The following is a 48,949-nucleotide window of genomic DNA, read 5'->3' on the forward strand; positions in this document are numbered from 1 at the left end:
GGATCGGCCAGACGCCGTGCGCGACCAGGGCGACGGGATCGAACAGGTCCAGCTCCACGCCGATCAGCGGCAGGTAGTTCCAGGTGTTGAGGGTGAAGGTGGTGGCCAGCAGCGCCTTCTCCGCGCGCCGGATCCACGGGTCTTCCACGACCTCGCCGCGCGTGGCCATGAACGCCTGGTAGGCGAACAGGCTCAGCAGCAGAATCGCGATGGCCGGCTCGACCGTCCACGCGAACAACCACCGGCCGCTGCCCGGCTCGGCGTCGCCGGCGACCGTGTCCTGCACGTTCGCCGTGGACACCGACAGCGCCAACACCAGGCCGAACCCGGCGGTCAGGGTGATGTTGCGCCGCCACCGCGCCGCCGTGAGCGCCTGCCGGGCGGGGTGACGCTGCTGCTTGTGCAGCCGCTCCGCGTCGGCGGACTTCATCCGCTCCCGGATCGCCCGCGGCGACTCCGCCTCGACCCACACCGAGTCGTCCTGCATCGTCCGCAGGTCCTGCCGCTCGGCCTGCTCCGCCCGAAGCCGGCGCACCCGCCGCGTCGGCTTCGGCTCGGCCGTCCGGGACTCGCCCCGGAACCAACGCCGCTTGGACCGGCCGGTCAACGCCGCATCCGGCGCGGTGTCGGCCGTAGCGGGGATTTCGGTGTTCTCCCTGATCAGCGTCTCGTCGTGGCCCTGCTGCTGCGGCAGCACCGCCACGGAGGGCACGGTCGGCGGGCGAACGCCGTTGATGGTGCCGGTGGCGCTCATGCCTGGTCACCCCTCTCGTCGGTCTTGTCGATCTCGATCTGCGGTTCGGCGATCCCGTTCACCGGCCTCGTCGCGGGCTGCCCGCACAGCCCCAGCACCGCCCCGGCGAACGCAGCGCCCGCCACACCCAGCAGCACCGGCGACGGAGCGCCGTAGCCCAGGCCCAACACCGCCAGGACGCCGCCCGTCAGCAGCAGCCCCAGCGCGATTAGGGCGACCCGGCGGTTCTGCCGACGCTCCGACGGCAGCGGGAACTCCTGCGCCGCGCGGCTGCGCGAGTGCCTCGGGCTCATGCCGAAACCGCCTGATCAGCGGCTTTGCTGGACGCGCATCCCTGTAGGAACTCGGTCACCGTTCGGTTGATCAGTCGTTGTGCCCGCCGAACGGCCCGCCTGTCGCGGCAGCCGCCAGCAGCGGCGATCCCGGCTTCCAGCAGCAGCAGGGACTCCAAGCGCCGGTCCAGCGCCGCGTCGAGTTGTCCGCTGTGCACCGAGCCCATCTGCTGCAAGCGAAGGTGCAGCGTGAGGGCTTCGAGATCTTCGAACGTCGGTTCGATCCACGGCAGGGACTCGGCGGGGGAGTCCATTGGGTATGGCTTTGTGCTGATCACACGACGTGCACGTCGTACTCCTTGACCTGCGATAATTCGTTCCACGGCCGATCCCTCTCCAAGGTGGCGGTCGTACTGAGGCCCCATCGGTTGCCCCCGATGGGGCCTCTTGCGTTGTGCTGTATCCCGTGTAGCTTGTGCATACACAACAACAGCAAGCGGCCAGGTTGTCAAGCGCGAAGGGAGGTGCTTGTGTATGCACAAGGCTCGAAGAGGTGATCACGAGGGGAACCAGGTGGCTCGGCACGCATACGAGGTGGTCATGGAGACGCTGCGCGAGCGCATCGCGAACGGCGTCTACCCGCCGGGAACCGCCCTACCACCCCAAGTCGAACTCGCCGACGAGTTCCAGGTCAGTCAGATCACGATCCGTCGCGCCATCAGCGAACTGACTACCCAGGGCCTGCTCTACACCGGCTACCTCGAAGGCAAGCGCGGAACCATCGTGCGCTCCACCAGTCGGTTCACCCACTACGCCACCGACGCGCTAAGGCCCGACCGCCCGGTCCGAGGCCGCGACACCTTCGAAGAATCGGCGATCCGCAACGGGCGTGCGCCGAGCAAGCGGTTCCACATGAAGATCGAAATTGCGCCACCGGACGTCGCCGACCGCCTGGGCGTCGCGCGCGACGAACTCGTCGTCCACCGCACCCTGCACCAACTCGTCGACGGCGAACCCTTCAGCCGTGAGACCAGCTACTTCTCACTCGACCTGGCCAAGGACACCGGCATCGACTCCCCACACGACATCGCCGAAGGCACCATGCGGCGCCTGCGTGACCGGGGCGTCGTTGAGGTCGCCATCAGCGACGAGATCGCCTACGAGAGCGCGGGCCCCGAGGACGCGGCTGACCTGTCGGTCACCGTTGGCTCGCCTCTGCTGGTGCAGACCCGCACTGCGGCGACGACTGACCGCGTGACGCGCGTCGTGCGCGTCGTTCGCCTCGGTGAGCGCGTTCGGATCGTGTGGGAGCAAGGCGACGAGGCCGGCCTCGTCGTCATCCGGAACACCCAGGCGCAGACCGTGAAGGGCGAGGTCAAATGAGCTTCGACATTCGATCCGCTACCCCGGCTGACTTGGACACCATCGTGGCCATGCGCCAGGAACGGATCACCTGGCTTGCCGATCGAGGCTCGGACCAGTGGCAGGTCGGACTGACCGTCGATGGTTTCGCTGACCGCGTGCACGCGAGCATCGCCGCTGATCAGACCTATGTGGCTGTTGATGAGCAGGGTGAGCTTGCGGGAACCATCGCCGTCGACACCTGGACCAACCCGGGCCTATGGAGCGAACAGGAACTCGCCGAGTCGGTCATCGTGCACCGCATGATCACCTGGCCGCGAGCGACAGGCACCGGTGTTGGAGCCCTCCTGCTGGAACACGCCAACAAGATCGCGCTGCGCGAGGGACGTGCCTGGATTCGCCTAGACGCCTGGACCAGCAATACCGACCTACACACCTACTACGAGCGCGCCGGGTTCCAGCACGTGCGCACGATCGAAGGCCACAGGAGCAAGTCGACCGCCCTGTTCGAGCGGCAAGCCAGAGTCACCCTCCCCACAACCCCGAACCAGCCGGTTGACCTTGGCATGGGCCTGGCCTTCGTCGGCGTGGGAACTCACCAGCGCACCTACGAGATCGAGGATCTTGCCGTCGACTACGCACCGGGCCAAGGAGTGGGAAGCACTCTCCAAGTTGTCCCTGGCCTTCCGTGGCGGCTCTGGGCAGATGGCGACTCCTGGTTCGCTGCGGCCGCAGGCACCGGCCTGTCGAAGACGGCCCACGTGCTCGGCGGCGATCCGCTGAGCTGGTTGAACCCGGCCTGCATCTACAGCGTCACGGCGGACATGCCGGACCACAGCGTTGTGATCACCCTGGACTCCCCCAACGCCAAGCTGGCGTCGTTTCGATAGCAGTTATCTGTGTTATAGAACGCTGGCAATTTGGTGTTCTACATGTGGCAACAGGCGGGCCTGTTTCACTAGACGAAAGCTGCCTGAGCTGCGCAGATGGCTTGCTCAGTTGCGCAATGTATAGGGGATCGAAAGAACCGGCGTGTCGCCGGCTACCTGCCACAGGGACGGTGTTAGATGTTCGGCATGAGCACGAAGCGGCCACTCGGTCGGCCCAGCAAGGGCGACCGAGCCTCTGCACGCACCAGGCTTCCCCAGCCGGTGCGGGCGGACGTCGACGTGCTCGTGTCCGCTCACCCCGGCCTGCTCGGCGAAGTCGTTGCCGCGCTGGCTGCGGCAGGACTCCGGCACGTCAACGAGGCCGTGTTCGCGTCTTCCCCCTCGCAGGACACTGTGACCACCTGGACTCGGCTTCCCCGGCCGATCCGGAACGCGGTGGACGAGCTGGTGGCCAGCACTCGGCACTCGATCGGCGAGGTGATCGCCGCCTTGGTGGCGGTCGGCCTGCGTCACGTCGAAGAAGCGCCGCTGCCCGCACGAGTTCGGCAGGGAGCCCTCATGACCTAGCAACGAGAAAGGCGACCCCGTCCCCACGGAGTCGCCTGCAGTCCCGCACCGGCTAGTTGGACTTCCCCATCCAACTCTGCCGATGAGGAGGGACCGGATCCCCACCCGATCTCTCCCGTATGTCCCGGTGACCAAACCGGGTTGCGCGCCCCCTGACCAGGGGCTTTTCACCGAAGCGCCCGAGGGCTCTTCGCACACCAGGCGCCGTCCGGCGTCTGGCTCTTGGAGGTTTTGCAACCACCAGGACAGGCGGGGCTTCCGCATGTCCGTATTCGATTGGAGCTTGTTGCGTGCCCAGGATAAGCCTGGGGACCGGCGTACGCCAAGCAGCAGCGTCTGGCGTGTCGGCCGGTTCACCCGTTTCCGCTGATCAGAACCCCACGGGAAGGTCCCCTGAAGCCTGCGAGACCTGCGAAGTCTGCGAACGCACGGCCGGTTCGCCACGTCGCACGCCCCTGCGCAACGTGTTGTGCGGGCCGTGCTGGAAGGCGTTCCGCGGCAAGCCCAAGGCCGAGGAGGCAGGTCGGCCGCCGCGGTGCACGCGGGGTTCGCGCGAGCCGTTGACGCAGGGCGAGTGGATCCAGCTCGTACGCGTCTACCCGCCCTACCAGGCCTTTTCTCAGAAGGTGCGTGAGCGCCTGGGCGCCATGCTCTGGAAGTTGATGGTGCACACGGTCTGGGAGACCAACGAGACCTGGCCGGGCTGGGACGAACTGATGAAGGTCACCGGCTGGGGACGGTCGTCGGTGGCGGACTACCTACGGCAGCTCCAGGTCGACGGGTGGCTGCTGCTGGTCGAGTCCGGGTCCACGCCCGCGCACCGGCCGATGGCGATGCAGGGCCTGATCAGCGGCAACCGTCGCGCGGTGTACCAGCTCCGCGTTCCGGCCGCCCGTGGCCAGGCCCGCCGGCGCGCGGCCGCCGAGCTGCGTCGGGAGCTGCTCGACGCCACGCGCGTGGTCGCCGAGGCCGAGGCGATCCTGGCGTCGGCGGCGGCCCGGATCGCCGCCGAGAACCCCACCGCCGGTCCGGCCGGCGGGCCCGGCGACGGCGTCCTGGCGGTGTCCGACGAGCACGCTCAGGCGGTGCTGGACGGCCTGCTGCTGCCGTCCGGATCGCCGCAGGCCAGTGGTGTCGCGGGGAAAAATTGGACCCCTGCTTTTGCTTTTCAAGTTTTCCCCTTGAGTGAGTTGGTGGTTCTTTCGCGCGCGAGGCGCGTTGTCCACAAGCTCGACGTCGACTGCGGTCTGGGCGATGGTCGGGAAGACGCGACTTCACGCCGTCCGGACTCAACTTCGGCCCTCACTGAACCCACAGGACCTGATGAGGCGCTTCGCGCCCGCTTTGACGACAAGCAGGTGGCGGCACCCGAGGTCGAGTCCCCTACCAGCGGTTTCGGGATGCTCGCCGCAGCCTCCGTGGTGATCGCTGCCGCCCCGGAGCTGGGTCGGATGGGTCGACGCGGCCTGCGGACGTTGCTGCGGCCGTACTGGGCCGCAGGCGGCTCGACCAGCGCGATCCTCGCTGCGCTGAAGCTGGACTGGCTGGAGCGAACCCCGGTCACGGCGGCCGAGGAGCTGGCGGCGGCGCTGCGCCTGCAGACCGCCGACCGGGTGCTGGCCAAGCTGGCGGTCAAGCAGCTGATCGGCCTGGCCCGGCCGTACTGGCGGGCGGGCTGGACCTGCGCAGACCTGGTGCACGCCCTGCGCTGGTACCCCACGACCTGGACCAGCCGGCCCGGCCTGGCCGCCGACCGGGTCGTGGTGCCCGGCCGCTGGGTGCGCGCCCGACTGGCCGCCTGGCACGACGAGCACGGCCGCATCCTGCCCGGTCACAGCGCCGGCAGCACCGCCGAGCAGCAGCGGCGGATCCGGCTGCGCGAGCGCTACGGCGCCCAGGGCGCGCTCGCCGCGCCCACGGGTGCCGCCGCGGTGACCGTAGCCGACGTGCAGCGCCGCGCCGCCGGCATCGCCGAGCAGGCCGCCCGCCTGTTCCGCCAGGCGGTCCAGCGATGCAAGCCGACCGCCGACGAGCCCGCCCTCCCGACCTCCACCACCACCGCGGCCGCGCCCACCGGCGGCATCGTCGCTGATCAGCAGCCCGCACAGCCCGCCGAGCCGCGCGGCGCAATGCCGGAGTCGGTGCGCGCGCTGCTGGACCGGCTCAAGGCCGAGAAGGCGGCGAAGGCCGAGCAGGTCGCCGAGGCGGCACGAGCCGAAGCCGAGCAGGCCGGGCAGGAACGGCCACGCCGCCTGGTGCTGGTGCGCAACGAGGAACCGCTGCCCCAGGGGCCGCTCGACGGCGCGAACCCCGAGCTGGCGTGGGAACGCGCCCGCCGCTACAGCCGCGACCACCGCCCCCTGAACCGCCTCTGACCTGCGCGGACACGCGCTCCCGCCTTCCCGACCATGCCCGACGAGGACGACATGGACACCCCCACCGGCGACCACAACGTCGCCGCCCGCATCATCACCGCCGAACTGCTGGCCACCCTGCGCCGCGACCGGCCCGCCGCCGACGGGGCACCCGCGCCGTCGTGGGTGCGCGCCGTGCGGGAATGGCCCGGCCGGGTCGTGCCCGAGACCCCGGAGCAAATCCACGCGGCGGCGTTGACGCTGATCAGCCGCGCCCGCTGGCCGCAGACCCACGTGCGCGACCTGGTCCACGCGCTCACCCCGCTCTACCAGGCCGGCTGGTGCAACACCGCGATCGTGCACGCCTTGGACCACGAACCCGACGGCACCAGGGCGATGCCCTGGCACGACGGCGAGGGCAAGGACGCTCCGCGCGGCGAGCTGCTGGCGTTCCTGGACAAGCGGCTGCACAGGTGGCGTATCGCCGGCCTGCACACCCCGCCCGTGCTGGGCACGCCCTTCGGGGCCTGGGCGGCGCGGATGCACGAACTGCGCGGCGACGACGTCCGCGACCACGTCCCTCGACCGGAGGCCAGCACGACCCCTACCGAACACCTCCCCGACCGGCGCCGCCGCGGCACTCCCCTGGGCCGGGTGCGCGCCCGCAACACCCGCCAGGACAACCTCGACGCCGACCTGCGCAAACTCGGCGGCCACCTGCCCGGCGAGGACACCCCGGCCCCGGTCGACCCCGGCCTGGTGCTGCTGGCCGCCCCAGACGTCCACCGCGCCCTGGTCGACCTCGCCCGCGCCACCAGGCCCCACCGCCACCACGTCGACGCACTGCGCCGCGCCGTGCGCCGCGCCCACCTGGAGAACACCGCCGCCACCCTGACCAGCAGCGTCGACCACGACCACCTCGCCCGCCTGGCCGCCGAGGTCACCCGCGCCGACGGCACCCCCGTCCCCCTAGGCGCGCTGGCCCAGCTGATCGACAAGGCGTGGTGACCCCGGCGGGAGGCGCCCCACCGGACCGGCGGCAACCTAAGCCCTCCTGTCAACCGCGTAGCGCTCTCCGGTGGGTAGCTGATGAGGAACCTGAGAAGTCGCCTTACAGGCGCTCTCAGACGGCGAAAATGGTCAGATGGGTAGTCAAGATCAACTAATTACGTTCTATCGTATTAACAAAACTAGTTATGTTGTATTTCAACATAACTCTAGACTGGCGTGGAGTGTGCAACCGGGTCAGCCCTGACCTGGACGAACGTGGAGGTGCGCGATGGAGCAGCTCGTGGCGGACATGGTCGGCGCGGTCGTCGGTCGGTTCGGGATGGTCGAGGCGTCCGCGGCTCGGCTGGTGGAGTTGGTCGATGAGGCAGTCGGTGACCGGGTCGTGTCGGTGGACGAGGGTCCTGGACGCGGTGGTCGACGAGGGCCTGCTGGAGGGCGGGGACTACGCCGACGACGTCGAGGACGTGGTGCGCTGGGTCACGGCCCGCTTCGGCTACGAGTGCTGACCATGACCACACCGACGTCGTCACCACGTCCGTCCGCCCTGATCAGCGGCCTGCGGACGGTTCCCGTCACCGTGGTCCTGGCCCTCGCCGCCGCGTGCGCGACCCCGGCTGGCGTCGGCGCACCGGCCGCCGCGGACACCGCGTTGTCCGCCGCCGTCCCGGCCGCCGCGAGCACCGACCCCGAGGTGCTGCTGGCCCGGCTCGGCCAGGCCCGGCCCGAGGACACCGGCGCGCACTACGACCGCGACATGTTCGGCACCTGGACCACCGACCCGGCAACCGGCTGCGACACCCGCGAGACGGTCCTGGCCCGTGACGGCATCGGCGTCCTGGCCGACCCGGCCACCTGCCGCCCGAGCTGCCCGGACATGGCCGCACCGTGCTGGATCAGCCCCTACGACGACGTCCGGACCACCGACCCGCGCCGGCTCGACGTCGACCACGTCGTGGCCCTGGCCGAGGCCGTCCGCTCCGGAGCGCGCAGCTGGACCGACGCCCGACGCCGGGCCTTCGCCACCGACCCGGCCAACCTGCTGGCGGTCAGCGCGAGCTCCAACCGGTCCAAGGGCGACGACGACCCCGGCCGCTGGCGCCCCCCGGCCCGCGCCTCTTGGTGCCGGGTGGCCACCACCACCATCACCGTCAAGGCCCACTACGGCCTGCACGCCGACGCCGACGAACACGCCGCCCTGGCCGCGATGCTGCGAACCTGCTGATCAGCGCCCTGCCAGCGACGGGCCGCCACACCCGCCCCTGTCTAAAACGGCCGTTTTAGACAGGGGCGGGGTCGTTGGCCCCGGCGGCCAGGACGTGGTCGAGGGCGCCCGGCGTCAGCAGCACGACCGCCGCGTGCCCCTCGTCGGCGAGGCCGGGCAACGCCGCGGTGACCGCCGCGTGTTGGCGGGCGACGTCGACGGCCGGCACGCGGCGCGTCCGCGACCCCTGCCGGTCCAGGCACGCCTCCAGCGGCACCAAGAGGACGAGGACCACGGTGTCCAGGCCGTGCGCGACCGCGACGGCCCGCGCCGCGATGCGGCGTTCCGCCTGGGAATGGGTGCCGTCCACGATCACCGGCGTCCCGGCCGCGCAGCACGCCGCCAGCTCGGCCCGCGCCGTGGCCAACGCCCGGTCGCCCACCGGCTCGACACCGGTGTCGCCCGGCACGCGGCGCTGGTGTCGGTCGTAGGACACCACGACGGCGCCGGACCCGGCGGCCAACGCGTTCGCCAACGTCGACTTCCCGGATCCGCTCGCGCCCATCAGCAGCACGCACCGGCCGGGCAACAGCAGCCTCATGGCCGCCACCCTGGTCCATCCGTGTCGCCGATCCGTCGCCGCCACCGCCCCGCCCGTGCAGGGGCATAGGCCCTGATCAGGGCGTTTCACCCGACCCGGCGACAGCGCACCCGCCCCCGTCTGCGACGCTGCGGCCCCTCGCGCCGGCACCACACCCGGACACGCTCCGCAACCGCTCCCGTAATTACGTTCACTCGTAATTACGACTAATTATGAGTTATAACGTAACTCAACTGTGCTTATAATGGTCGGCATGACGGAGGAAAACGAGGCCCCAGACGCTACAGAAGGCGACGAAGCGCCGTCTGCCGTGCGTCTGTGTCAGTACCGCGCGTGCCGTGCTCCCCTGCCGCCGGTCCCGGCGGACAAGCGTGGGCCGAAGCCGAAGTACTGCACCGACGGCAAGACGTGGCCGCCGGACGGCAAGAGCTGCAAGGAGATGGCGCAGGCCGAACGGGACGCCGCCGCGGCGGTCGGCCTGGAGGCGCCGTTGGCGACCTACCAGCAGGCCACCGAGCGCCTGAACCCGTCGCTGGTCGAAGTCCGCGACCGACTCGACACGCTCATCACCGCCGGCGCGAACCTGGACAAGGCCGCCCTGGTGCGCGTGGCCGCCGCCGAGGAGGAGCGCCGCGAGGCCCTGACTCGCGCCGAGGCCGCCGAGACCCAATCCGGGGTTGATCAGCGCAAACGCGCCGACGCGGAGAAGCAGGCCAAGCTCGACCGGGAGGCCAAGCTCGTCGCCGAGCGCCTGGCCCGCGACGCCGAGAGGGAGAAGACCGAGCAGGTCAACGCCGCCTGGGCCAAGGTCGTCGAAGCCGAGCGCGCCCAGGGCAAGGCCGAGGGCGAGCGCGATGAGGCCAAGAACAACCTCACCGCCTACATCAAGCGCTACGAGGACCTGGCCGACCGGCACGAGGCGCTGCGCAAGGCCAACACCGCCACCGAGCGGGAGCTGACCAAGGCCAACGCCGAGCTGAAGGCCGCGAAGAAGGACGTCGAGACCCTCACCGGCGAGAAGGACACGCTGACCGGGCAGGTCGAGACGCTGCGGTCCGAGGCCAAGCAGGCCGCGACGGACCACCAGGCCGCCATCGAGGCCCTGCGCAAGGAGATGCAGGACCGCATCGACGCCCTGACCGCGCAGGTCGGCACCGAACGGGATCGCGCCGACGAGGCCGTGAACCGCCTGGAGACCGTGCGCCAGCAGGTCGACGTCGAACGCAGCCGCGCCGACACGGCCGAAGCCCAGCTCGAAGGGCTGCGCGAACAGCTCGGGCAACTGCGCGAGCAGAACGTCGAGCTGACCAAGCAGCTCGGCGCAGTCGAACCCGAGATGGCCGACCTGCGCCGCCAGATCACCGAGGCCACCAAGACCCGCCAGGCCCTGCGCGAACAGATCGACACCCTCACCGGAGCAGGTAAGCCGACCCAAACGACCTGATCAAGGGGCACCTGCCGCCGGTTCGGCGGCGGTGGCACCGGGTGCTCGCCTTCGTTCCCGACCCACCCGCGTCACGCGGGACGGGGGCGTTGGGGTCCACCCGGACCACCCACGACACAGGCCCTGACCGACGGCTCATCCCGCAAAAGAGTCGCCGCCGGCCAGGGGTCCACTCCCCGCAAGGAGGAGCAGAAGATGTCTACCACCCTGTTCGCGTGCGCTCACCCCGGCCGGAGGTGGCGAGCGTGAACCTCCAGAACTCGCTGATCACCGCCCTGTTCGGCGGTGTGGCCGGCTACGTGCGGCATCGTCGCGGCCGCTACGTCGCCACCCGCGCCCTGACCGAACTGGCCCTCGCCGAGGGGCCGGTCGAGCAGCGCCAGGCCCTGCTCGACCTCGCCGCCACCGACCGGCTGATGGGCGACGACCTGGCCGCCCGCCTGGCCACCCTGCTGGCCGGCGTCCACCTCGCCCTGCCCGACGCCCCGCCCGCCGACGACGAGCTGCTGGCCGACGCCGGACCGGTCGCCAGGACGGTGCTGGGCATGTACGCCAGGGCGGACGGGCCGGTCGACCGCGCCCACTTCGTCTTGGCCCTGGACGAGGTCTTCTCCCCCATCGTCGAGGCCCGCGGCGGCGCCCACCGCGGCGTGCTCATCGAGGTCGCCCGCGCCCACTACCTCCGGACTGGCTGGGACGACCAGCGCATCACCACCGAGCTGCGCCGCACCCGCGACGTCGCCGACGGGGCCGCCGACGCAGGTCCCGACCAGGGCGGTGATCAGGCATGATCCTCGCACTCCCCGCCCCGGTCGTCGTGCTGCTGATCGGCGTGGCCGGCAGCGGCAAGACCACCCTCGCCCACGCCCTGGCCGAGCAGGACCCGGCCGCCGCGGTGTTGTCCTTCGACGACTGCCGGGCCGAGCTGGCCGGCGACGCGGGCGACCAGTCGGTCACCCCGGCCGCCGTCGACCTGACCCACGCCCGACTCGCCGAACGCTGCGCCCAGCACGTCAGCACCGTCCTGGACGCCACCAGCGTGCGCGCCGAGCACCGCCGGGTCGTGCTCGACCTCGCCGCCGAGCACGACGTCCCGGTCGTGGCGGTCGTGGTCGACACGCCGCTGGAGACCGCGCTGGCCCGCCAGCTCGACCGGCCCGCCACCCGCCAGGTCCCCGTCGAGGTGGTGCGGGCCCAGCACGCCGACCTGCTCGCCTCCCTGTCCGGCCTGCACACCGAGGGCTACGCCGCCGTGCACCTCCTACGTCATCCCGTTGAGGTTCCGTTCTTTTAAGCGTTCGCCCTGATCAAGACCTTGTTGTGTCGCATCGTTGCGAACAGTGCGACGTGTGCGAACAGTGCGAACGGGACCGCTAGACCATTGGTGAGAACAGTTCACCAGATCAGGCTATGGTGAGTTCAAGTCACCAAATGACAGCATGGTGAAGAGCAAATGCACCAGGCGGGGCGCGACCGGCACCTTCCACAGCACGCCCCGTGCCCCGCCCGGACGTCCCCACCCACGAGGAAGCGGAGCCAGCAGTGTCCGAACAGCTCGTCGTTCCCGGCGCCCGGCGCGTCCACCCGGCGGTGGCGCGGTGATCAAGCGCCGGTCATGGAAGTCGCTCGCTTCCCTGCTCCGTCCGTCGCGGAGCGAGCACCACGCCGCGTCCGCGGCCAAGCGGAAGGCCATGCTCGCGTTGGGCGGCCGCCGTGCCCGCGATCCCCGGATCCGCATCGGCTTGCAGCGCGACCTGGCCACGGCCCACGCCGCCCTGGCGCAGCTCGCGGACCCGGCCGCGACCGACGACAGCGACGGCCGTCCGCTGCGGCAAGCCCACTACGACACCGCCCAGGTGATCCTGCTGCTCACCGACGCCGACGAACTGCGCCACCAGGGACGCGCCCACCGGGACGACCTTCGGCACCCTCTCCTGAGCCGTGGCGCCGAGCAGATCCTGCGCGAACTGGCCCAGGCCGACGACGCCGAGCTGCGCGCCCACCTGCTGGTCGAACTGGCCGTCCAGGTGTTACCCCACGCCGGGACGATGGCCGCCGGCAACCTCCGCGCGATCGCCTACCACCAACTGCGCGCCGCCGGATGCTCCAAGAAGGCCGCCGGCACCAAGGTCGGCACGGCGGTCAACGCCGTCGCCACCCACCTGCGGGGCTGACGCTCCCCCTCGTCCCGGAACAAGAGCACTCCGGGACGTCGGGGTCCGCCAGGACCGACCCAACCGACCCGAACACGCCGCCGGCCAGCGGCTCCGGCAAAGAACCCGCTGGCCAGCGAACACTCCCCTGAAGGAGCAAACCCATGTCTACCACCAGCCTGCCGCCCGCCAACAACACCGACGGCGACAGCGACATCGAGGCCCTGGCCGAGTCCGTCGGCGTCCTGCGCCGCTGATCCGGGCCGCCGCGCCCGCCACCCACGGCGGGCGCGGCCCGCCACCCGACGAAGACAAAAACGGCCGTTTTGGTAACTGCCACGTGTAGTGGCAGGGCCTTGATCAGCGCAGGAGCCCTTGATGACCACCCCACCCGAACCGGCGTCGCCGCACGGCGTCGTCGTCGAGCTGGCCGCCGCCGCCGCAGCAGCCGCCATCGCCTCGGACCCGACCCTGCTGCCCGCACGGCTCACCGACGACGAGGTGGCTACTCTGCTCGCCGCCGTCGACGCCTTCGGCACCGCCGCCGCGAACGTGCTCAACCACCTCGTCCACCACCCACTGCCCGGCGCCCACGCCGAGCGAGCCGCACGCTCGATCGGCATGGCCCGCGACTCGGTGCGCTGGATGGTCAACGACGCCCACCACGCCGCCGTCAGCCTCGGGCTCGACGGCAAGGCGCTGTGATCAGGCACGACCCCGGCTCCTTCCGCCCACCGCCACCCCGAGAGGAACCCCGCACCCGATGAGCGACGACGACTTCTACGACGCACACGAGCCCTACTTGCAGGCCGTGGCCGACGCGATCGTGGCCGAGAACATCCCCGTGGCCGACGTCATGGTCAACGCCGACGACCCCCGCAACGGCTGGATCGTGGTCGGCCTCGGCGAGGCCGAGCTGACCCGGACCGACGAGCCGGTCACCTACCTGCTCTGGCACGAGGAGCGCGGTTGGCAGCGCGCCGTCGGCTTGTACGGCGAGCAGTTCGACCAGGTCCGCGACGCCCCGTTCGAGATGCTGCCCACCCCGGTCGCCGTCGCCGCCTGGTGCCGGCGGGTGCTCAGCGGATCCGCCGAGGAGGACCCGGCGTCCTCGCCCTCGGCCGTCTTCCGCAACACCGGTGACGACGACGGGTTCGAGGAGCAGTTGCGCGGCTACCGGTGACTGCGCCGTCCTGATCAGCGCGTTCGAACCACGTGGCCCCGGTGGACTTCCCGCCGGGGCCACGCCGCGTCCACGGCCGCCGCAGCGGCGCGTCAACCAGACGCCAGCCGGGGCCGACACCGACGAGCAGGGCGGTTCAGGACCCGACGCGCCGCAACGCCGCGTCCAGGATCGGCACCAGCTCCTCGGGCAGCGTGTAGTCGTACACGGCCTGGGACCGCGGTGAAGCCGGGTCGGTGCGGGGAACGGCGACCCTCAACCGTTCACCGCTGCCATCCTTGCGGCCGCCGAGCACCCGACGCGCGGAGGTGTTCAACGTCAGGGTCATGTAGTGCAGACGCTTCTCACCGGTCAGCTCGCGCAGCCGCGCCACGGTCGCCGTGCCGCCTTCGTCGACCAGCGCGCGCAGGAACACCGAGCCGCTGGGCAGCGCGCCCCGCAGGACCTGTTCGGCCAGCTCGACCGTCCACCCCACGCCCTCCACGTGCCGCGGCTCGACCTCCTCGACCGTCGACATCGTGGCCTGCTCCGGACGCCCACCGGCCGGTCCGCCCTCGCGCGAGACCTTGTCGGGCAGCTCGACCGCCCGCACGGTGACGGTGCGCCCGGTGAGCACCAGGTGGGCCAGCACCGGGCCCGCACAACGCTGGCACAGCCGCTGATCAGGGCCGTCCATGCGGTCGTGGCGGACGGCCATGTCAGCGTCGAACCGGGCACATGAGTCGCAGTCGTCGCGAGCGTGCGGGTAGGGCCGTTCCGGCATGGCGGCATTCTCGCGCGTCCGGGCGGCCGCGGTTCCCGGCAGGCACGCCCACGCCACCGGTCGCGGTCCGGCGGCGGTTGAGCACAGCGCTACGGTGGCCGACGCTGTGTAACGCCGGCGTGCCCGACCGGTCGCCCCGCAAACCTGTAAGAGGTGCGATGTCCCTGTTTGGCCCACGTCGTCGAAGCCAGGCTGCCGAGGTCACCAAGGAGACCCGGCTGACCGACGCCTCGTCCGACGACATCAACCGGCACCTACGCGACTTTCTGGCCGACGGCGTGCTCGCCCAGGGCGCCGCGCTGTTGACGCCCGACGGGCCGCCCGTACGCGACGACGGCGTACTGCACCCGGTGTTCACCCTGGTGCTCGGCGACACCGCGTTCGACGCCTTCCCGGAGCTGCACGATGTCTTCGCCCTGCTCGACGAGCCGGGTGCCGACATCGAGGCGGTCGGCGCGCGGATGCACGTCACGGTCGGTTGGACCGTGCTGGCGGCACACGGCGTCGACCCGCTGGCCAAGCTCAAACTCGACTTCACGCGCCCGGTGTCGGCCAACGTCCGGATCCTGCTCAAGGTCGAGCAGTGCTCCGCGTTCCTGCACGAAGCCGCCGCCGGTGGACTGCTCGGCCTGACCACCTACGCCCGCCTCGGCCGCATCCGCGACAGCCTGGACCGGCGGTCCTTCGCCGACGGGCTGGCCCAGATCATCCCGCTGCAGGCGGGAGCCTCGCCCGGCCTGGAGAAGCTGATCGGGGTCTACGGGTGGCCGACCGGGTGACGCGCTGGCGTGGCACCACGTCCGAGGACGCGTCCGGACCGGATGCTCATCACCATGACTACCGAGTCGCCTGTCGCCGCGCCGTGGACGTCCGGGGTGCCGGCGATCGACAACGCCGCTGCCCGAGTGGAGCAGCTGCGCGAGAAGCGGGCTCGGATCACCGCGGCGATGCTGGAGGCGGAGGCGGAGTTCATCGGCCAGGTCGCCCAGGCCCATCGGGCCGGCGGGATCGACTGGCGCGGGATGCTGGCCGCCTACGAGCAGGTGCGGGCGTGGTCGAAGGCCGAGGGGGTCACCGGACACGGCGGGCGCTGGCTGGCCCAGATCTCCTACGACTGGCAGAGCCTGACCAGGCTGATCGAGACCCTGCCGGTCCGGGAGGACGGCACCTGGCGCGGCGACACCGGCTTCGACCGCCTGCACAAGAGCAAGTACCCCGGCCGCGGCGCCGAGGTGGCGTTCGTGTTGTTCGGCAACGGCGGGGCACCGGTGTTCATCGGCTACACCTGCCAGTTCTACCGCCGCCTGCAGAACCTCGACCGTGAGGGGATCAGGTGGGAGTCCTGGCTGGCCCTGCCCTGCGTAAGCCAGCGGGACTCGGTGGAAGTCCGCCGCCAGCTCGTCGTCCGGTACGGCCAACCCAACATCGCCGCCCAACCGGCGACCGTCCCGGCCCCCACCGCGTCGACCGGCCCCGCGTCCTGGTGACGCCGCCCGCGGGCGGCCCAGTTCACCGCCGTCGGGGCAGCAGCACGTCGACCAGGCGCTGCCCGAGGCCGACACCGATTCCGACCAACAGCGCGGTCGCCATCGTCCGGACGCCGCCGCCCGCGACCGATACCGGTGCCGCCCCGGCCGCGGCGTCGACGTCGAGCGGCCCCGCGTCAGCCGCCTCCCGCGCCTCGGCGGCCGTGCCACTCGTTCGGGGAACGCGCTGGATCCGGTGTGCCGCGTCCTCCAGCCGCACGGCGACCGGCTGGTCCTCCCAGGCCACCACCTCCAGCCGGCCCATCCCGGCCAGCTCGGTGAAGCGGTGGTCGCCCGAGGCGACGACGAACGCCCGGCACCCGAGCGAGGCGTGCACGCGGCGGGCGTGCGCGAGCAGCACCTCCTCCGCCGCGTCCGGCGCCGGTGCCACCCGCAGCGCGGCCACGCCCAACTCGGCCAGCGCCGAGGCCGTCGGATCGTCGGCCAGGTCCGCCCCGCCGTACCCGGCGACCGCGTGGTGCACCGGCCCGGCCGCGACCAACAACGCCTCGACCCGGGCCAGCAGGACGCGCCGTCGCGGCCGCACCGCGCCGACGCTGTTCTCCAAGTCGATCAGCAGCACGCGAGGCTCGACCACAGCGGAAGTCACCCGCCGAGCCTGACTCAGACCAGCCGTTCCCGACACTCGGCACGACCGCTACGCTGCACCCTGCCAGGGCTCTCAAAGCCCTGATCAGCGCCACGCAGCGCACCTCTTACAAGATCAACCCCAAGGGCTTTACCTGTCAGGCATCACCCCCTTCGGGGAGATGCGGGCGGGGCCCGCCGGTGTTTGCGGATGCACTTGCCGCCGGCGGCGGCATAGCCTGTTCGGGTGAACGCGGGGGCGTTCACCGGGCTCCGGGGGAGGCCGTTGCGGAGTCCGGGGGACTCGTGGCGTACGTGACGCCGCTCTACAGCGGCACCGACGCTCAGATCGACTACAGGCTCGGTATGGTGCAGGCGGGCTGCGTGTCCGACACGCAGTTCGCCTACCACGCCGACGCGCGCGAGCGCCCGCTGCGCTGGGTCGGTCAGGGCCTGACCGCGTTCGGTCTCGTGGACCAGGGCGTGGTCGCGGGCGCGGAACTAACCCCTGATCAGTACGACATGGCGCGCGCTCTGGTGCGCGGATTCCACCCCGGAACCGGTGAGCAACTGGTCGTCGGGAAGGTCGCCGTGCCGCCCGCGGCGAAGGTCCCCAGTAGCGCCCTGGTGGCCGCCGTGACCGCCGAGGCGCAGCGGTTGAACGTGGCCCCGGAGGAGCTGTTCGAGGGCAAGAAGGCCCGCGCCGCCTACGCCACCGCGGCCCGCGAAGTCGCCCGCCGACCGGCCCGCGCGGCGTTGAAGGTCACCGACGCCGAGCGCCTGGCGCGCGTCGCCGGGCTCGATCCGGAGCAGGTGTGGGCGCCGGAGAAACTGGCCGACGCGCGTACCGCGCTGTACGAGCAGCGCCCCGTCCTGGACGACGACGGCAACCCCAAGTTCACCCGCGCTGGACGGCCGGTGACCGAGCGGGTCGAGCGCCGCGACAGCGTCCGCATCTACGCCTTCGACGTCGGCATCGGCGTGCCGAAGTGGGCCAGCGTCTTCCTCGCGTTCTCCCCCGACGGGTTGGTCGACCGGGTCGAGGACGCCTACGCGACGGCCACCGACACGACGTTCCGGTGGCTGGAGGGACGCACCGGGTACGTCCGGATCGGCACCGAGGGGCGCGGCCAGCAGGCCCGGTTCGCGCCGTCGTCGGGCATGGCCGGCTGGGTCATGACCCACCGCGCCGCCCGCCCCGTGGGCGATGCCGAGGTGGGCGATCCGCACTGGCACGTGCACATCACCGTGGCCAACCTGGCCCAGGGACCGGACGGCAAGTGGCGCGGAATCGCCGCCGGCGGCCGCGACCTCATGCGCCACACCCACGCCATCGACGCGGTCACCCAAGCCCAGATCCGGCACGAGCTGCACGCCGAGTACGGCGTCGAGTTCACCCGCTCCGAACGCACCGGACAGTGGGCGTTGTCCCACGTTCCCGACGCGGCGATCAGCCAGTTCTCCAAGCGCCACGACCAGGTCATGGCCGCGTTGAAGAGGCTCGGCTACGACGGCAACACCGGCGTCTCCGCCGCCCAGGCACGCGTGCTGACCCGGACGTCGCGGTCGGCGAAGTCGGAGTCCACCGCCGCCTCGGACGCCACCCTGCGCCAGCTGTGGCGGGCCGAAGCCGTGGCCGCCGACCTCGATCCGGACGAGTGGATGCCGCGCGTGCTGGCCGCCTACAACGCCGGACACGCCCGCGTGGACGCCGACGTCAACGCCTCCGCCAAGGCCCGGTTCGGCATCGACGTCGACGAACTGGTCGACGCGCTCACCCATCCCGAGACCGGACTCACCGCGTACCAGCGCCGGTTCGACCACCTGGAGGCGCTGGTCGCCGTCGCCGAGGCGTTGCCGAACGGCGCCGCGATCGGCGACGTCGAACAGCTCACCGCTGTGGTGCTGGCCCATCCGGCGTTCCTGGCCATCGACGGACCGAACGCGCTGCAGGGCCAGAAGCTCGCAGGTGCCGAGCGGATGCGCAGCGGCCAGGCGTTCACCACCGCCGACGTCCCCGCCCTCGAACGCGACATCATCACCGCGGTCACCGCGTCCAGGCCGGAGCAGGACAAGGCCGTCGTCGCCGCCGACACCGTGGCGATGGCGACCTCGGTCGCCGAGGCCGGCCAGGGCTTCGAGCTGTCGGACGAGCAGCGCCAGGTGCTGCACCAGGTGGTCACCAACGGCCGCCAGTTCGAGGGGATCGAAGGCCCACCGGGTACCGGCAAGACCACCCTGATGCGCGCCGCCCGCCTGGCCTGGGAAGCCCAGGGCTACGTCGTCGCTGGCGGCGCGACGGCGGCCGTCGCGGCACAGAACCTGGCCGCCGAGTCCGGCATCGAGTCGCGGACCGTGGCCCAGTGGCGCTGGCGCATCGGCCACCGCAACGGCCTGGACGGCGTCGACGTCCTCGTGCTGGACGAGGCCAACCTGACCAGCGACCGCGACCGCGCCGCCCTCTACGCCGAGGCCCTGCGCACCGGCACCAAGGTCGTCGAAGTCGGCGACCCGCGCCAGCTCCGGGGCGTCGGCGTCGGCTCGATGTTCGGCTACCTGCACGCCACCCTGGACGGGCCGCGCCTGACCGAGAACCGCCGCCAGCACGTCGAGGACGAGCGCCGCGCCCTGGCCGCGTTCCGCAACGGCGACCACCTCGACGCCCTGCGCACCTGGGAACGCATCGGCGGCGTGGTGGCCACCGAGACCGCCGACGAAGCCGTGGCGGCGATGGCGAGCCGGTGGATGACCGCCCGCGCCGGTGCCCCCGACCCGCACACCGAGGCCCGCGGCGTGCTCATGCTCGCCGCCACCAACGAGCAGGTCGCCAGGCTCAACACCACCGCCCAGGCCGTGCGCCTGGCCGAGGGAGAACTCGCCGGACCCGGCACCACCTACGACGTCGGCGACGACCGCCGCGCCACCTTCCACATCGGCGACCAGGTGCTGATCAGGCGCAACGACCGCACCGGCGAACAGGTCGACGGCGACGGTGTCCTCAACGGCTACCGCGGCGTCGTCACCGCCCTGCACGACGGCACCGGCAACCGCCCCGAAGGCGTCGAGGTCGCCTGGTTCCCGCCCGGCGCGTCCCTGAGCGGCGAGCCGTCCAGCGCCGTGCTGACCCCCGCCTACATCGCCGACGGCGGCCTCGACCTCGGCTACGCCCTGACCGCCCACAAGGCCGAGGGCCTGACCGTCAGCGCGTCCTGGGACCGGCCCGACGGCACCCGCAACTCCGGCACCGTGCTCACCTACGGCCCCGGTCAGGACGCCCCCGGCCTGTACGTCAGCCTCTCCCGCGACCGCGGCCAGGCCCTGCTGTTCGCCGCCCGCCAAGACATCGAAGGCCTCCGCGAAGACGCCCTCTACGGCCCACCCCGCGACCAGACCGAGCTCACCGAACGCGTCCTCGCCGCCCTGGCCGAACGCGCCACCGCCACCGCCGAGAACGCCAACGACCGCCCCGTCCTGGTCGACCTGGGCGAAGCTCCGCCACTGGACCGGCTCACCAACGAACCCCCTGCCGCGTCCACGCCCGAGCCGGTCCCGGCCACCGAACCAGAGCCCGACGAGCGGCAGCCCTTGGACCTCTCCCCCACCGCCGTGTTCGAGCGGATGACCCGCTGGCGGCACGAACAAGACGCTGATCAGGGCGAACCCATCCCCGCCGAGCAGGACCACGAGCCCGCGCCGGCGCTGGACGACGAGCAACGACGCAGTTGGCGCGAACTCAACCTGCGGATCGCGGTCGCGTCCGACAGCGACACCCGCGACGCGGTGCTGGCCGAGCGCGCCGCCTTCCTCGAACAGCTCGGCACCGAACGCGCCGAGGCCCTGCGCCAGGAAACCCAGGCCGCCCGCGAGCAGATCCGGGAGCGCGTCGCCGCCCGCGAGCAGAAGTTCGGCGAGGCGTGGCGGGCCCGCCCGCTCGGCCGGCTCACCGACGGGCAGCTCGTCGACGCACTCGCCGAGGCCGCCGCCGACCGCGCCGAGCACCTGGCCGCCGCCGAGCACGCCCAGGCCCGGCTCGCCGACCTCGAACCGGCCGTCACCACCGGCCACGGTCCCCTCGTGGTCGCCCTCGACGAACGCCTCGCCGAGCTACGCCGCCAGCTCGACCTGCACACCCGCGCCGACGAGGCCGCCCAGCAGCGCATCGCCGCCCGCGCCGAAGCCGATGACCTCGCCCGCCAAGCCCGCCGCAAGGAGACCGACGCCGAGCGAGTGCCGTGGTACCGGCCCGGCCGCCGCGACCAGATCCTCCGCGACGCCTCCGACCTGCACACCCAGGCCCGCGAGGCCCAGGCCCGCTCCGCCGACCACGCCCGCACGCTGCGCGAGCTGCTTCCCCAGCTTGGTGACGACCGCCCCCACCCGTCCCTCGCCCGGGCCGCCCTCCAGCGCGCCGAAGCCAGCTACCCCGCCGACCGCGACCGCGCCGAGCAGAACGACCGCACCGACGTCGACGAGCTGCACCGCCGGATCACCACCAGCCGGACCGCGGTCGCCGACCTCGACATCCGCCGTGCCGACCTGGTCGCCGAGCAAGGACTCCGCGAGGCCATGTCGCCCGCCCAGCGCACCTCCGAGGCCGACCTGCGCCGCCAGGCCGCCGCTGCCGAGCTTCAGGAACGTCTCGCCGAGCAGCGTGCCGCCAGGGAGCGTGCCGCCCGCTTCCGCCGCACCACTGCCGCGCGCCGCGACGACTACTACGACGCAGGCCCCGACCAGTCACTCCATCGCGGCATGGGACTAGGCCGGTAGAACCAGGTTTTCACTGATCAACGTCTTATAGAGCTGCGAACAGTCGCAATGTTCGCAGCCCTGCTAGCGCTCGCTGCTACCCTCCCCAAGTACAAAAACGTCCGTTTTTGCATCACGTTTCCGCCTGGTGAAGGAGCCCTCCGCCATGACGACGCCCCCGGACCCCTCGAACGATGCGATCGGGGAACGCCTGCGGCACATCGCCGCGGTGGCCGTGGTCGACAAGAAGTCGGCCGACGAGTTGCTGTGGGACTGGATCGGCCGCACGCCCACCCCGGCCGGTGAAGAGCGGATGAGGCTGTTAGCCCAGCTCGCCCCCCGACTGGTCGCCGACGAGGTCACCCGTGCCGGATGGGGAGGCCGTACCGGGATGTGGGCGCTGGACCGCCCCGTCAACGAGGACCTGCCGCCGGACGTCCTGGCCGTCGCCCAGGCCGTCGTGCGCCACCTCAACGGCGAGCACGACACCGCCGAGGAGATCATCGACGCCTACACCGGCCCGCTCGGCGTGCAAGGGCTCTGGGGTGTGGGGACGGCCGCCTTGCGGCTCCTGGCCGCAGAACTGAACGACCAGCGCGCGGACCAAGCCGACGACGCTCGGCCGTAGAGGCTGCGCCTTCTCACCTCGGCCGGTCGGGGTGGTCGCTGAACCGGGTGACGGGCGGCTGTGGCTAAGGTGCGCGCCGCCTGTTCACCATCCTGCAGGGGGACGAAGTGAGTACGACCAAGCCGCCGGTGAAGCAGTCGTTGGCCATCCACGCCCTCCACCTACCCGAGGCATGGATTCCCGTCACGATGGCCGCGACCCTCGTGACGGCACTGATCAACGGGTTCCTGTCCGGCTTCACGGTCGCCGACGGCTTGCTGTGGGAAGAGGGCGGCATCCCGTTCGGGATCGTCTACACCGCACTGATCATCGGTGCGGCGGTCGTCTTGTACGGCCGGTGGCAGCAGGGACGGATCATCCGGGTGCCGATGCTCGCCGTGCCGATCGCCTTCGGGCTGCTGATCAGCGGCATCCGCTGGCACTACCTCGACCACGGCGAACTGTCGGCGATGCTGGTGTTCCCCGTGCCCTTGTTGCTCTTCGGTGCCACGTTCCTGCTTTGCCGGCTCAGGTTCGACTGACGGCTACGCCGACGCGCCCTCGACCTTGACCACCCTCGCGAAGCCAGGCCCGTCGTCGAGCCCAGGTCGTGCAGCGGCGCGACCGTCGTCCCTGGCCGGAAGCTGATGACAACGGCTATTCACGGTGAATAGGGCGAGGCATGGCGACGGTGCGGCCGCGAACCCCGTCGGAAGATTCTGCCGACCTGCTGTCGGCAGTATATGCGCCGAGTCGGCCCGTACCGGTGGGCGAGACCGAACGCCGGTCCCCATAACTCCTGATCAGAGCCTTAAGGACTGAGAAGGCTCGCAGCGTTAGCACCTCTGCGAACGCTGCGAGGCAGGACTCCAGTACACGTCGAAGGGCTCGACACATCTCCAGCGCGCGGAGCGTGTCGAGCCCTTCAACCCGGAATCGGGGCGCCGGGAGACCGTGTTACCCGAGGCCAGCGCGGCGGGGTCACTCCTCTTCGAGGACCGCGTCGACCTCTTCGTCGGTCACATCCGTGACGCTGAGGTGGTTCAGCAGCTTCCCCAGCCGCAGGTCGGTCTTCACGCTCGACCGGTGAAGCTGGTAGATCGTCTCGCCGTAGCCGCCTTCGACCTCGGCGAGACGCGCCTCAAGGGCCAGAATCCGACGTTCCAACGTCTGGAGAGAAGCCATGCGGGGAGCCTAGCGTCGCGTCGTGCCCGCAAAGCCCCGACCACGTGTCGGCACGTCCGCGTGTTCAGGTCACCGTGGCCATGCTGTGGTTCTGCCAGTCCGGTGCAGCTCCACAGCCACCCGGAATGCCAGTCGGGCGGGCCAGGCTCAGCGGCATGACGAAGAACCTGCTGACCCTCCTGGAGGGCGTTCTCGCCAGCACCGGCCGCACCATCCGCGCGGTCGTGCTGATCGTGACCCTGGGCCTGGTGACCGGGACCGTGCCGGGCGTTCCCTTGCCGCCCCACCAAGCACCGAACGCAACCGTCACCACGTCGAGCAGTAGTGGTCGGTTACCGCATACGAGCTGGCGGAAGGCTCGCAGATTGGCCGATAACGCCTGACCAGAACCCTACAACTACAGCGATTATTCGCAGGGTTCGCGGGCGTGCGAGCCCTGCGAGCCCTGCGAACAGATCGACTGGTGCCTACGCCGGTGAACCGGCCGACTCGGATGCCGGAGGTGCAGGCGGCAGGCCGAGCTTCTTGCGAACCTTGGCCATGTTGTCCACCCCGGTCATGATGAGCACGCCGAGGATCTCGCTCTTCTCCTTGGTGCCTCGCAGGTCGAAGTAGAGCTGCTCGCACGCCTGCGACAAGGAGTCGGCCACGGTGTGCGGCAGGTACCAGGACCGGGTCGTGCCGTTGGCACGGCGTTTGGCCGGGGCGCGTCGCGACTGCTGCTGCGGCGGCTCAGCCCCGGCGCGGCTGCCGCGCTGGCTGAGGATGTCGGCCAGTGGGTCGTGACCCGCACGCGGGTCCTCGGCCCTGAAGTCCCTGCTCACGAAGTGATGACCTCTTCCTGCAAGTTGCCCTCAAACGGCAGTTCGGGCAGCGCCCGCAGTTCCTCTACGTCGGCCAGGCCTGCGGCGATGTCGAGCACCAGGCCCACGCGCCGGTACTGCTCGGAGATCGGTGCGTCCGGCGCGTAGATCGTGACGGGGACGCCCTTGAGCCACGCCTCTTTGACCTTGGCCGCCAGCGGCAACCGCGCGATGATCGGCAGGCCCCGGGCAGCGAGGGCTTCGAGTTCGCCCATGACGTACTTGTCGATGCCAGCGAGCGGGCGCCGGTAGCGGCTGGGCACCAGGCCGAGCAGGCGCCGCTCCGGGATCCGCAACTCCTTCTCCACAGCACGGATCTGGGCCAGCAGCAGCCGCAGCGCCCGGATCGAGGTCCGGTCCGGCTCGACGGGGATCACCACGGCGTCGGCCGCGGCCAGGGCGTTGTCGGTCAGGATGTCCAGCGACGGCGGGCAGTCGACGACCGCGTGGTCGAAGGGACGCTCACCGGCGGCGGCGGCTACCTCCTCGACCAGTGCCTCCAGCAGCCAGTGCAGCCGCTCCTCCATCTTCTTCACCCGCGAGTACAGGGAGCGCACCACGAGGAACATGTCCAGCGTGGTGGGCAGCACCCACAGCTCGCCGCCGGACGGGTGCGTGGAGTGCAGCACCAGCAGGTCGCGCACCGGTCCCTGGTAGTCGCCCGTAAGGGCGTTGGCCAGGTTGACCGCGTCCGGCCCCGAGGGGGCTTCGCGCAGGCCGAGCGCCTCGGTGGTCAGGTGGCCTTGTGGGTCCAGGTCGATCGCTAGCACCTTGCGGCCGCGCTCAATCAGAGCGCCCGACGAGCCGGCGGCCAAGCCACTCTTGCCGACGCCGCCCTTCTGGTTGAGCTCCACCGTGGTGTGCATGGCCCGGGAGCGTACCGGCGCGACTCGCAACACTGCGAGTTTTCGCAGCATTGCGAACGCTGAGAACAGGATTGTTGGTCCAGTGCGAGGCAATGAAACGCTTCTGAAGTGCTCAAACAGCGATGCTAGTTAGCAGCTCTGCGAACAATGCGAGAGATGTAGATGTCCGTCTGGCGAGCGGTACCGGACGTCGCCGTACAGCCAGCCGATGTGGTGGGGAAGCGGGGCGGCGCACACCGCCACGAGCGACAGCAGTAGAGACCAGCAAGTCGATCCTGTTCGAGGATCGTCGCTGGTGTCGGTGGGCAGGTGCACAATCGTTCGATCCGAACGACAGGAGGACTGTGCAGCAACCACCAACGCCTGCCCAGGGCAACACCATCACCTTGCAGGAGCTCGCTGAGGAACTCGGGCGGGACTGGCGCGCCATGCGCGAACTATGTCGGGCTCAGCAGGTCTTCGCCCGGACGCCTGACACCGTGGTCAGCGCGAGCAACGCCGACCGTCTCCGCGAAGCCCACCGGGACAAGGAGCGACGGAACGCGCAACTCCGGTCGATCCCGTCGGACGCCCGGCGTCCGAAGTCCAAGGCGGACGCCTACGCCGAGGCCGCCTACCGGCAGTGGCCCGGAGAACTCGGCGTCGACGTGATCGCCCGCCAGTGGGCCGAGCAGATGTTCGAGGTCGCCGAGGCCGTCGTCTGGTGGAGGGCGGGAATGCGAGGTCAGGACGCGGCTCTGGCTGGCTTGCTCCGAGAATTCGGAGTCCAGCCTCACCACCTGGCCGTCGTGGTGCGAGGTGACACCATGCTCTTCCGCCTCATCGACCAGGGCATGGCCCCCGAGATGATTGCCCGGCTCCTCCGCCAAGAGGGTCACCTGGTGTGAGCAGTCGCCAAGCATGGGCAGTTCTGGCGAATTAAACGAACGCGGCCCGGCAGCCACCCGCTACCGGGCCGCGACCAGATGATCTGCAATCTTCTCCATTATGTCAGTGTTGTCTGAAATTAAGGATGGTCGCTCGCACTGTTCGCAGCACTAGGAACGTTGCGAGCGTTCTCAGGCAAGTCCAGCCGAACTCGGCCGCATCGACCTGCTGTGACCGGACGGGCCCATCGACTGGGTGCGGCACTGTGGGTGGCGGCGCGGACACGGTGTGTCGGTAACGTGGACCGGTCGTCGACTTCGAGGAAGGGCTGGACGTGTCCAAGCCGCCGTTGACCGTTCGCAACGCCGCGATCACCACCGCCAGTGTCGAGATCAAGACGCTGACGGTCTCGGGCAAGCAGGTGACCCTCGCGGTGTTCCGCCAGTTGCGCGAGGTGCCGGTGGTGACCGACGAGGGCATGTTGGCCGGTCAGCCCTGGGGTGTCGTGAACTACCACCCGGACAAGTGCGCCAACATGTCGGAACACTGGCACGTGGTGTGGCAGGACGGCGAGGACCTGCGCCGCAGCTTCGTGACGGTGGTCCCGGTCTACCAGACGTTCTGGTCGGAGGACGGCGACCGGTTCGTCACCTCCTGCGTGCACGACCTGATCACCACAGGAAGGACGCCGTACTTCCAGGGCAAACCCCCGGTGGAACGGCTGCTCAACCAGTACGACGGCATCAACGTCGACACCGGCCACGGATTCCGCACCGACCTGGTGCTGGCCGAGGCCGCCAACGCCTCGGCCAAGGTCTGGCTGGACCTGCAGTACAAACGCAAGTCCATGCTGGAACGCGCCGACAACGGGGATGTGCCCTCGTGGATGGTCTCGGGTGTGCAGGCCGCCGAGCGGCAGTTGTCCGAGGCACTGCCGGCCTTCACCGCCAAGGTCGCGGAGTTCGAGGCGACCACCGACCTGCTCTACGAGCGCTACGCCGCGGCCACCGAAGCCGAGAGGGCGCGTCGGGAACGCCATCGACGGGTGCGGGAGGAGCTGGAGGCGCTGCCCCAGTTGTTCATCGCCGTGTGAGCGACAGGATGGAGTGGTGCCGGCCCGCACGGTGCGGATCACTCGTCGACGGCCAGGCGCTCGATCGCGGCCTGCTTGTCGGCCTCGGTGGGCAGGCTGTAGCGGCGGGCGGTTTCGATGGAGTGGCCCAGGATCTCGGCGACGGTGACGATGTCCTGCCCGTCGCGGACCAGGTTGGTGCCGGTGGTGTGGCGCAGCGCGTGCGGGGTGAGGTCGCCGTCGCGGCCGAACTCCAGGTTCGCGTCCGCAGCGACCGCTTTGAGCACGTCATAGGCGCCGCGGGTGGACAACCGGCCGCCGCGCCGATTGAGGAACAACGCCGGGCTCTCCTTCGCTCCCCGCCACTTCGGGCGGTCGTCGATCCACGCGTCCAGGGCGGTGCGCAGGTGCGGGTGCAGCGGCACCTCCCGGTACCTGCCGCCTTTGCCGTAGCGGACGACCAGCACGCCCTTGCGGGCGGAGATCCGCACGTCGTCCAAGTCCAAGGCGACCGCCTCGCCGCCACGCAGTCCGGCGTAATAGCCGATGTAGGCCAGCGCCTTGCCGCGCGGGTCGGCGCGCTGGGCGGCGCGTAGCCAGCGGGTGCGGGCCCGGTCGTCCAGGGCGCGGGGGGCGGCCTTGGGCACCTCCTGCCGCTTCACCACCGCCGGGCCGAGCCCGAGGTGCCGGTACAGGTCGTCGACCGCCGTCAGGTGCGCGTTGACCGTGGACAGCTTCCGCCTGGCCACGGTGAGCAGGTGGGTGCGGTAGTCGCGCACCGCCCCGTTCCGCACGTCCGGATCGGTCAACGGGTCGCCGTCGACCGCGCCCGCCTCCACCGCGTCGGCCAGCCACGCCAGAAACTGCCGTACCCGCGAGCAGTACGCCCGCACCGTGTCCCCGTCCAGCGGGCCACCCGGCCGCGACACCGCCTCCCGGTAGCCGGCGAACAGCCCGGCGAACACCTCCGGCACCACCGTCGGCAGCGCACCCGGACCGCGACGCGGTCCGGGTGCCGCTCCCGCGCCGGTACGGTCCGAAATATCGGAAGTTGTTCCGGTCCCCTGAAGGTTCGCCGCGTCGGCAGTATCGGAAGTCACTCCGGCAGTCTACTTCTGATACTTACAGGTATCAGAAGAAGGTCGGATTCGTGCCGACTCGCTGTAACGAACTACAGCGAGAGTGCTGTAGTCTTCCGCAGCACCAGCGCTGTAGACATCTGCAGCGACCAAGGGGAGGAGTTGCCCAGTGGCCTGGGACGACCAGCCTGTCGCCAACGGGATCCGCACCGACCACCCGATCCCGAATCTGCCCTTCGTCGACGACAGCCACATTCCCGTGGGGGACCCGGAGGCGATCGAGGGCATCGGCCGCCACGCCGATTCCGGCATGTGGGGCCGGTTCGACATCGACGACGAGACGGGCGAGTGGATGGCGTTCACCACCGACCCGAAGAACCACTCCTACTCCTGGGTGGTGCACCACCATCCTGCACACGGCCGCAGCGTCGTGCTCTACCGAGGCGGCGACGGCGCGTCTGCGCACAGCGAGTGGTTCGGCGACCGGCCGCTGCTCACCCGGCTCGGCGGTTACTGGTGGGACGGGAACACCTGGTACCGCCCCCGACAGGTGTTCAGCCTGTCCACCGAGGCCTACATGCGCCGGCCCGTACGCCAGCCCACCACGATCACTGCGGAGGATCTGCTCGACAGCGGCTGCCAGGCCGACCTCGGACAACTGCACAAAGTGCTGCACTTGGACCCGGACGTCGCGGTCGCCGCGGAGCAGTGGCGACACGACCTCGCGCTGTGGGCGACACGTCGGAGCGCGTACCCCGACGCCTTGCCACCGCAGCGGTGCGTGGTCTCGCTCAACGCCCCGGAACTGGCCGACGGCACCCTGCTCGGAATCGACGACTTCGCCCGGGAAGCCAGTATCGCGGCCTCGACCCTGCGTGCCTACATCGCCCGTGACGAGGCTGAATTGCCGCCGCCGCAGGTTACCGACGGCGGCCGCAAACGGTGGGCGCGTCCGGTGGCGCTCGACTGGGTCGAGCGGCGCCGACGCGAGCCGTCGAACGTGGTCGCCGTGCTCAGCGGCGACGCCGAAGACCGTCTTGCACCCGGACTCCGCACCCTGTGGAAACGCCTGTCCGGCGTCGTCTTCCGCGCCCTCTGGGATCAGCCCGCGTCTCGCCGTCGCTGGTCCCGTCCCCACCGCAACGAGCAGGCTGTGCGATCGGTGGCCGACCAGCTGGCCTGGAGCGCCGCGCTGCACCTGGACTCCACGGTGCCCTTCGACGCCCTTGCCGACGCCCTGGAATACACGGTGCTGTGGGAACTGTCCCGCCATCGCGACTACGCGATCGACATCGGCTACACCAGCTTCATGCCCAACACCGGCCGCCTGCTCGGCTGGTTCGTTCGCCACAAGCCTGACCGGGTGCCGAGGCTCTTCGGGGCCATCGTCGGCCAGGCCGAACGAGAGTTGAAGATCCCTCCCGCCGTGACGAAGAGGTCTCTGCGGAGCTCACTCGTGACCGACGGAGGGTTCAAGGACCACAAGGAGTGGATCAACGACTTCCTTGCTGTGACCCTGCCTCCGGAGAAATAGACCGGCACCTGGGGTTAGCAGGGTTGCGAACGTTCGCAGTCCTCTGTGGACGGCGAGGCACGGGTGCTTCACTATCACCGTATCGACGTATGGTGACTTTGAATCACCAAGTAGAAGAATGGTGACATGAACTCTGATCGCCACCGGGCGCAGCCGGCTGACAACCCGGAGACCGGCAGTTCCTCAGTTCGGAAGAACCTCACCGCGACCGCCGAGACCCGGTCGACCGCGTGCCAGCACCAGCGCGAGATGCAGCTCCTTGTCCAGCTCAGCCTCACCAGGCGGCACGGCAGCACCGCCAGCGCGATCTCGTCGAAGATGCTCGCCGACGAGAAGATGGCGGCGTGCCAGGTTGAGTGCGGCGACGCCTCGCCCTACCGCGATGTCGAGCTGCACCCGATCTCCCGGCAGGAAGCCGTCGCGCTGCTGGAGCCCACCGGCTACCTCGACATCATCATCAGCGAGTTTGCCGACATGGCCAGGACGGCGTGGCACGGCATCCGTCGGTTGGCGCGTCGTTCGGATCGAGACTCGACAGCATGACCCAGGCACCGCCCCGCCAGACAGCAGCCCTGCGAACGCAGCGTTCGTAGAGCTGCTAACAATCGCACCTCTCGCACATCTGCGAGATTGAAGGACGGACGAGTCGCTGGCCGTCAGACCGCTGAGCCGCGACTGCTCGTCGGCGCGTTCGGCCCAGACCCGCGAATCGACCCGCACCGCGATTCGGCAGTCCCCCCGCACAGCCCGACCACGGCCTCGGCGCGATCCCACTCCGCGGCGCACCCGCTTGTCGGCGTATCGCACGGCCGGTGGTCACATGCTGCGCGGGTCGGTCGTATCACCATCTGCGTGAGGTTGTTCCAGTGGCAGCCTACGGTCGATCTCCAGAGCCAACTGCTGGACGACGTGCGTGCGAGTCCGGCCGGTGGCCTGGCACAGCCATTCGATGAGCAGGCCCTCGACCAACAGGTTCACCCCCGCCTGCCGGCTGCGCGCTCGTGCGGTCCATTCCAGACCGGCCAGGAGGACCGCCGAATCCCGCGCCGACAGCGGGCCTTCCAGGGCCAGGACGTGCGCGCGGACCTGGTTGACCTCAGTGATCAAGTCGAGCGTCTCTTGAAGAGTGCGGCCACCCTCGCCCAGCAGGGTCAGCCCACGAAGCCAGTCCTGCGCCACCTCCCGCGAGGTCTGCTGGGGCAACCGCGCCAACTCCGAGTCGACCGCGGCCTGGTCGATCTCGACCGGCGTGCCGTTGCCGGGGCGGGTGCGGCGACGACGTCGGAACCATCCGGCCATGTCGGCACCGTAGCGGTCATACCAAGTGCGTTCAGGCTGTAGCACCGTTCGCAGCTCTGAGAGCATTCGCAGAAACGCGAGAATCTTGCCTGGTCAGCGCGCAGACACCGGTCGCTGCACGAAGTGCGGCTCAGCCCTCGCGTACGGGGCGTCGTCCAGGACCAGGCGGTCAGGAGCGGGCCCGTCGAACGTGAGCACCCAGGAATGGTCCGGGTTCGGCTCGGCGAAGCAGGCCGCGCAGCTCACCCGCAGCTCGCCGTCCGTGATGCTGGCCGTGTACCGGTCACCGTGCAGATGGTGCAGCCCGCGCTTACACCTCGCGGGAACGACACCGACCTGGACCGCGTGCTCGACCCGGCGGTGCAAGCGGGCGTCCGGCCGGGCACCCCGGCCGATGTTCTGCAAGTCCATGTGGCGAAGACTAGCGGCATCATCGAACGCATGTTCGAATTTGATTGGGGAAGAGGTCTCGGTGACGGTGGTGCCGGTGCCGCTGGCTGTGCTGACGACGGGGCCGGCCCGCGGGCGGAGAGTTTCGTCGCCCGCCCGCGCAACGTGAGGGCTACCGGGCGACACGACCTCGGAACACTTCGCAGAGGTGCGAGCCCTGCGAACGCTGCGAGATTCCGCCCGGAGTACCACTGGGCCGTCACCATGTCGGGCTATGGTGAATTCAATTCACCAAATGACAAGATGGTGAAATGACCTCTGACCCCTACCTGATCGAACCGGTCGACAACCCGGTGACCGCCATCCCGTCGGAGGCGGACGAGCCGCACCGCGCCGCAGTCGCTCATGCTCTCCGTGCCTGGATCAACGCCAAGATCGCCCCCGTCAATGCCCCTTCCCGCCACATCGTGAGGGAGGCGCGCTGGATCGGGAAGCTGGTCGAGGACCTGCTCACGGTCGAACAGCGGCGGGCCATCCTGTTCGCCTTGGGCGCCGGGCAATCGCTGGCCGACGTCGGGCAGGAGTTGGGCGTCTCCCGGTGGGCTGTGGGCAAGCGGTGGCCGGACCTGGCCGACCAGGCCAGGCCGTTGCGGTGGCTCTCGGCCAACCACACGCTGTGGCAGCCGGCCCTGGAGAGGCTCCTGGAGCAGGAAGAACCGCACGCCGACCAGCTCGCCGACGAACAGCGCCAGGCCCTCCACCGGCTGCGCGAGGTCATCGACGAGTACCGCACGCGGATCTGGGACTGGTGGCTGCTCATCGACACCCCCGAACTGGCCCGGGTCATCGTCTCCCACGAGCCGCCGAAGGAGTTCGAGCATCACCTGGCCCACGACTGGGTCCATGCCCTGCTGGCTGACTACGACCGCACCCGCGTCGGCGACAAGACCAAGCCCCAGGCAGAGGTCACCCGCGGAGCGATCCACGCCGCCACCAAGCAGCGACTCGGCCACGCTGGCTAACGCTGCGAACAGCCACTACTTCGCTGTAGAGCTGCGAACGTTCGCAGAGGATGACCAGCCATGATAGTCCATCCGGGCGACTTAGCAGTCCGCGCGGGTGCGAACGTTCGCAGCTCTGCTAACGTTCGCACCCAACTACAAAAACGGCCGTTTTTGACAAGCAAGGAGGGGTTGCCGGTGAACACGGCAGAGCGTCTGCAGCAGATCGTCGGGGAGCTGGGCGGGCAGTTCTATGAACGCGAGGAGGTCATCCGCGCCCTGGTGGTCGCCGTGCTGGCCGGTCAGCACGCCCTGGTTCTCGGGCCGCCCGGAACGGCGAAGTCGCAGCTCGCCCGCGAGCTGACGTCCCGGATCAGCGACGCGCGCTACTGGGAGGTGTTGCTGAGCAAGTTCACCGACCCGAAGAAGCTGTTCGGGCCCGTGGACGTCGGCGCCCTGTCGCGCGGGGAGTACCGGCAGGTGTTCGAGGGCCGGGCCACCCAGTGCGAGATCGCGTTCGTCGACGAGATCTTCAAGTGCTCCTCGGCCGCGCTCAACGAGATGCTGGCGTTCCTCAACGAGCGGACCTACCACCCGGAAGCCGGGGGCGATCCGATCGAGTGCCCGCTGATCAGCGCGATCACCGCGTCCAACGAACTGCCCAACGGCGAGGACCTGGCGGCGATCTACGACCGGCTGCTGGTGCGCGTCGAGGTCGGCTACCTCGCCGACCCCAGCAACTTCGCGGCCCTGGTCCGCTCCGCCGTCGATACGAAGGCCGCGACCACCCGGACCACCGTGACCCTGGAGGAGCTGCGCCAGGCCGTCGAGGTCGACGTGCCCGCGGTCGCGGTCCCGGACGCGGTGGTCGACGCGATCTGCACGCTACGGGTGGCGCTGCGCCGCGCCGAACTGGTCACCAGCGACCGCCGGTGGCGTCAGGCAGTGCGGCTGTTGCAGGCGTCGGCGTGGCTGGACGGCCGCGACGAGGTGGCCGACACCGACCTGGCCATCCTCACCACCGTGCTGTGGGACTCGCCCACCCAGCGCCCGACCGTCGAGCGCGAGGTGCTAACCCTGGTCTCCCCCGACGCCAAGGAGGCCCTGGACCTGGAAGACGCGGTCAACGAGCTGGAGACCGAGCTGGACGCCAAGGCCGGCCAATCCCGCGAGAAGCTCAACGAGTGGGCGATCAAGGAGGCCAACAAGAAGCTCGCCCGCGCCGGCAAGCGCCTGACCAAGATGCGCGAGGAGGCCGTCGCCGCCGGCCGGCCGACCGCGACCGTGGACCGGGTGATCGCCCGCCAGAAGGCCGTGCACGCCCGCGTGCTCGTAGAGGCCCTGGGCGTGGACGCAAGCATGGTCTCCGCGCAGCTCTGATCAGGCACGACAGCGGAAAGGAGGGACAACGATGGGTGCGGTGAGCAAGCTCAAAGACCTGGCCCGGCGGGCCGGCCGGTGGTTGGGCCTGGCCGAGACCCCGGCCGCGCCGAAGGAGGTCGGCGCGGTGTCCGCCGACCGGTTCGACCAGATGAGCTGGCGGGAGATCCACGACCAGGCCGCGCCGCTGCGCGAGCTGGCCGACGAGCTCGCCGAGCGCCACGACCACACCACCGACCTGCTGCGCGACGTGTGGCTGGCCGCCTACAAGACCACCCCGCAGGTGCACGAGCGGGACCGGATGGACCCCGCGCGCCTGGTCAACCACCAGGTGGTGACCTCGCTGCTGGGTTCCCCGGAGTGGGAGGAGCTGCGCCGGGAGACCGTCGGCGACCCGGTCGCCGCGGCGATGGCCGTGCTCGCCCAGGCCGACGCGCTGCGCCGGATCCTCGAGCGCACCCAGGACGCCCAGGACGCCGCCGGCGCCCAGGCCGAGGCCGAGCAGGAGGCCGCCGACACCGCCGCGGCGGTGGCCGCCGCGCTGGACCAGGCCGCCGACGTCGCCGACGACGAGGGCACCGTCCCCGTCGAGGCCGCCGCCGCCGTCGAGCAGGCCATCGCCGCCGCCGAGACCGCCGACCAGGCCGCCGCCGACGCCGCCGGGGGCGCCGAGCAGGCGTTGGCCGCCGCCGCGCCCGGCGTGCGGGCACTGGCCCGCGCTGCAGCCGCCGACGCCGCCGAGCAGGCGCGCGAGGAAGCAGCGCTCATGGCCGCCTGGGGTGTGGGACCGGGGCAGTTGGAGCGCATGGACTTCGACGAGCGCGCCGCCCTGGCGCAACGGCTGCGCGACGGCCGCCTCGGGGAGTTCGCCGCGCTGATCGGCCGGTTCCGGCAGATGGCCACCGCCCAGCGGGCCCGCCGCGTCGAGCACGCCCCAGGCGAGTACGTCGGGATCACCCTCGGCGACGACCTGTCGCGGGTGATCCCCTCGGAGATCGCCCAGCTCGGCGTGCCCGAGCTGCGGGCGGTGTTCGCCGCCAAGTACGCCGAGGCCGGGCTGATGCTCTACGACACCCGCGGCGAGGAGAACGTCGGCCAGGGCGCCATCGTGGCCTGCGTCGACTGCTCCTGGTCGATGACCCTGCGCGGCCGCGACGGCATCAGCGGCGAAGCCTGGGCCAAAGCCGCCGCCCTGGCCCTGCTCGACCAGGCCCGCAACGCCAACCCGCGCCGGGACTTCGTGGCCGTGCTGTTCGCCAGCGCCCACGAACTGCACGTCATCCGCTTCCCCGCCGGCCGACCCGTCGCCATCACCGACCTGATCGACCTGGGGGAGCACTTCTTCGCCGGTGGCACCGACTTCGAGACGCCGCTGTCGGCCGCCGTCGAGATCCTGGAAGCCGAGTTCAACGCCGACGGCAAGGCCAAGGGCGACATCGTCCTGGTCACCGACGGCGAATGCGAGGTCGACGAGGACTGGATGCGCGCCTGGAACGAGGCCAAGGCCCGCCTGGACTTCCGCACCTTCGGCATCGCCGTGCGCGCACCCCGGACGGCCACCGAGTCCGGCGGCGTCCTCGACGCCCTGTGCGACAACCTGCGGGCCGTCGACGACCTCACCAAGCCCGACAGCACCGCGGACCTGTTCCGCACCATCTAGCGCCTGCGAGGGGTGCGAAGACTCGCACTCCTCGCACAGTTCTCAGCCCTCGCACTCCCTGAACAGCATCTACTCGCGTCACGGCGGCCCACCCGCTAGGCTGCCGCTAGCAAAAACGTCCGTTTTTGTAGAAGGGATCACGATGAACCAGCCCGGAACCGAGGTCGAGACCGGCGATGCCGGGTTCGACGCCTACACCGCGGCGTTGGAGTCGGGGGACACCCCGCTGCTGGGTCACCTGGTCCTGTACTCGGTGTTCGACGGCAAGGTCAGCCACAACAACCTGAAGACCTGGTTCGCCGAGCTGGGTCTGGACGAGGACTTCCTGCCCGGCGAGCTGCGGCCGATCGACGCCTTCGAGAAGGTCACCGGGCCGGACGGGGTGCGCCTGACCTACGCCCTGGACGACCCGGCCGCGGACTGGCGCACCATCCAGCGCCGCAACATGCTCAGCACGAAGGCCACGCTGATGATCCGCCACGTCCGCCGCGACGGCGAGAAGATCGTCCGCCACGTCGTGCGCGAGGTCCGCGACGAGGAGCAGACCCAGCTCGACTACGACCCGCACATGGCCGACCTGGTGTTCCTCCGCGACAACGAACGCGACGAGGCCGGCGCGGGCGATCTGCGGATCGTCCCGGACCAGACGTCCATCGCCGCGCTCCCGGAGGGCGAGCAGCTCCGGGTCAGGGAGCTGCTGGGCGAGGTGGAGAACCTCTACCGCCACCGCTGCGCCTTCATGACCGGCGACAAACTGCGCACCGTGGTCCGCAACTACATCGAGCACCTCAACCCGATCCGCGTGCGGCCCACCGGGGGCGTCTACTTCGTGCACCGCCAGCACGCCGACACCCTGGGTGCGCTGCGGGCGCTCGTCAGCCGGTTCGGGGCCAAGAGCAGCCTGACTCGCGTCCCCCTGCCCGACCAGGAGGAGATGCGCGAGATGGTGATCGGCGCGTTCACCACCAAGGCGTCCGACGACCTGAACAAGCTCGCCCGCGAGATCGCCGAGGCCCAGGCCACCGGCGCCAACTCCACCGTGATCCAGAAGCTCTACGGCCGCTTCCAGGACCTCCAGGCCGCCACCGCCGAGCACTCGTCCCTGCTCTCGACCAGCCTCGACGACACCGACTCGGCACTCAACCTCGTCAAGGCCCAGCTGGGCAGCCTGCTGGCCAGTGGCAGCGGGGACGACGAGGACGACGAGGACGACTAGAACCGTGAGCGAGCCGCGAACGCTCGCAGGGGTCGCAGCGATGCGAACTCTGCGAGCGTTCGTGCATCCTGATCAGGGGAAAGCCGTGATCATCCGCCTTTATGGGCACTTCCGTTGGGGGTGCATACGGGGGATCACATTGGGGATCATCTTGGGGGTCCTTCTAGACCGCCACCCCCTGCACACCCGGAACTGGCAGGCCAAGACCGGTGCAGGGGGATCCGCTGGTATCCCAGACTCATGTGCAGGAATACCAGAGACACACCTGCACACCGGCGCAGGCGGCCCGTCAGCCCCGGTCGGGACCTGGGGAGTCGAACGACACCCACATCACCACCAGCACGTCGACCCGTTCCTGGTCGCTCAGCAGCAGGTAGGTGATCAGGCCCTTGCCCTCGCCGAAGACCAGTTGTCGGACCGCGCCGTCGGGGTTGGCCGGGTTGAGCGGTTCACCGCGCTCGGGCACGAGGATCAGCACCTCGAACGCCTGGACCAGCTCGGCGAGGGCGTCGACGGGCAGGGCGCGGATCTGCTCGCGCGCGGCGGGGTCGATGTCGAGCGCGTACGCCACGAGGAGTCCAGACCGCCCGGTTGGTCAGACGCCGAGTTCGGCGCGAAGGTCGGTCCAGGACACGCTGCCGGGCCGGGACTCTCCGGCCCGCGCGACCTCGGCGGCGGCCGTGAAGGTGCGTCGCTGCGCGTCGGGGTCCTGCCGGGTCAGCCAGGCCACCCGACGCCACACCCGCAGCACGTGGTGGAGCTGGTCCAGGCGCAGCGTCTGACGGGCCGCAGTAAGCGCCGCGTCGTAGGCCGCGTCGAACTCGCCTTGCTGCTCGGGCAGCAAGGCCGCGCGGATCGCCTCCGGTGAACCGAATGCCGCAGCGGCGTCCCGGTCGCCCGTCCACTCCGGAGCAGGCTCGACGCCGTCCGGCGCGCGGCCGGGCTCGGGCAGTGGAGCGGCGGGAGAGGCCATGCCGACACGATAGCGCCGTCGGCAGCCTCCGACGGGCCGGCGGCAACGGGAAGCAGAACGAGGACGGCTGTTCGCAACCCTCGCATCCTTGCGAACCCTGCGAGCATCACCTGCGACGGAAGCGCTCGACGTCGGCGGTCAGCACGTCGTACTCCCTGATCAGCCGGTCTCCTTGCTCTGTCGCCGCCCTGATCCGGCTGTCGCCGTCCAGCGCCCCGAACACCGTACTGGCCCGCGCCGCCGCGAGCACGCGGCGCAGCAGCACCAGGTCCTGCTCGGTGACCGGGTCGGTCACCGCCGGCGGTCGCCGGTCGTCATCGGGCGCGAGCAGGATCTCGACCAGGTCGACCAGGTGCCCGTCGCCGCGCAGCTCGTCGACGTGCCGGCCGAAGACGACGATGACCGTGCGCACGGCCAGGGCCCGATCGCGCCGCCAGCGCGCCGCTTCCTGTCGGATGGTCTCGTGGGCGCGGTCGGCCAGCTCGGAGCGGGCCAGGCCGTTGGATGCGGCGCGGCCGCGGCGCAGTCGCAGATCGACCGCCTGCCGGGTCACGCCCAAGCGCGCGGCGACGTCGGCCAACGACACCTGCGCGTCGCGTCGTCGCGACAGCAGCTCGTACTCCAGCGCGTCGTAGGCGCCCGGCAGCGCGGGCAGCCTCACGCGGGCGTACTCCAGGAGCTCCAGCGCGTCCAGGGTGTCCTCGTGCAGCACCGCAGCGGCCACCCGCCGGTGACCTGCGACGTGCCGCACCACGCCCAGGACGTCGTCGGAGGCCCGCACCAGATCCGGGTCGCCGCTGCGGCGACGGCGGTCCAGCACGGCGGCCACCAGCTCGGCGGCACGGCTCTCGGACACCTGCAGCGGGGTTCGCGACGGCATGTCAATACGGTATTGACAGCGGACCGGGAAACGGGTGTGACGCGCCGCTGACCAAATGTTTGAGCAGATCAGAGCTTGATCAGGTTCGGGGGAGGGTGAGCAGCACCCGGAGGTTCACCGGATCCCAGAAGAGGAAGCCCTGGTCGACCAGGTCGGCCATGACGTCGCACATCTCCTCCAGCGACTTGCCCGCGAAGCGGGGCTTACTCGTCTGGATCCACTTGGCGAAGCTGGTCAACGTGTAGCTCTGGTCCTCGGCGGTGCCCCACGAGACGCTGAACGGGACCTGCGCGATGAACTTCTCCGCGCCGGGAGGTGCCGTTCCGGCGTCGAGTTCCTCCAACGTGTAGAGGTACGTGTCCCACGGTGGTCGCGAGAACGCGACCTTGGTCTGGTCGGGGAACTGGCCGCTGTGAACGGCGCTGCGGTTGGCAGGACGGCGTCCGTCGCCGCGTGGCTGCTTCTTCTTCGGCTTGCGCACTCTGCTCTTCGGCACGACGGGAAGGTAGGTGCCCGGGGCCGTCGCGAACGGCGAACACGCCGCCCCGGCGCCGCAGGGCCACCGGTTCGGGTGCCGTCCGCGAGGAACCGCGCGGGACCGGTGGGGCGACGAGGTGCACGACTTCATCCGCCTGAGAAGTTTTCCCAATGTAGACGCGTGAAAGGTCGAAAAAGTTTCCGCTGATCAAGCCCGGTTTCGGCTCACGGGAAGGAGCATGGGCGATCTGCACCCCCGTGTTTTGGCGGGTGTCGTTGATAGGCTCCCGCGCACGGCGTTCGGCTTCGCGTTCCAGGCCGGTCTCCTGATCCACCGCGGCGTCACCCCCAACCCGGATCCGGTTGGGGGCGGCAGGGCTCCGACCGGGGCCCACCCACCGGGGAGGGCAGGACGATCAACCGTTGGACGGAGAAGGCGACACCGAGGGTTCACCGCCGCGATGGTGGTCCCGAGAACGAGTTTCCCAGGCATGTGAACACCTGGCTGTCGGTCTGGAGACCGTGTCCCTGACGGGGCCGGTCCTGACCGACGGGAGCCCGGTGGTCTACATGACCACCGGGCTCCTCGGTCTCGGTCTCCACTTCGCTGCCGGCCAGCTGCGTAAGCGGTAGGTGACCCGTGCCAGCGGCCGGGACGGTCGTCGCACCAGGTGGGCAAACACCTGGATCACGCGGCGGTCTCCCGGCCGTTGTGCTGTCCGACGGCCAAGGCGCTCCGCAAGACAATCGCGATAGTTCCCGACGCCGGACAGGTCGAAGGCTAGCCGATTCAGCACGGTTCGCCATACCCAGATGGACCTCAAACAGGCAGGTCCCAGTGCCCTGCGCGGCAGTCGGCGAGCACCGTCCGTCCTCGCTCAAACATCTTCTGATCAGGGAAAACGCTCCGCAGTGCAGGGTGGACCAGCGGTCCCGATCAGTGATGCGATCAACCGCCGAATCAACCACCGATCAGTGATCCGGTCGGTGATCCGCCAGTTGATTCGGCGGTTGATCCGGCTGCTCGACCTGCCGGATCCTGTCGTCCTTCGCCGGGCTGGTCCCCGGCCGGCAACCAGGGCAGGCCGAGTCGACTCGATCGCGTAGTTGAGCCAGGGGGAAGCTCCGGGTACATCGCCACGGCAATGCGCAGCACTGGTTCGCCGGAAACAATGCGGCGGCCCGGCCCGCGAGATGGTTCGGGCCGGGCCACCGGGATGGAGGGGGCGCGCGGACCGGTGGGGGTGTGCACCGGTTGCGCGACCGCGCCCTCCTGGTCAGCGACTTTTCGGTTCGTCCGCACTTGGATCCCAGGACGAGCCGTGCTTCCACTGGCTGCTCTCCTGGAGAGGCACTCCCCTGTCGGCGCGGTGCTGCATCAGGCGTTTGATCGCGCCGACGTCGCCGAGCGCATCCAGCACCACCTGGAGGCGCTCCTCGGGCGGCAGGTCGTCGAGCGGGATCTCCAACTCGCCGGTCTCCACCCGCCGTTCCAACTCGCCGGCCACGTCAACCCACCTGCCCGGTGGGCGCGGTGTCCTGGGTCAGGTGCGTGTTGACCAGGTCCAACAGGTACTGCGCCGCTTCGGTGCGCGAGCCGCTGAAAAGCTCCTCGGCCTTGTGCAGGAGGTGGGACGGCGCGTTGCGGTCGTCCACGACCTCCGTCCGGTGGACGGTGGAGACGCTGTGCAGCGGCAGGACGAGTTGCAGGTAGACCTGCCTGTAGTGGCGGGCCAGGCCCGCGTCGACCCCGCCGGACCACGGCACCGAGATCACCTGGAACCGGTACGTGCCGCGTAGTTCGTCCAGCAGCCGTTCCAGTTCCGCGTCGAAGGGCAACGGGTCGACGGCGTGCTCGATCACTTCGTCGTTCACCGGACCTCCCGGCCGGAGTCCTGGTGGTGCGCGTCGGAGGAGGTGTTCTCCGAGGCCAGCAGCGCCTCGCGCATCTTCTCGCGCAGTCGGCCGACTTCCAGTGGACGCAGGTGGTAGGCGGCGCCATCGCCGGTGAGCAGGTCGATACCGTCGCCGTTGGGCCTTGGAACCGGCACCAGCGACACCCGGAACCCGCGTTCGTCCCGACACGACACCCCGCCACGACGGCGGGCCCTGACGTACTGGAGCAGGTTCATCATGACCGTCCCCGAGGTCCCGGGGAGGACTTGCGGGCCGAGTTTGCGAGGTCGACCACGGTCCAGCCGCCCGCGAGCAACGCGCCCACGATCAGCCACGCCAGGTCGAGCATCGTTCGCCACACGATCCAGTCCTCCGGCTTGGAGGTGGTGGCCCCGGTCGTCCGAATTCAGGCGTTATGCCTGGACCGGGGACGCCCCCCCAGGTGGGCCGGGACGGCGGACCCCCTCCCAAGGTCTGGGGGAGGATGAGCGCCACGTGTTGTCCAGACATGCGTGCCGCGAAGGTCCGCCGTCCCGGCTGTGCCGGGTTGGGCGATCCCTCACCGGCACTTGTAGACGCTAACGTTAGTAGCGACTACTTAGAAGCACCCGGAAGGGTGGTGTCGCACGGCACATCGTGACTGTTTGCGCAGCTCACGGTGCGCCGATCGCGTGCTGTCCGGGTACAGGGAGAAGGAGAGGCGACCAAACGGTGGTCGAGCCACTGAGCGAGAACCCCACGGTGAACCAGCGTTTGGTCGCACTGGAGCTGCTCCAACTGCGGATGGCCACAGAGCCGCGCCTCGAACGCAAGGACGTGGCCAAGGCACTGGGATGTGCAACCTCACGGATCGGGCATCTGGAGACCGCACGCAACCAGCCGTCCTACACCGACCTGCGGACGATCACCGACCTGTACGGGAGGCCCGACCGGCTGGAGGTGCTGTGGTTGCGGACATCGCTGAGCCGTCAACGCGGCTGGTGGGAGGAAGCCCAGCACCGCGGTGTCATCCAGGAGGGCCCGGACAGCTTCCGCGAGTACATCGGTCTGGAACAGGGCTGCTCGCACATGCTGTTCTGGGATCCACTGGCGGTCACCGGGCTGTTCCAGACCGCCGACTACGCCCAGGCGGTGATCAGGGCCTACGACAAGACCCTGACCGACCAGCAGGTACGCGACCGCGCGGTGCTGCGCATCCGCCGCCAGGAAGTCATCGGCCGGGCCAAGCTGCACGTGGTCCTGGGCGAGACCGCACTGCGCCCGGTCGGCGGCCGCGAGGTGTTTCGGGCGCAACTGGAGCACCTGGCCAGGACCGCGGAGCATCCCAATGTCACGCTCCAGGTCCTGCTCAACGAGGTCGGCGCGCATCCTGGACAACACGGGCCGTTCACGATCATGGGGTTCCCCGCCGATCCCGAGGTGCACGACCCGGGCTTGGTCTACGTCGAGACCCTGCTCCGCAGCACCCTGTACGACGAGGACGCGGACATCGCCGCCTACACCACGAACTTCGGCGAGCTCGCGGACCTTGCGGCGAGCCCAGGTCGGTCGGCCGACCTCATCCACAGGTTGATCAAGGAGCAAGCCGCGTGACCCACGTCCCTCATCCGACCGCTGCCGACTTCGCGCACGCCGCCTTCCGCAAGAGCAGCCGCTCAGGGCAGACCTCCGGCTGCGTCGAGATCGGTTGGCTCGATCACCAGGGCCACCGTTTCGTCGCGGTCCAGGACACCAAGGCACGTCACGCCGGCCGACTGGTCTTCACCGAGGACCAGTTCGCCGCCCTGCGACTGGTCTTGCGTTCCCACGACCGCTGACCGCATCACACAACACGACGGCCGCAGCTTCACTGGGAACTGCGGCCGTCGTCGTGTCCGGGCTACCGCCACCGCACGTTGGCAGCAGACCGAAGCCGCGGCTTCGGGCCACGAATCGAACGCGTCGATCATCAGCGAAGCCACGAGCGATGGTGACCGAACGTAAACGAAAAGGGTCGCACTTCTCGTGACCGTTCTTCTGATGTCGCAGGTCGTGGCAAGTGCGTGGCAGGTGGCAGGCACTCGGCCGGGGAACGGGTCCGTGAGGACGCCGACCTGGGGAGAGGGGCCTTTCCCGGTGTGGCAGGTCCCGGACCTGCAACGACCTGCCACACCTGCCACGAACTCGTCTTTCCGCAGATGAGCGGGTACGTCGGTTATGCCCCGGGACTTGTCACGGTGGTGTGGCAGGTTGCAGGTGCGGCAGATGCCGGTGGCAGGTCGGGACTGTGTTCGTGGCAGGTCGTGGTGAGTGCGAAGGGCGGTCCGCCAGCATCGACGAACCGCCCTTGTGGCTACTCAAGGTGATGAAATTGGGTTGGGAGGTGTCCGCACCCCGGCTTGGTCTAGGCGTCGTCGGACCAGAGTTCGTCGTCGTATTCGCCGTACTTGTCGCCGTCGAGCTTGTGCACCAGTCGGGTGCCGGCGGGGTAGGTGAGCAGCTCGACATCGGCCATCGAGCCCTCGCCCAAGGGCTGCGCGGCCAGGGGTTGGGAAGGAGGGAACACCGTCCGCGCGACCACGGGGTTGGCGATCCGCCCGACCCGTGCCTGGGCGGCCGCCGCGTCGCCGTCCACCGGATCAACCGGCAGTTCCACCAGCCTGGTGGTCACGGCCTGCGCCAGCGGCCACACGTCCGCAGGGTCTTCCATGTCGCCCCGCCGGACGTCCGCCCAGAGCCGGTCCTGGGTGTGCTCCTGGACCGCGTAGTAACCCTCGGGTGCGCCCTCTCCCCACTGCTGTAGGACATCGTCCTGCGTGCGGGCGCCGTGCGCGTCGAGCAGCAGGCCGTCCGGTCGGCGCACCAGATAGTGGAAGGGGTGCGCGTCCCCGCGTGCGTGCAGGCCCAGGATCGGCCATCCGGTCCGTTCGTGCAGCGCCAGGGCCAGGGCGTTGCAGTAGCCGTAGTCGAACACGTCCTGCACGGTGTCGTATCCCTCGGGGAGCGTGGGCAGAGACCTCTGGTTCGTCGGCTTCGTCGACCCCGTCGTGCTGCTCGCGGCGGGGTTCCTGCTGATGTCCCACTTGTCCTCGCCCGGCTTGGGCTCGTTGATCCGGCGCAGCTCGGCGGAGTGGGCGCGGCGGAAGGTGGTGCCGACCTCGCGGATGCGCTCGGCCTGGCGGGCCTGGGTGGCGGCGAAGTCGTGAAGTGCCTCGGCGAACTCGCCCGCGATGAGGATCTTCTCCGAGATCCTGCGGGCGGAGGTGGTCCACATCGCGGCCTGCAGCTCGGCTGCGCCGGGGGCGTTGTCGACCCAGTCGATCAGCGCGCGGGCGTTGTGGATGTCGAGGTTGCTGGTCGCCGTGGCCAGCGCCTCGTTGTAGCCGACGAAGGGGTTGGACATGGTCGCTCTCCCGGTCCGGCGAGTCCTGTAGGGGCCTGACGTGCGCAGGGCGGCTCACCGACACCGGCGAGCCGCCCTCGGGTCATGCCGGGAACTAGCCGGCGACCGGGGTGCGGTCGATGCCCGCGGCCACGTCCGAGGCGGCCTTGCGCAGCTCGCCGACCCGGTAGTGCGAGCCCTCGCGGATCCGCTGGGCCTCCAGGAACCACGGCGCGGCACCCAGCTCGCGGCCCAGGCGGATGGCGGCGCCGGTGCGCTTCGTCTTGTCGTCCTCGGCGGTGACGCGGCCGATGAGCACGGTCAGCTCGCCGGTGCCGACCATGTCGTCGTCGGCACGGCCCTCCAGGGCGGCCAGGATCGAGGCCATCGGCTCGGCGGTCGCCTCGGCCGGGCGCTGGCCCGGCACCACCACCTCGCCGGTCAGGTACACCTTGATGCGGTCGAGCAGCGCCTGGCGGGTCCAGCCCTCGGCACCATCCTGGGTGGTGGTCTCCAGCTTCCACGGGTTGCCCGCCAGCTCGGCGGCCAGCTCGCGGCCGGCGGCCTCCCAGTCGCCGTTCTCCTCGACCCGGTCGATGACGAAGGCGAGCCGGTCGGCCGGGACGAAGGCGGGGGCGTTCTCGGCGCGGATGACCTCGAAAACCTTGGTCATGGTCTCGCCCAGCGATCCCCACTGGCGGAACTTCTCGATCGCGGCATCCATCTTCTGGTCGGCCGTGCTGCGCATCTTGTCGATCTCCTCTTTGCTCGGTGCTGCGGTGGCGGTGCCGGTGCTCTCGTCATCGGCGGTCTCGACGGCCTGCTGAACTTCCTGGCCGTTGTCGTGCTGCTCCTGGCCCTTCTCGTCCGCGCCGGACGGCAGGGCGTCCTGCATGAGCGCGGCGAACGTGTCGTCGACGCCGCCGGCGTTGATGAACTCCAGCGAGGGCCAGTCGAAGCCCTGCGCCTTCATCACCTCGAACAGCTCGGGCAGGTGCTTGGGGTTCCAGCGGTCGGCGTAGTCCTGGCCCAGCTCGGCCTGCAACCACGCGGGCAGTCGCGGCTGGTTGGCGGTGTTGCGGGCGGCGATCGGGGCGATCTGGTCGACGCCGTCCAGCTCGTAGGCCTTGGCGGGGATGACGCGCGGCTCGTCGGAGCTGGGCTGCACCAGGATGGTGTGGTTCTTGAGCTTGGTGGTGTCGACGTTCATCCCGACCAGGGTCGCCTGGCCGTCGTGGGCGCTGTAGGTCTTGGCCGCGATGCGCTGGGTGATGTTGCGCTTGGCGAAGCTGCCGTGCGCGCCCAGGGCGTCCATCAGGCCGTACTGGGTGATCAGGTAGAGGCTGACACCGGCGGACCGGGCGGCGCGGGTGATGGCGTTGACGAGCTGGGAGCCGTTCATCTCCTTGCCGTCGAACGTCTTGATCGTCACCGTGCTGTTGTCGATCAGCAGGTCCGACGCCTCTTCGAGGAAGATGCTGATCGCCGGGTCCTGGGGAGTCGGTTCGAACTTCGACTGCGGGCCCAGGCGCTTGTTGCGCAGCTTGGCGACCTTGTAGCCGTCGGCGAGCATCCGCAGGACCCGCTTGGGGTCCTCCCCGGCCACGCGGTCGATGACCGGGCGGCGGGTCATCCCGGAGAACCACGGGAACAGCCACGGGTAGATCAGCGGGATGAGCTTGTCGCTGGCCGCGATCCAGGCCAGGTTGTCCAGGCAGTGGGTGCAGTCGGCCAGGACGTTGTTGGTGAACACCGACTTGCCGCCGCCGGTGCCGCCCACCATCACGGTGTGCACGCCCAGCATCCCGATCTCGACGTCGGTGCCGTCCTGGTAGATCGCGGGCCGGATCGGCTTGCGGATGGTGCCCACCGGCCGGTCCAGCGGGTAGGGGATCGACGTGGCGAAGTAGTTCGTGGTGGCCACGTGCAGCAGGAACTCCGCGGCGCTGTCGGTCTCCTCGGGCCGGATCTGCTCCGAGGACAGCCGCAGGCCCAGCCGGTGCGAGGCGGTGTTGGCGATCTTCTCGCGGGCCTCCTTGAGATCGCTGAACCTGATGCCCTCGGTGGGGTGGTTGCCCAGCCGCAGCGTGAACCCGGCCTTGGTGTCGATCTTCTCGCGCACCGTGAGGCCCGGCAGCTTGGCATCGGCGAGGATCTGCTCCCACTCGTTGAACGCACGCTGCTGCTCGACCTGCTCCTGGACGGCCACGACCTCGGCCTGGCGCTCGACGCGCTGCTGCTCGACCTCGGCCCTGTGCACCGGGGCCTGGGTCCTGATCAGGGCATACGCGCCGCCGAACAGGACCGCGCCGAGCACCAGGGCGCCCAGGGCGATCAGGTTGGTCGGCCGCACGGTCGCGGCGAACACCAGCCACGCGGTGGCCATCACCCCGGCGGTGACGGTGAGGATCAGGGCGTTGCGCCGCTGCGCTTGGCCGTAGAGCCGGACCGGGTAGCCGCGGCGCGCGGCGAACACACCGAGCGCGGTGCCCGCGACACCGACCACGGCCAGCGTCCAGGCGGGCAACCCGGCCCAGATCGGCACGGCGGCCAGCACGTACAGCCACACCGCGGCCTGCGCGGGGTGGAACCAGCGCCGGTCGGGGTTGAACCCCCGCATCAGCGCCCAGATCGTCGGCCGCTCCGAGCTGGGCACGGCGGGCGCCGCCGGGTCGGCGGGGCTGCGCCGGACTCGTCGCGCCTTGACCGGGCGGACCGGCTCGGCGGACTCCGTCTCGGTGACGGGCCTGGTGGTGGTCGGCGTGCTCATCGGTCCTGCTCTCCTCACGGGGTCTCGAGTCCCGGTGTGCCCGTCCGGCCTGATCAGCGGCCGGACGGGCACACCGGGAGGGCTACGCGCGGTTCTTGCTGATGTCCCACTTGTCCTCGCCCGGCTTGGGCTCGTTGATCCGGCGCAGCTCCTCGGAGTGGGCGCGGCGGAACGTCACACCGACCTCGCGGATGCGCTCGGCCTGCCGGGCCTGGGTGGCGGCGAAGTCGTGCAGCGCCTCGGCGAACTCGCCCGCGACCAGGATCTGCTCCTGGATCTTGTGGGCGTGCCCGTTCCACATCGCGGCCTGCGTCTCCGCCGCGCCCGGCGCGTTGTCGACCCAGTCGATCAGCGCGCGGGCGTTCTCGATGTCGAGGTTGCTGGTCGCCGTGGCCAGCGCCTCGTTGTGGTTGTCGAAGGGGTTCGGCATCGTCGTTCCTTCCGAGCTCGTGCCTGCTGTTGCCGGTGCCGGCTCTCCGGTGGAGCCGGTGGTGGTGGTACCGGTGGTCTCGTCCGCCATGTCGCCGAACTCGACCCCGTCCCACCTGATGCGGGCCTTCTTGCCGTTGACCCGGTACTCCTCCCACCCCGAGCCGTTGTCCTTGCGCCGCTTCGCCGAGCGCTTGAGCAGCCCCTTGGGGCGGTTGCCGCCGCGCCCGGTCTTGCCGGTGGGGGACGGTCCGTTGCCGCGCTTGGTCCCCGTGTTGCGGCCACGCCCGAACGGGCTCTTCTTGCCGTTCGTCGAGCCGCCGGGCCGCTTCGCCGTCCCGGTCGGACGGCCCGCGCCGCTGCGGCGACCGGTGCCCGCGCCGGGCCTGCCCTTGCCGGGCCTGCCTTTGCCGAGCAGTCCACGACCGTTCGGCCTGGTCGAGGACTTGCCGTTCGGCCTGCCGCCCCGGCCCAGCACTCCGCGCTTGGACCCGGCGCCCTGGCGGCCGCCGACCAGACCGCGCCGACCAGCCGGTTTCGCTCCGGCACCGCGCCGAGGAGCGCCACCGGCGATCCGGCGGTTCGCACCCAGCAGACCGCCGCCCCGGCGCGCACCGCCGCCGGCCGCACCGGAGCGGCGACCTGCCCTGCCGCCGGTCGCCGCCGACCGGGACGGCGTCCCGGTCGGACGACGCAGGCCCAGACGCTCGGCGGTGCGCGGCGCGAACCGCCGCACCGCCGCCGCCCCGACCGCGGTGCCGGCGGCGACGGCACCGGCCACGACCAGGCCGGTCGGCCCGAACTGCAGGCCGACCGTGGTCGCGGTCGCCGCGGTGCTCGACCCGGCGGCCAGCAGCGATGCCCGCGACGCCACCAACCCACGGCCGTTCGGGTTCTCGTCTGCAGGCCCGGTCGGGGGCCGCTCGTCTACCTGGGTCACCGGTCACCTCCTTCCAGCGGATCCACTCGTTGTCCGGGGCTGCTACTGCCAGCGCGGCTGGCCCTGCTGCGGGTAGCCGCCGGTCTGCCCGTTGCGGTGCACCACCTGCGCCCCGTGCGCCTGGTACTGCTGCACCATCGTCTTTTCGTGGTGCAGCACGCGGGCGTAGGCGCCCAGGACGGTGTCCATCGCCAGGCGGGCCTGGGTCAGCGCCTCCTCGACGTCCTCGCGGGTCTCGTCGGTGATCGGGGACGCCCCGTCGACGATCTGCGGCAGCAGGTTGTCCAGGTCGGCCAGCATCCGGTCGATCCGAGCGCCTTCCGGGGCCCAGAAGTTCACGGCCTCCTCGGCCGTCGTCAGCTTGCTCACGGTTCGTTCCTCCTGATTTGTGCTGGTCAGAGCAGTTCGGTGCGGCCGGTGAGGCAGCGGTGGACACGCTGGGCGAGGCGGGTGCCGGGGCCGGTCTTCTTCGCGTCACCCCAGGCGACCAGGCGACCGCCGACGGCGACCCAGGCCCGCAGCTCGCGCTCGATCTGGATGCGGGTCGGGTTGAGCGGCAGCCGCTTGTCGACCATCCAGCCGCGCACCAGCTCCAGGGCTTCGACCAACTCGGGATCGGCCACCGGGCCGCCGTGGTCCAGGTCGGCGAACCCGGCCCAGATCCGGGGCAGCGTGTTGACGATCAGCACGGCGAGGATCGGCCAGACGCCGTGCGCGACCAGGGCGACGGGATCGAACAGGTCCAGCTCCACGCCGATCAGCGGCAGGTAGTTCCAGGTGTTGAGGGTG

The 48,949-nt window shown here is 70.4% G+C and carries 52 protein-coding genes and 1 pseudogene; 29 read left to right on the forward strand and 24 right to left on the reverse strand.

The genetic code is table 11. From position 1 onward, the window contains the following. The 3 genes and pseudogenes from AB0G01_RS34430 to AB0G01_RS34440 form a co-directional block, all read right to left on the reverse strand. Positions 1–754, reverse strand: a pseudogene (locus AB0G01_RS34430) (hypothetical protein); the annotation flags it as partial. Beyond that, entirely contained in the window at positions 751–1,047 is a 297-nt protein-coding gene (locus AB0G01_RS34435) for a hypothetical protein (protein ID WP_360954833.1), read from the reverse strand. The gene AB0G01_RS34435 and the pseudogene AB0G01_RS34430, both read right to left, overlap by 4 nt. After that, a complete protein-coding gene (locus AB0G01_RS34440) occupies positions 1,044–1,340 on the reverse strand; it encodes a hypothetical protein (RefSeq protein WP_360954836.1) in 297 nt (98 codons plus the stop codon). The genes AB0G01_RS34435 and AB0G01_RS34440 overlap by 4 nt, the downstream gene beginning before the upstream one ends. Before the next feature lie 286 nt (positions 1,341–1,626). Here AB0G01_RS34440 and AB0G01_RS34445 point away from each other — a divergent pair, with 286 nt between their 5' ends. The 7 genes from AB0G01_RS34445 to AB0G01_RS34475 all read left to right on the forward strand — a co-directional run bounded on the left by AB0G01_RS34445 (position 1,627) and on the right by AB0G01_RS34475 (position 8,432). After that, positions 1,627–2,409 (forward strand): GntR family transcriptional regulator, encoded by a 783-nt coding sequence (locus AB0G01_RS34445; RefSeq protein WP_360954839.1) that lies wholly within the window; start codon positions 1,627–1,629, stop codon positions 2,407–2,409. A 32-nt stretch (positions 2,410–2,441) separates the two neighbouring features. Continuing rightward, on the forward strand, positions 2,442–3,278 hold the full coding sequence (locus tag AB0G01_RS34450; protein ID WP_360954842.1) for a GNAT family N-acetyltransferase: 837 nt from the start codon (positions 2,442–2,444) through the stop codon (positions 3,276–3,278). Between the two features lie 186 nt (positions 3,279–3,464). Further along, positions 3,465–3,845 carry a hypothetical protein gene (locus tag AB0G01_RS34455; protein ID WP_360954845.1) on the forward strand — a complete coding sequence of 127 codons (381 nt, stop codon included), beginning with the start codon at positions 3,465–3,467 and terminating at the stop codon, positions 3,843–3,845. Between the two features lie 647 nt (positions 3,846–4,492). After that, positions 4,493–6,220, forward strand: a complete 1,728-nt coding sequence (locus tag AB0G01_RS34460) for a hypothetical protein (RefSeq protein ID WP_360954848.1) — start codon at positions 4,493–4,495, stop codon at positions 6,218–6,220. Between the two features lie 33 nt (positions 6,221–6,253). Then, positions 6,254–7,207, forward strand: a complete 954-nt coding sequence (locus AB0G01_RS34465; protein WP_360954850.1) for a hypothetical protein — start codon at positions 6,254–6,256, stop codon at positions 7,205–7,207. Positions 7,208–7,569: 362 nt separating this feature from the next. After that, a complete protein-coding gene (locus AB0G01_RS34470; protein ID WP_360954853.1) occupies positions 7,570–7,716 on the forward strand; it encodes a hypothetical protein in 147 nt (48 codons plus the stop codon). 2 nt (positions 7,717–7,718) lie between these two features. Further along, positions 7,719–8,432: an HNH endonuclease family protein gene (locus AB0G01_RS34475; RefSeq protein WP_360954856.1), complete on the forward strand. Its 714-nt coding sequence runs from the start codon at positions 7,719–7,721 to the stop codon at positions 8,430–8,432. A gap of 55 nt (positions 8,433–8,487) precedes the next feature. Here the strand turns inward: AB0G01_RS34475 and AB0G01_RS34480 are convergent, their stop codons facing one another. Continuing rightward, positions 8,488–9,012, reverse strand: coding sequence for an AAA family ATPase (locus tag AB0G01_RS34480; RefSeq protein ID WP_360954859.1), 525 nt, complete (start codon positions 9,010–9,012; stop codon positions 8,488–8,490). A gap of 310 nt (positions 9,013–9,322) precedes the next feature. Between AB0G01_RS34480 and AB0G01_RS34485 the strand changes: the two genes are divergently transcribed. The 6 genes from AB0G01_RS34485 (at position 9,323) to AB0G01_RS34510 (ending at position 13,792) form a co-directional block, all read left to right on the forward strand. Then, on the forward strand, positions 9,323–10,456 hold the full coding sequence (locus AB0G01_RS34485) for a hypothetical protein (protein ID WP_360954862.1): 1,134 nt from the start codon (positions 9,323–9,325) through the stop codon (positions 10,454–10,456). 215 nt (positions 10,457–10,671) lie between these two features. Beyond that, positions 10,672–11,247 (forward strand): hypothetical protein, encoded by a 576-nt coding sequence (locus AB0G01_RS34490; protein WP_360954865.1) that lies wholly within the window; start codon positions 10,672–10,674, stop codon positions 11,245–11,247. Continuing rightward, a complete protein-coding gene (locus tag AB0G01_RS34495; protein WP_360954868.1) occupies positions 11,244–11,750 on the forward strand; it encodes an AAA family ATPase in 507 nt (168 codons plus the stop codon). The genes AB0G01_RS34490 and AB0G01_RS34495 overlap by 4 nt, the downstream gene beginning before the upstream one ends. A 304-nt stretch (positions 11,751–12,054) precedes the next feature. Continuing rightward, positions 12,055–12,630, forward strand: coding sequence for a hypothetical protein (locus AB0G01_RS34500; RefSeq protein ID WP_360954871.1), 576 nt, complete (start codon positions 12,055–12,057; stop codon positions 12,628–12,630). A 357-nt stretch (positions 12,631–12,987) separates the two neighbouring features. Continuing rightward, positions 12,988–13,314 (forward strand): hypothetical protein, encoded by a 327-nt coding sequence (locus AB0G01_RS34505; protein ID WP_360954874.1) that lies wholly within the window; start codon positions 12,988–12,990, stop codon positions 13,312–13,314. Positions 13,315–13,372: 58 nt separating this feature from the next. Then, positions 13,373–13,792 (forward strand): DUF6292 family protein, encoded by a 420-nt coding sequence (locus AB0G01_RS34510; protein ID WP_360954877.1) that lies wholly within the window; start codon positions 13,373–13,375, stop codon positions 13,790–13,792. Positions 13,793–13,928: 136 nt separating this feature from the next. On the opposite strand, the gene AB0G01_RS34515 is transcribed toward AB0G01_RS34510, so the two are convergent. Next, complete coding sequence (locus tag AB0G01_RS34515) at positions 13,929–14,489, reverse strand: hypothetical protein (RefSeq protein ID WP_360954880.1); 561 nt, start codon at positions 14,487–14,489, stop codon at positions 13,929–13,931. Positions 14,490–14,713: 224 nt separating this feature from the next. Between AB0G01_RS34515 and AB0G01_RS34520 the strand changes: the two genes are divergently transcribed. Both AB0G01_RS34520 and AB0G01_RS34525 read left to right on the forward strand, forming a co-directional pair. Next, positions 14,714–15,334 (forward strand): hypothetical protein, encoded by a 621-nt coding sequence (locus AB0G01_RS34520; protein ID WP_360954883.1) that lies wholly within the window; start codon positions 14,714–14,716, stop codon positions 15,332–15,334. 54 nt (positions 15,335–15,388) lie between these two features. Next, complete coding sequence (locus AB0G01_RS34525) at positions 15,389–16,042, forward strand: hypothetical protein (protein WP_360954886.1); 654 nt, start codon at positions 15,389–15,391, stop codon at positions 16,040–16,042. Positions 16,043–16,064: 22 nt separating this feature from the next. Here AB0G01_RS34525 and AB0G01_RS34530 read toward each other — a convergent pair whose 3' ends face one another. Continuing rightward, positions 16,065–16,691: a hypothetical protein gene (locus AB0G01_RS34530; protein WP_360954889.1), complete on the reverse strand. Its 627-nt coding sequence runs from the start codon at positions 16,689–16,691 to the stop codon at positions 16,065–16,067. 284 nt (positions 16,692–16,975) lie between these two features. Between AB0G01_RS34530 and mobF the strand changes: the two genes are divergently transcribed. The 3 genes from mobF (at position 16,976) to AB0G01_RS34545 (ending at position 22,564) form a co-directional block, all read left to right on the forward strand. Continuing rightward, complete coding sequence (gene mobF / locus AB0G01_RS34535; protein WP_360954892.1) at positions 16,976–21,436, forward strand: MobF family relaxase; 4,461 nt, start codon at positions 16,976–16,978, stop codon at positions 21,434–21,436. A 145-nt stretch (positions 21,437–21,581) separates the two neighbouring features. Then, the gene (locus AB0G01_RS34540) at positions 21,582–22,043 is read left to right on the forward strand and encodes a hypothetical protein (RefSeq protein ID WP_360954895.1); all 462 of its coding nucleotides are present in this window, start codon (positions 21,582–21,584) and stop codon (positions 22,041–22,043) included. A gap of 107 nt (positions 22,044–22,150) precedes the next feature. Next, positions 22,151–22,564: a hypothetical protein gene (locus AB0G01_RS34545; RefSeq protein WP_360954898.1), complete on the forward strand. Its 414-nt coding sequence runs from the start codon at positions 22,151–22,153 to the stop codon at positions 22,562–22,564. A 439-nt stretch (positions 22,565–23,003) separates the two neighbouring features. Here the strand turns inward: AB0G01_RS34545 and AB0G01_RS34550 are convergent, their stop codons facing one another. Continuing rightward, entirely contained in the window at positions 23,004–23,207 is a 204-nt protein-coding gene (locus AB0G01_RS34550) for a hypothetical protein (RefSeq protein ID WP_360954901.1), read from the reverse strand. 155 nt (positions 23,208–23,362) lie between these two features. Between AB0G01_RS34550 and AB0G01_RS34555 the strand changes: the two genes are divergently transcribed. Beyond that, positions 23,363–23,590: a hypothetical protein gene (locus tag AB0G01_RS34555; protein ID WP_360954904.1), complete on the forward strand. Its 228-nt coding sequence runs from the start codon at positions 23,363–23,365 to the stop codon at positions 23,588–23,590. An 84-nt stretch (positions 23,591–23,674) separates the two neighbouring features. Here the strand turns inward: AB0G01_RS34555 and AB0G01_RS34560 are convergent, their stop codons facing one another. Continuing rightward, on the reverse strand, positions 23,675–24,031 hold the full coding sequence (locus AB0G01_RS34560) for a hypothetical protein (protein WP_360954907.1): 357 nt from the start codon (positions 24,029–24,031) through the stop codon (positions 23,675–23,677). After that, on the reverse strand, positions 24,028–24,936 hold the full coding sequence (locus tag AB0G01_RS34565; RefSeq protein ID WP_360954910.1) for a ParA family protein: 909 nt from the start codon (positions 24,934–24,936) through the stop codon (positions 24,028–24,030). The genes AB0G01_RS34560 and AB0G01_RS34565 overlap by 4 nt, the downstream gene beginning before the upstream one ends. A 344-nt stretch (positions 24,937–25,280) precedes the next feature. Between AB0G01_RS34565 and AB0G01_RS34570 the strand changes: the two genes are divergently transcribed. Both AB0G01_RS34570 and AB0G01_RS34575 read left to right on the forward strand, forming a co-directional pair. Continuing rightward, positions 25,281–25,823 (forward strand): hypothetical protein, encoded by a 543-nt coding sequence (locus AB0G01_RS34570; RefSeq protein ID WP_360954913.1) that lies wholly within the window; start codon positions 25,281–25,283, stop codon positions 25,821–25,823. Positions 25,824–26,137: 314 nt separating this feature from the next. Continuing rightward, positions 26,138–26,896: a hypothetical protein gene (locus AB0G01_RS34575; RefSeq protein WP_360954916.1), complete on the forward strand. Its 759-nt coding sequence runs from the start codon at positions 26,138–26,140 to the stop codon at positions 26,894–26,896. Between the two features lie 38 nt (positions 26,897–26,934). Here the strand turns inward: AB0G01_RS34575 and AB0G01_RS34580 are convergent, their stop codons facing one another. Then, complete coding sequence (locus tag AB0G01_RS34580) at positions 26,935–27,852, reverse strand: tyrosine-type recombinase/integrase (protein WP_360954919.1); 918 nt, start codon at positions 27,850–27,852, stop codon at positions 26,935–26,937. Between the two features lie 271 nt (positions 27,853–28,123). On the opposite strand from AB0G01_RS34580, the gene AB0G01_RS34585 reads away from it, so the two are divergent. Together AB0G01_RS34585 and AB0G01_RS34590 are read left to right on the forward strand one after the other, a co-directional pair. Further along, on the forward strand, positions 28,124–29,488 hold the full coding sequence (locus AB0G01_RS34585) for a hypothetical protein (RefSeq protein ID WP_360954922.1): 1,365 nt from the start codon (positions 28,124–28,126) through the stop codon (positions 29,486–29,488). A 126-nt stretch (positions 29,489–29,614) separates the two neighbouring features. Further along, complete coding sequence (locus AB0G01_RS34590) at positions 29,615–30,031, forward strand: hypothetical protein (protein WP_360954925.1); 417 nt, start codon at positions 29,615–29,617, stop codon at positions 30,029–30,031. Positions 30,032–30,304: 273 nt separating this feature from the next. Here AB0G01_RS34590 and AB0G01_RS34595 read toward each other — a convergent pair whose 3' ends face one another. Both AB0G01_RS34595 and AB0G01_RS34600 read right to left on the reverse strand, forming a co-directional pair. Further along, the gene (locus AB0G01_RS34595; RefSeq protein ID WP_360954928.1) at positions 30,305–30,787 is read right to left on the reverse strand and encodes a hypothetical protein; all 483 of its coding nucleotides are present in this window, start codon (positions 30,785–30,787) and stop codon (positions 30,305–30,307) included. 93 nt (positions 30,788–30,880) lie between these two features. Further along, positions 30,881–31,198 carry a hypothetical protein gene (locus AB0G01_RS34600; protein WP_360954931.1) on the reverse strand — a complete coding sequence of 106 codons (318 nt, stop codon included), beginning with the start codon at positions 31,196–31,198 and terminating at the stop codon, positions 30,881–30,883. A 290-nt stretch (positions 31,199–31,488) separates the two neighbouring features. Here AB0G01_RS34600 and AB0G01_RS34605 point away from each other — a divergent pair, with 290 nt between their 5' ends. From AB0G01_RS34605 to AB0G01_RS34620, 4 genes are all read left to right on the forward strand, one after another. Next, positions 31,489–32,199: a hypothetical protein gene (locus AB0G01_RS34605; RefSeq protein WP_360954934.1), complete on the forward strand. Its 711-nt coding sequence runs from the start codon at positions 31,489–31,491 to the stop codon at positions 32,197–32,199. Positions 32,200–32,376: 177 nt separating this feature from the next. Beyond that, a complete protein-coding gene (locus tag AB0G01_RS34610; protein WP_360954937.1) occupies positions 32,377–33,558 on the forward strand; it encodes an AAA family ATPase in 1,182 nt (393 codons plus the stop codon). A gap of 40 nt (positions 33,559–33,598) precedes the next feature. Continuing rightward, positions 33,599–35,218: a VWA domain-containing protein gene (locus AB0G01_RS34615; protein ID WP_360954940.1), complete on the forward strand. Its 1,620-nt coding sequence runs from the start codon at positions 33,599–33,601 to the stop codon at positions 35,216–35,218. Between the two features lie 142 nt (positions 35,219–35,360). Next, positions 35,361–36,434, forward strand: coding sequence for a DUF6744 family protein (locus AB0G01_RS34620; protein ID WP_360954943.1), 1,074 nt, complete (start codon positions 35,361–35,363; stop codon positions 36,432–36,434). Between the two features lie 289 nt (positions 36,435–36,723). Here the strand turns inward: AB0G01_RS34620 and AB0G01_RS34625 are convergent, their stop codons facing one another. The 7 genes from AB0G01_RS34625 to AB0G01_RS34655 form a co-directional block, all read right to left on the reverse strand. Further along, positions 36,724–37,005: a hypothetical protein gene (locus tag AB0G01_RS34625; protein WP_360954946.1), complete on the reverse strand. Its 282-nt coding sequence runs from the start codon at positions 37,003–37,005 to the stop codon at positions 36,724–36,726. A 24-nt stretch (positions 37,006–37,029) separates the two neighbouring features. Then, positions 37,030–37,407 carry a DUF6247 family protein gene (locus AB0G01_RS34630; RefSeq protein ID WP_360954949.1) on the reverse strand — a complete coding sequence of 126 codons (378 nt, stop codon included), beginning with the start codon at positions 37,405–37,407 and terminating at the stop codon, positions 37,030–37,032. 106 nt (positions 37,408–37,513) lie between these two features. Further along, positions 37,514–38,287, reverse strand: coding sequence for a hypothetical protein (locus AB0G01_RS34635; protein ID WP_360954952.1), 774 nt, complete (start codon positions 38,285–38,287; stop codon positions 37,514–37,516). 79 nt (positions 38,288–38,366) lie between these two features. Continuing rightward, complete coding sequence (locus AB0G01_RS34640) at positions 38,367–38,783, reverse strand: hypothetical protein (protein WP_360954955.1); 417 nt, start codon at positions 38,781–38,783, stop codon at positions 38,367–38,369. Positions 38,784–40,041: 1,258 nt separating this feature from the next. Continuing rightward, entirely contained in the window at positions 40,042–40,272 is a 231-nt protein-coding gene (locus tag AB0G01_RS34645) for a hypothetical protein (RefSeq protein WP_360954958.1), read from the reverse strand. Position 40,273: 1 nt separating this feature from the next. Next, on the reverse strand, positions 40,274–40,639 hold the full coding sequence (locus AB0G01_RS34650) for a hypothetical protein (RefSeq protein ID WP_360954961.1): 366 nt from the start codon (positions 40,637–40,639) through the stop codon (positions 40,274–40,276). Beyond that, positions 40,636–40,899, reverse strand: a complete 264-nt coding sequence (locus tag AB0G01_RS34655) for a hypothetical protein (protein ID WP_360954964.1) — start codon at positions 40,897–40,899, stop codon at positions 40,636–40,638. The genes AB0G01_RS34650 and AB0G01_RS34655 overlap by 4 nt, the downstream gene beginning before the upstream one ends. A 502-nt stretch (positions 40,900–41,401) precedes the next feature. Between AB0G01_RS34655 and AB0G01_RS34660 the strand changes: the two genes are divergently transcribed. Beyond that, positions 41,402–42,253, forward strand: coding sequence for a helix-turn-helix transcriptional regulator (locus AB0G01_RS34660; RefSeq protein ID WP_360954967.1), 852 nt, complete (start codon positions 41,402–41,404; stop codon positions 42,251–42,253). Further along, positions 42,250–42,477, forward strand: a complete 228-nt coding sequence (locus AB0G01_RS34665; RefSeq protein ID WP_360954970.1) for a DUF397 domain-containing protein — start codon at positions 42,250–42,252, stop codon at positions 42,475–42,477. Before AB0G01_RS34660 ends, AB0G01_RS34665 begins: the two co-directional genes overlap by 4 nt. Before the next feature lie 566 nt (positions 42,478–43,043). Here AB0G01_RS34665 and AB0G01_RS34670 read toward each other — a convergent pair. From AB0G01_RS34670 to AB0G01_RS34690, 5 genes are all read right to left on the reverse strand, one after another. After that, the gene (locus AB0G01_RS34670; protein WP_360954973.1) at positions 43,044–44,042 is read right to left on the reverse strand and encodes a hypothetical protein; all 999 of its coding nucleotides are present in this window, start codon (positions 44,040–44,042) and stop codon (positions 43,044–43,046) included. Positions 44,043–44,136: 94 nt separating this feature from the next. Next, positions 44,137–46,791 carry a hypothetical protein gene (locus AB0G01_RS34675; RefSeq protein WP_360954976.1) on the reverse strand — a complete coding sequence of 885 codons (2,655 nt, stop codon included), beginning with the start codon at positions 46,789–46,791 and terminating at the stop codon, positions 44,137–44,139. Positions 46,792–46,873: 82 nt separating this feature from the next. Further along, on the reverse strand, positions 46,874–48,160 hold the full coding sequence (locus AB0G01_RS34680; RefSeq protein ID WP_360954979.1) for a hypothetical protein: 1,287 nt from the start codon (positions 48,158–48,160) through the stop codon (positions 46,874–46,876). A gap of 42 nt (positions 48,161–48,202) precedes the next feature. Further along, entirely contained in the window at positions 48,203–48,529 is a 327-nt protein-coding gene (locus AB0G01_RS34685; protein ID WP_360954982.1) for a hypothetical protein, read from the reverse strand. A gap of 26 nt (positions 48,530–48,555) precedes the next feature. Next, on the reverse strand, positions 48,556–48,949 hold a 394-nt coding region (locus tag AB0G01_RS34690; RefSeq protein WP_360954985.1), incomplete at its 5' end, for a hypothetical protein.

It is taken from the genome of Actinosynnema sp. NPDC023587, from assembly GCF_040640215.1.
GTDB lineage: Bacteria > Actinomycetota > Actinomycetes > Mycobacteriales > Pseudonocardiaceae > Actinosynnema.

Excerpts from the sequence above, each read along its gene's own strand:
- AB0G01_RS34435 (WP_360954833.1), bottom strand. The coding sequence starts at position 1,047 with ATGAGCCCGAGGCACTCGCGCAGCCGCGCGGCGCAGGAGTTCCCGCTG.
- AB0G01_RS34440 (WP_360954836.1), bottom strand. The coding sequence starts at position 1,340 with ATGGACTCCCCCGCCGAGTCCCTGCCGTGGATCGAACCGACGTTCGAA.
- AB0G01_RS34445 (WP_360954839.1), top strand. The coding sequence starts at position 1,627 with ATGGAGACGCTGCGCGAGCGCATCGCGAACGGCGTCTACCCGCCGGGA.
- AB0G01_RS34455 (WP_360954845.1), top strand. The coding sequence starts at position 3,465 with ATGAGCACGAAGCGGCCACTCGGTCGGCCCAGCAAGGGCGACCGAGCC.
- AB0G01_RS34460 (WP_360954848.1), top strand. The coding sequence starts at position 4,493 with ATGCTCTGGAAGTTGATGGTGCACACGGTCTGGGAGACCAACGAGACC.
- AB0G01_RS34465 (WP_360954850.1), top strand. The coding sequence starts at position 6,254 with ATGCCCGACGAGGACGACATGGACACCCCCACCGGCGACCACAACGTC.
- AB0G01_RS34470 (WP_360954853.1), top strand. The coding sequence starts at position 7,570 with ATGAGGCAGTCGGTGACCGGGTCGTGTCGGTGGACGAGGGTCCTGGAC.
- AB0G01_RS34475 (WP_360954856.1), top strand. The coding sequence starts at position 7,719 with ATGACCACACCGACGTCGTCACCACGTCCGTCCGCCCTGATCAGCGGC.
- AB0G01_RS34480 (WP_360954859.1), bottom strand. The coding sequence starts at position 9,012 with ATGAGGCTGCTGTTGCCCGGCCGGTGCGTGCTGCTGATGGGCGCGAGC.
- AB0G01_RS34495 (WP_360954868.1), top strand. The coding sequence starts at position 11,244 with ATGATCCTCGCACTCCCCGCCCCGGTCGTCGTGCTGCTGATCGGCGTG.
- AB0G01_RS34505 (WP_360954874.1), top strand. The coding sequence starts at position 12,988 with ATGACCACCCCACCCGAACCGGCGTCGCCGCACGGCGTCGTCGTCGAG.
- AB0G01_RS34510 (WP_360954877.1), top strand. The coding sequence starts at position 13,373 with ATGAGCGACGACGACTTCTACGACGCACACGAGCCCTACTTGCAGGCC.
- AB0G01_RS34515 (WP_360954880.1), bottom strand. The coding sequence starts at position 14,489 with ATGGCCGTCCGCCACGACCGCATGGACGGCCCTGATCAGCGGCTGTGC.
- AB0G01_RS34520 (WP_360954883.1), top strand. The coding sequence starts at position 14,714 with ATGTCCCTGTTTGGCCCACGTCGTCGAAGCCAGGCTGCCGAGGTCACC.
- AB0G01_RS34525 (WP_360954886.1), top strand. The coding sequence starts at position 15,389 with ATGACTACCGAGTCGCCTGTCGCCGCGCCGTGGACGTCCGGGGTGCCG.
- AB0G01_RS34540 (WP_360954895.1), top strand. The coding sequence starts at position 21,582 with ATGACGACGCCCCCGGACCCCTCGAACGATGCGATCGGGGAACGCCTG.
- AB0G01_RS34550 (WP_360954901.1), bottom strand. The coding sequence starts at position 23,207 with ATGGCTTCTCTCCAGACGTTGGAACGTCGGATTCTGGCCCTTGAGGCG.
- AB0G01_RS34555 (WP_360954904.1), top strand. The coding sequence starts at position 23,363 with ATGACGAAGAACCTGCTGACCCTCCTGGAGGGCGTTCTCGCCAGCACC.
- AB0G01_RS34565 (WP_360954910.1), bottom strand. The coding sequence starts at position 24,936 with ATGCACACCACGGTGGAGCTCAACCAGAAGGGCGGCGTCGGCAAGAGT.
- AB0G01_RS34590 (WP_360954925.1), top strand. The coding sequence starts at position 29,615 with ATGAACTCTGATCGCCACCGGGCGCAGCCGGCTGACAACCCGGAGACC.
- AB0G01_RS34595 (WP_360954928.1), bottom strand. The coding sequence starts at position 30,787 with ATGGCCGGATGGTTCCGACGTCGTCGCCGCACCCGCCCCGGCAACGGC.
- AB0G01_RS34600 (WP_360954931.1), bottom strand. The coding sequence starts at position 31,198 with ATGGACTTGCAGAACATCGGCCGGGGTGCCCGGCCGGACGCCCGCTTG.
- AB0G01_RS34605 (WP_360954934.1), top strand. The coding sequence starts at position 31,489 with ATGACCTCTGACCCCTACCTGATCGAACCGGTCGACAACCCGGTGACC.
- AB0G01_RS34620 (WP_360954943.1), top strand. The coding sequence starts at position 35,361 with ATGAACCAGCCCGGAACCGAGGTCGAGACCGGCGATGCCGGGTTCGAC.
- AB0G01_RS34630 (WP_360954949.1), bottom strand. The coding sequence starts at position 37,407 with ATGGCCTCTCCCGCCGCTCCACTGCCCGAGCCCGGCCGCGCGCCGGAC.
- AB0G01_RS34635 (WP_360954952.1), bottom strand. The coding sequence starts at position 38,287 with ATGCCGTCGCGAACCCCGCTGCAGGTGTCCGAGAGCCGTGCCGCCGAG.
- AB0G01_RS34655 (WP_360954964.1), bottom strand. The coding sequence starts at position 40,899 with ATGATGAACCTGCTCCAGTACGTCAGGGCCCGCCGTCGTGGCGGGGTG.
- AB0G01_RS34670 (WP_360954973.1), bottom strand. The coding sequence starts at position 44,042 with ATGTCCAACCCCTTCGTCGGCTACAACGAGGCGCTGGCCACGGCGACC.
- AB0G01_RS34675 (WP_360954976.1), bottom strand. The coding sequence starts at position 46,791 with ATGAGCACGCCGACCACCACCAGGCCCGTCACCGAGACGGAGTCCGCC.